Raw genomic sequence first — 54,584 nt, 5'->3', positions numbered from 1 at the left:
CCACCTGCGCTAGGTCGATCATGTCGAGCCCGGGGTTGGACGGGCTTTCGACGAAGACAACATCGAACCCGTCGAACCCGCCCTGCGCGAAGGCGGTCGTTGGGCGCTCTTCGACCGACACGCTCAACGGGGCGAGGAACCGGTCGGCCAGCAGGCGGGTGACATAATACCCGTCCGACGGGATCAGGATGCGCGACCCCGCCCGCACGGTGGCGAACAACGCCGCCGAAATTGCACCCATGCCGGACGGAAAGATCAGGCAGGGTGCGTCTTCGAGATGCGCCAGCACATGCTCGACCTGCGTCCAGGTCGGGTTGTCCACACGGCCATAGGTCGGGTGCCCGTCCGGCGCGCCGGGCAGGTGGAACATGCTGCTTTGGGTCAGCGGCAGCGCCACCGGTTCGCCTTTGCTCAGGGCATTGCCGCGCAGATGCAGCATCTCACCGGTCTTGGAGGTGCGCGCCATCGCTCAACGCCCCGGTATGTCGTCGCGCGGCGGGGCGGGCTCCCAGCGCTCGATAATGTCGACCGCCTCCTGCGCGGTATCGACAAAGCGGAACAGGTCCAGATCCTCTTCGGAAATGGTCCCGGCATCGGCCAGCGCTTCCCAATTGATCACCCGCTCCCAGAACTCGCGCCCGAACAGCAGGAACGGCACGCGCTCCATCCGACCGGTCTGGATCAGGGTGAGGGATTCGAACAACTCATCCATCGTGCCGAACCCGCCGGGGAAGATGGTGATCGCGCGGGCGCGCATCAGGAAATGCATCTTGCGTATGGCGAAATAGTGGAAATTGAAGCTAAGCTCAGGGGTGACATAGGCATTGGGCGCCTGCTCGTGCGGCAGCACGATGTTCAGCCCGATCGAGCAGCCACCGGCATCCTTGGCGCCGCGATTTCCAGCCTCCATCACGCCGGGGCCACCGCCGGTGACGATGACGTTCTCGCGGCAACCGCTCTGCTTGGATTTCTCGGTCATCAGCCGGGCGAATTCGCGCGCCTCGTCATAGTATTGCGACAGACCGGCCAGCGTGGCCGTCCGGGCGTTGTCCTTTTTCGCCGGTTCCGGGATTCGCGCGCCGCCGAACATCACGATGGTCGACGTGATCTGGCGTTCGGCCATGATCATTTCGGGCTTCAGCAGTTCCAGTTGCAGACGCACGGGCCGCAGTTCCTCGCGGCACAGGAAATCGTCATCGGCAAAGGCCAGCCGGTACGAGGGCGAGCGTGTCTGCGGCGTGTCGGGGACTTCGCTTGCGGTCGAGCGGTCGGTATGCGCATCGCGGAAAGGGCTGAGGCGGTCTTCTCTCATTGCTGGGGGTTCCCTGCTTGCGTGTTTTTCAAACAGCTATAGGGTTCGCGGGCAGAGTGCCAGTCACGGAAAGACGAGAATGGATTGGAAGACTGAAATTTCGGCCGCAGCCGAACGCATCAATGGCCACGCGCAGGTGACACCGGTCATGACAAGCGACGCGCTGGGACTGGCGCAGCCGGTCGAGATGAAGCTGGAGCATTTCCAGCACACCGGCAGTTTCAAGGCGCGCGGCGCCTTCAATACCCTGCTGAGCACGGATGTGCCCGCGGCCGGAGTGGTGGCGGCGTCGGGCGGGAATCACGGTGCGGCTGCGGCCTATGCCGCGCGGGCGCTGGGCCATCCGGCCAAGATCTTCGTGCCCGAGATGGCCGGTCCGTCCAAAATCGCCCTGATCGAACGGATCGGCGCCGATCTGAGCGTCGTGCCGGGTGAATATGCCAATGCCCTGTCGATGGCGCGTGAACACGAGGCCCGCACGGGCGCGATGCAGATCCATGCCTATGACGCGCCGGCAACGGTGGCCGGGCAGGGCACCTGTTTCGCCGAATGGGACAGCCAGGGCCTGCAGGCCGATACCGTATTGGTGGCGGTGGGCGGCGGTGGGCTGATCGCGGGCGCGCTGGCCTGGTTTCAGGGCGCGCGCAAGGTCGTTGCGGTCGAGCCGGCAACCTCATGTGCCTTGAACGCGGCATTGCAGGCCGGAACGCCCGTGGATGTGTCCGTTTCCGGCATAGCCGCCAACGCGCTGGGTGCGCGGCGGATCGGCGACATCTGCTTTGGGCTGGCGCAGGGGATGACGTCGGTGCTGGTCAGCGATGACGCCATCGCCGAAGCGCAGCAGCGCCTGTGGCAGGCGCACCGCATTCTGGTCGAGCCGGCGGGGGCGACGGCCCTCGCGGCTCTGACTTCGGGCGTCTACACGCCGGAACCGGGCGAACGGGTCGCGGTTCTGGTCTGCGGGGGCAATATCGCACCTGACCCTCTGACCGTCTGAATTTGCGCCTTGAGGGCCGGGCCTTGGGATTATAGATAAAATCTCATGACCGCCACGATTGCAGATTCCATCTATGACCGGCTCAGCCAGCGCATCATCACGGGCGAGCTGCCTGCGGGTGAGAAACTGCGGCAGGACCACATCGCGCGGGCGTACGACACCAGCCATGTCCCGGTGCGCGAGGCGCTGTTGCGGCTTCAGGCGCATGGTCTGGCCCACAGCGAACCACGGCGCGGCATGCGCGTCACCGCGCTAGACCCGGCTGAGGTGCGCGAAGTAATCGAGATGCGCGTGGCCCTGGAATCGTTGGCCCTGCAACATGCGATCCAGAATTTGACACCAGCGGATCTCAAGGCGGCCGACAAGGCCCGCATCGCCTGCGACGAGGCGCAGGACATGCCCACATGGGAAACCCGAAACCGCGCCTTTCATCGGGCGATCCTGACACCCTGCGCGCGGCCGCGCCTGTTGCATACGATCGACGATCTGCATATCGCCAGCGCCCGCCATCTATTCGCTCATTGGCGTCACCGCTGGGTCCAGCGGAAAGACACCGACCACGCCGCCATCGTGCAGGCGATGAAGCGCCGCGATACCGCCACGGCCACAGCGATTCTGGTGCGCCATATCCGCCGCGCCAGCTGAGGCCGACGGGTTTTGGCACCTGGTGGCCGCAAATGGCCCCGCCAACGTCGCATTGCGCATTGGCCCCGGCTTTCATATAGGCAACACCAACCAAACGAGAGTCAGCACGGAGTTACCCCATGTCCAACGCCCAACTGGAAACCGCCATCGAGGCCGCATGGGAGGCCCGCGACACGATCACGCCCGCCACCACCGGCGAACAGCGCGAAGCGATCGAGGACACGCTGAACGCGCTGGACAGCGGCGCTCTGCGAGTCGCGGAGAAGCAGGCCGATGGCAGCTGGCATGTGAACCAGTGGGCCAAGAAGGCGGTCTTGCTGGGCTTTCGCATCAAAGACATGGAAATCCAGTCCGGCGGCCCGCAGGACGGCGGCTGGTGGGACAAGGTCGACAGCAAGTTCGTCGGCTGGGGTGAGAACCAGTGGCGCGCGGCCGGTTTCCGTGCGGTGCCCAACTGCGTGGTGCGCAAGTCGGCCTATATCGCGCCGGGCGTGGTACTGATGCCGTCTTTCGTGAACCTCGGCGCCTATGTGGACGAAGGCACCATGGTCGATACCTGGGCCACCGTCGGGTCCTGCGCGCAGATCGGCAAGAACGTGCACCTGTCGGGCGGCGTCGGCATCGGCGGCGTGCTGGAACCCATGCAGGCCGGTCCGACCATCATCGAAGACAACTGCTTCATCGGTGCCCGCTCCGAGGTGGTCGAGGGCTGCATCATCCGGGAAGGCTCGGTTCTGGGTATGGGCGTCTACATCGGCCAGTCCACCAAGATCGTCGACCGCGAGTCGGGCGAGGTCTTCTATGGCGAGGTGCCGCCTTATTCGGTGGTGGTCTCCGGTTCGATGCCGTCGAAGAACGGGATCAACCTGTACTGCGCGGTGATCGTGAAGCGGGTGGATGAAAAGACCCGCTCGAAGACCGGGATCAACGAGCTGCTGCGCGATTGATCGCAGACATTATTCAACGTCTCAAAGGTCGCGGCTCTGGTCCGCGGCCTTTTTTTGTTTGGCAGGGTCGGACCTATCCCGCCTCGTAGTCGGCGAGATCCTCGGGCGCGTGCAGTAGGGTGCTTTCGTATTTCGGCAAGTCATCGCGCAGATCCAGCCAGGGCAGCTTGCTTTGATAATTGACGTGAAAGGTTGGCGCAAAGTCCGAAGGGTCTTCCAGCGAGGCCGCGTACAGGTGCATCCCGCCCTCATAGTGGTCGGCCTCGAACCCCATGGGAGAGCCACACGTGGCGCAGAAATGCCGCTGGACGCCTTTCGAACTGGCGAAACTACGCGGTGTTGCGGCGGTCCATCGGAAATTGCGCAAGGGTACGCCCAACCACGCGACCACGGGCGCGGCGCAATTGCGGCGGCAATCGTCACAATGGCAATAGCAGCTCCAGGTCTCGGCGCCCTCAAACTCCCAGCGGGTTTCACCGCACAGGCAGCGGCCGCGTTTGGTCATGATGTCCTCCGTCGTTTTTCGGGACCAGTCTGACTGGACGGTGGGCTTGAGCGCGTCAAAAAACGACACGGCATCCGGGAACCGCGTCCAGCTGCCATGCTTGACCATCGACCACCCCCCGGCTAAGGCCCACGGCATGGAAAAGCAAAAGAAACCCTCGCGCCAGCAGGTCTATACTCTGTTGGTCCAGATTGGCCGCAAGGATGGCGACGGCCTGCCCGAAGGCGCCACCGGCGCGGCGCTGATGTGCTATGCCAGCGGCGTGGACGAGGCCGAGGCCGTGCGCGAAACCGTGGCCATTCTCAAGCAGGCCGATACGGCTCCGCTGGACGTGACCGGCTATGGCACCCTGGCCGAGCGCGAGGCGCAGGGGCACGAGATCGACCCCGACGAACGCGCTCTGATGCAGAGGGCGCTTGAGGAAAATGCGGTTATTGTTGCGCAGATGACGCCCTTCTTCGGCGACAAGCCCGAAGGCGCCTAGCGGCGCGTGCCGAACCACTTGCGATAGATCTGGTCATAGGTGCCATCTTCGCGGAGGCCCAGAAGCGCCTGGTTCACATCCTCGACCAGAGGTGACCCGGTCGGGAAGACCATGCCATAGTTTTCGCGCAGGAAGACGCCGCCGGTCATCGCCGCAATCTTGCGGCCTTCATGTGCAGCGAAATACGACAGGATCGGTGCGTCGAACACGACGGCATCCAGGTCCCCATCCCTGAACGCAGTCAACATGCTATCCAGGTCTTCGTACCCGGTGAATTCGACCTCGCGCCGGTTCAGGAAACTGGCTGCGGTCGAACCCGAGATTGTCCCGACCTGTTTGCCGTACAGATCGTTGACCGAGTTGATGTTGCTGGTGATCGCATCCACCGTCATGACAGAGGTTATCCGCGCGGTGAAAACCGACACGATGAACAGCGAGGATACGACCAAGATCACACCCAGAACTCGCCCGAACGGGGTCCGGGGCATCCGCTCTTCAAATCCGCCATTGACCACCAGATTCAATGCCCACCAGAAGGATGGGAACCAGGCCTCGTTCAGGTCGCGGTCGAAATAGGGTTGGGACCGACGTTCGAATCCCCACATCAGCATTCCGCCACCCAGCAGGATGGCAAAGGCCAGCCCGATGGCGATGAACAGTTCGCGCGACAGCAGTGCCTGCATCAGGGACGGGCTGCGCGCTGCGTCTGATGGTACCATGATCTGAAGGCCGGCCTCGAAAATCGGCTGGCTGAAATCCATCCGGGCTTCACGGCCTGCGGTGATCGAAATGTTCGCGATGGCCATGTCGGCTTCGCGGTTTTCGACCGCTGACAGCATGTCCCCGAATGCGTCGACACGAACGACCGTGTATTCCCAGCCCAGTTCTTCAGCCAGCGCGGCCAGCAGGTCCATAGAGAAGCCGGTGTCCTCGCCCTCATCCACATACGAGAACGGAGGACGCTCCACCGTCGTGACCGTCAGGGTTTCGGCTTGGCTGTGTTGTGCAAAGACCGCGTAGGTCAGGCAGATCAATGCGAAAAGGGCGCGCGTCATGGCTGGTTCACCTGTTTCGCGGCGCTCTAGCGCAATTTGCCATGGCGCGGCAAGGTCGTCGCGAGGTCATCGACCGGGATTTCTTTTTGGCGTTTTTTCAGGCTGGGCGACCGGAAAACCGCCGATCGGGGTTGGCATTGCGGCCAATTCGTTGAATCTGTGCGTGAACCCACATCCTGCCGACCCTGCGAGGCCCCTGAATGACCGACCCCGTAAACCTGACCGCAGACCTGATCCGTTGCCCCTCGGTCACACCCGAGGAGGGCGGGGCGCTGGTTCTGCTGGAAGATATCCTGACGCGGGCCGGTTTCACCTGCACGCGGGTGGACCGCGGCGGCGTCTGCAACCTGTTTGCCCGGTGGGGCGACAAGGGGCATGCGCGCAGCTTCGGGTTCAACGGCCATACCGACGTGGTGCCGGTGGGCGACGAGGCCGCATGGACCCGCCCGCCTTTCGGCGCGGAAATCCATGATGGCATTCTGTACGGCCGGGGCGCGACCGACATGAAATCGGGGGTGGCGGCCTTTGTCGCGGCCGCGGTGGATTTTGTGCGCGACACCCCGCCCGACGGGGCGATCATCCTGACCGTTACGGGGGACGAGGAAGGCGATGCGGTGGACGGCACCACCGCGCTGCTGGACTACATGCAGGCGCAGGACGAGCGGATGTCGGTCTGTCTAGTGGGCGAGCCGACCTGCCCCAACGAGATGGGCGAGATGATGAAGATCGGTCGCCGCGGGTCGATGACCGCGTGGTTCGAGGTGACGGGCGTACAGGGCCATTCGGCCTATCCGCATCGCGCCAGGAACCCGCTGCCCGCGCTGGCGCGGCTGATGGATCGGCTGGCCAGTCACGAGCTGGATCGGGGGACGGACCATTTCGACGCTTCGACCCTGGCCGTGGTCACGATGGACACCGGCAACGCGGCCACCAACGTCATTCCGGCCCAGTGCCGTGGGGCGGTGAACATCCGGTTCAACGACCTGCATTCGGGCGCCAGCCTCAGCGACTGGCTGAAGGCGCAGGCGGCCGACGTGGCGGCCGAGTTTGGCGTGCAGATCGATACGCGGATCAAAGTTTCGGGCGAAAGCTTCTTGACCCCTCCGGGGCCGCTGTCGGATCTGGTCGCCCGGGCCGTCGAGGCCGAGACCGGCCGTCGGCCCGAGCTGTCCACCACCGGGGGCACCTCGGACGCGCGGTTCATCAAGGACCACTGCCCCGTGGTCGAGTTCGGCCTGGTCGGACGCACCATGCACCAGGTGGACGAATCCGTCCCGGTCGAGCAGATCCGCCAGCTCAAGGCGATCTATGCCCGGATCCTGGCCGACTATTTCGCCTGAGCGATTGATGCGCCCGGCCACTTTTTGGTCATGACGCGGTCGTATCGGCGTGCTAGGCGGAAATCATGAAACGCATACCGACCAAGCAGGAGATCTTCGACTGGATCTCGGCGAACCCCACGCTCACCTCGAAACGCGACATTGCCAAGGCCTTTGGCATCAAGGGCGCGGACCGGATCGACCTGAAACGGATCCTCAAAGAGCTTGAGGCCGAGGGGCATCTTGAAAAGCGCAAGCGCAGCTATCGCGACCCGGACCGCCTGCCGCCGGTCAGCGTGCTGCAGGTCAAGGCGCCGAATGCCGATGGCGACCTGTTTGCGCGGCCGCTGGAATGGCATGGCGAAGGCGTCGAGCCGATCGTGCTGATCATTCCGCGTGCCAGCGACCCGGCGCTGGGTGAAGGTGACCGCATCCTTGCCCGCCTGACCCAGGTGCATGAAGAAGACCACAATTACGAGGCCCGCCTGATCCGCCGCATCGGCGCCAATCCACGCCGGGTCGTGGGGATTTTCCGCAAGGGCGCCGAGGGCGGGCGGATCGTGCCCATCGACAAGGCCGGATCGACCGAATGGCTGGTGGCCGAAGACGCGGCATTGGGCGCCAAGGATGGCGAATTGGTCGAGGCCGAGCAGGCGGGGCCGAAAAATCGTATGGGGCTGCCGCGTGCGCGCATCGTCGAGCGGCTGGGCGATCCGTCCGCGCCCAAGGCGGTGTCGCTGATCGCGATCCACCAGCGCGGCATCCCGGATGATTTTCCCGATGACGTGATCGCCGAGGCCGACCGGGCCAAGCCCGTCGGGCTGAAAGGGCGGGAGGATCTGCGGGACATCCCTCTGCTGACCATCGACCCATCGGACGCGCGCGACCATGACGACGCCTGCTATGCCCATGCCGATGACGACCCGAAAAACCCGGGCGGTCATGTGATCTGGGTCGCCATTGCCGATGTGGCCGCCTATGTGCGCCCCGGCAGTGCGCTGGACCGGGAGGCGCGCAAGCGGGGCAATTCAACCTATTTCCCTGACCGCGTGGTGCCGATGCTGCCCGACCGTCTGTCGGGCGATCTGTGTTCGCTGCACGAAGGCGTGCCGCGCGCCTGTATCGCGGTGCGGATGCGGATCGATGCAAACGGCAACAAGATCGACCACCGCTTTGTGCGGGGGCTGATGCGCTCGGCCGCGTCTCTGCATTATGCCGAGGTGCAGGAGGCTATCGACGGCACCCCCAATGACCGGACCGGCCCGCTGCTGGAGAGCGTTCTGAAGCCGCTCTATGCCGCATATGGCGCGCTGAAGACGGCCCGCAACGAACGCCAGCCGCTGGACCTGGACCTGCCTGAACGCAAGATCGTGCTGAACGACAAGGGCGAGGTCGAAAGCGTGGCCTTCCGCGAACGGCTGGATGCGCACCGGCTGATCGAGGAATTCATGATTCTGGCCAACGTGGCCGCGGCCGAGACGCTGATCGCCAAGCGCAGCCCGCTTCTGTTCCGGGTGCACGAGGAACCCGCGCCCGAAAAGCTGGAAAGCCTGCGCGAGACGGCGCAGGCCGCCGGGCTGAATCTGGCCAAGGGGCAGGTGCTGCAGACCCGTCACCTGAACGCGCTGTTGAATGCCGCCGCCGGCACCGAGGATGCCGAGCTGATCAATCTCAGCACCTTGCGGTCGATGGCGCAGGCCTATTACAGCCCGGAAAATTTCGGGCATTTCGGGCTGGCGCTGCGCAACTACGCGCATTTCACCTCGCCCATCCGTCGCTATGCCGACCTGATCGTGCACCGGGCGCTGATCTCGGCCCATGGCTGGGGCAAGGACGGGCTAACCGCCGACGAGATCGAGCGTCTGGAGGAGACCGCCACCCACATCTCGGACACCGAGCGCCGCTCGATGATGGCCGAGCGCGACACGACCGACCGCTATCTGGCGGCCTATCTGAGCGAGCGCGTCGGCAACGAGTTCACCGGCCGCATCAGCGGCATCGCCCGGTTCGGGGCCTTTGTCAAACTGGACGAAACCGGGGCCGACGGGCTGGTGCCGGTGCGGTCACTGGGGCGCGAGTTTTTCCACTTCGACGCCGAGGCTGGCACCCTGATGGGAGCCGATACCGGCCTGACCATCGCCATCGGCCAGCGCGTCACCGTGCGCCTGACCGAGGCCACGCCGGTAACTGGCGGGCTGGAGTTGGAGCTGCTGTCGATCGAAGATCAGGCCATGCCGCGCGGCGGCGGTCGTGGCAAGTCGGGTCGTCCGACACGGCGCAAGGCGGTCAGCACCAAGCGCAAGAAGGACAAGATCAAGCGCAAGGTCGAGCGCAAGCGCCGTCAGCGGTGATAGGTCAACGCCCGGGCGATCAGCCATCCATGCCTGACGGGGTCGATCTTTCCGACCTCGTCGAACAGGATGGCGCGATTGCCGTCAATCCTGTCAGCGCCGGGAAAGGCCGAGGTAAACTCACCGATAAGCCGGGTCTGGCAGTGGACAAACAGGGCAAACCGGGCGGACGTGTGCCCGCCCAGCCTGATTGTCGTGCCCTTGGGGCTCAGATAGGCCGGCTGGCCCCATCGCAGAGCCTCGGTCACCGAAACCGCCGGCTGAAGTTCCTGCGCGGTGGCGAGGACCAGATCGCGCAAAACCAGAGCTCCGCGCCTGGTGTCCGCGGCGAATGCCTCGTAGGCAGACGCCACGTTGGGGTCATCGAAACTTCTCATGGCAGGGGGATCGCCTGTTCCATCCGGTCAACATAACTGTTCAGCAGCGTATCCTGTTTGATGCGCCGGGTCAGCCGGGTATCGGCCGGAGTGGCCCGCATCGCAGCCAGCATCGGGCCGACGCTGAGGTCGGCCGAAGTGGGGTGATCCCCCAAAAGATACGGGGCCTGCCACAGATAGGCTGAGATCGCCTCGAGGTCGCGTTCGACCCGTGCCATCCGTTCGGCCTCGGAGAAGCGTCCGATCCCTTGCGACCGAAGGCCTTTCAAGACCGATTTACGGACCGAGTTCGAGATCGGGCGTCGGACGATTCGGGGAATCTCATAGAAGAAGGTGTCGCGCAGAACTGGCCAAACCTCGTCGTTGGCCCAGCGGTCCATGACAATCTGGAAATACAGATGTTCCTCGGCCATGCGGATCAACGCGCGGGACTGGCCCTTTTGCACATCGCTCAGGCCACCGTCGAATTCGGCGCCCTGCGCGTCCAGCCAGTCGCGAATCTGGTCGCTGTCTGGCACCAGGCGTTCGGGTGTGCGCAAAACCGGCAACTTGCTGTGCGGCATCTGTCGCGGATCGACCATGTCCGAGCGGCGCCAATGCAGCCCGGCCAGCTGCAGCATATAGGCGGTTTTGACGCAAAAGGGGCTGGCGCTGAAAAGTCCGAAAGCGGAAGGGTAGGTAAGAAGGGTCAACATAATTGGGCTCCGAAATTGGGGTGCCGCCGGTCTAACGCGAGCTAATGACAGTTTCTGTCATTAGGTTTAGATTGAATGACATCATGTCCCGAACCGCCCGACTGTTCCAATTGATGCAGGCCTTGCGGTCTGGCCCGTCGCCCAAGACCTCGGCGCAGTTGGCGCAGGATCTGGGGGTTTCGGCACGCACCGTGCATCGCGACATCGACGCCCTGCGTGGTCTCGGTGCAGTCATTGATGGCGAGGCCGGGTTCGGGTTTACCCTGATCGAAGACGCGACACTGCCGCCGCTGGGATTCACCGATGACGAGTTGGAGGCGCTGGTTCTTGGCCTGCGCGAGGTGCAACTGATCGGAGACCCGGCTCTGTCGGACGCCGCCGGCGCGGCGCTGCGCAAACTGCAGGGCCGGCTGCCCCACCGCCAGTCCCACCGCCTAAGCCACGCAGTCCTGACCGCCACCCGGTTCGACCGTCCCGCCGCACCCAGCATAGAAGTTGCCGACCTGCGGCAGGCGACGTGGGACGAGCGTGTGGTCGAATTCGACTATACAGATGCGAAAGGTGACGACACGCAGCGCCGCGTGAGCCCACTGAGCATCGTGTACATGGATCATGCCAGCGTGCTTCTCAGTTGGTGCCATCTGAGGCGGGATTTTCGCGTGTTTCGGTTGGACCGGATGCGCGCGATGTCCGTCACCGAGGAAAGTTTCCGCCCCAACCGGGTATCTTTACTGCGCGAGGCGCTGGCCAAGATCCGGGCCGAGCGTGAAGCAAAAGATCAAGGGAGCCAGTCCTGAGCGCTTTGTGATTTGCGCAATCTGGGGTACCCTGTCCGCGAGCAGTAATCAGGAAAACCTGAATCATGAAATATGTGTGTGGCTTTGTGGCCGCCGCATTTTGGGCATCCATCTTGCAGGCGGAGACTTCGAATACAACCAAACGACCACAGATCAGACCGGCGCTGGATTCGATCCAGTTGGCGTCGGCCGATCTGACGGTTTCGATCCGGCCGGTGCCAAGGCCGACCACGGGCATGCACCGGGTGGTCGTCGAAGGAAACACCAGCTTCGAGACCTGGCTGAACGCCTTCCGGCACCGGGCAGTTGCGGCAGGTATCCGGCCACAGGTCCTGGACCGGTCATTGTCCGGCCTGACCTATGACACCGACGCCATCAAGCGCGATCGCAGTCAGGCCGAGTTTTCGAAACCGATCTGGGAGTATCTGGATTCGGCGGTGTCAGACCTGCGCATCGCGAATGGGCGCAAGGCGCTGGTGCGGTACAACGATACGCTGGACCGGATCGAAGCCCGGTACGGGGTCGAAAAAGAGGTGGTGGTCGCGGTCTGGGGGCTGGAAACGTCCTACGGCACGTATCGGGGCAGCAGTCAGACAATCCGGTCGCTTGCAACGCTTGCCCATGACGGGCGGCGTGCGCAGTTTTTTGAAACGCAGTTGCTGGCGGCATTGCAAATCGTGCAGGCCGGCGACATCACCTCGGACCGAATGACGGGCAGTTGGGCGGGTGCCATGGGGCACACGCAATTCATGCCGACCTCATACCTGGAGCATGCGGTTGACTTCGACGGCGACGGACGCCGCGACATCTGGTCGGACGATCCTACGGATGCGCTTGCGTCCGCTGCCGCCTACCTTGCCAAGTTCGGGTGGACCAAAGGTCAGCCCTGGGCGGTCGAGGTGCGTTTGCCGAAAGGGTTCGACTATGCCAGCGCCAGTCGGGACGTTAGTTTGCTGCCCTCGGAGTGGGCCGCACGCGGCGTCCGCGCCGCGAACGGCGGTGGCATCGCAGATTTTGGACCCGCCTCGATCCTGCTGCCGGCCGGCAGCGGTGGCGTGGCCTTGATGATCTTTGACAATTTCAGCGTGATTGAGCGCTACAACGGCGCCGATGCCTATGTGATCGGCATCGGCCACCTGTCAGACCGGCTGGCCGGGCAAGGCCCGTTCCGCGCAAGCTGGCCGCGCGGCGAACGGGTGCTGAGCTTTGCCGAACGCAAGGAACTGCAACTGCGCCTGACCCTGGCCGGGTTCGACACGCAGGCCATCGACGGGCGGATCGGTCCGAACACTATCAATGCGCTGCGGGCCTATCAGATGGCGCGGGGTCTTTTGCCCGATGGATACGCCACCGTTCAATTGCTTGAACGGATGCGTTGAACGAAAAAGGGCGGCCCTGCCGGACCGCCCATTTCCGATGTTTTCCTGAATTCACGAGGCCGCTTTCATCAAGCCTTGGGCGATGATCTCGGCCTGCGCCTCGTCCAGAGACTTGTAGATGCGCACGAACATCTCGTCGATATCGGCCGGGGTCAGGATCAGCGGCGGCGAGATGATCATCCGGTCGCCCACATGGCGCATGATCAGGTTGTTGGCAAAGCAGCGATCGCGGCAGATGTACCCGACCGTGCCCGGATCGGACGCGAACTTGGCCCGGCTGGCCTTGTCCGGCGTCAGCGCGATCGAGGCCATCATGCCCACGATCTTGGCCTCGCCGACCAGCGGGTGATCGACCAGCGCCTCCCATTTCTGTTTCAGATAGGGGGCGGCGACATCGCGCACATGCTCGACGATCTTTTCCTCTTCCAGAATGCGCAGGTTTTCCAGCGCAACGGCCGCCGCGACCGGGTGACCCGAATAGGTATAGCCGTGGTTGAACTCGGTTCCGCCGATCACCTCGGCGATCTCGTCATTGACGATCGAGCCGCCGATTGGCGCATAGCCCGAGCTGAGCCCCTTGGCGATGGTCATGATATGCGGGCGGATGTTCATGGTCTGCGAGCCGAACCAGTTGCCGGTTCGACCAAAGCCGCAGATCACCTCGTCGGCGATCAGCAGGATGTCGTACTTGTCGCAGATGCGCTGGATTTCCGGCCAGTAGGTGTCGGGCGCGACGATTACGCCGCCTGCACCCTGAACCGGCTCGGCGATGAAGGCGGCAACGCGGTCTTCGCCCAGTTCCAGGATCGCCGCTTCCAGCTCGCGTGCGCGGGCCAGGCCGAAATCTTCGGGCGTCATGTCGCCGCCCTCGGCCCACCAGTTGGGCTGGTTGATGTGGTGGATGTTCGGGATCGGGATGCCGCCCTGCGCGTGCATGCCGGCCATGCCGCCCAGCGAGGCCGACCCCACACTCGACCCATGATAGGCGTTGTGGCGGCTGATGATGATGTTCTTGTTCGGATGGCCCTTTTCCGCCCAATAGGTGCGGACCAGACGGATGTTGGTGTCATTGGCCTCGGACCCGCCGGCGGCGAAGAAGACATGGTTCAGGTCACCCGGCGCCAACTCGGCCAGCTTGGCCGCCAGCGCGATGGCCGGGACATGGGTCGTTTTGAAGAAGGTGTTGTAGTAGGGCAGTTCGCGCATCTGGCGCGCCGCCACTTCGGCCAGTTCGTCGCGGCCATAGCCGACGTTCACGCACCACAGACCGGCCATGGCATCCAGGATCTCTTCGCCCTCGCTGTCGGTCAGATAAACGCCTTTGGCACGAGTGATGACGCGTGCGCCCTCCTTGCCCAGTGCGCCGTTGGCCGAAAATGGGTGAAGGTGATGCGCCGCGTCCAGAGCCTGCAATTCGGCGGTCGGCATGTGGTTGGTGATGGTCGACATCGGTCTCTACTCCTGAAACAGCGGTTGCCGTCACAATATGATCAAATTTTTTTCTGTCAATCGAATCGCGCTGACCTATTCGGTCGCCAGCGCCTCGGCCATCAGTTCCATGCCCTGTTCGATATCCTGGGTCGTTGCTTTTGCCACTTTTTCAGCGTCGCTGGCGCGCAGGGCATCGATGATGTCCTTGTGCCGGTCCGGAAGGCTCTGGGTGCCGAAGCGCCCGCAGACGACGCGCAAGGACGGGCCGAATCGCAGCCACAGGCGCTCGGCCAGATCCTTTAGAATCGGCGCACCAGCGTGGTCATAGAGTTTTTCGTGGAATGCGTGGTTCAGGCGAAGATAGCCGCCAACGTCCCCGTCGGCGATCGTGCGATCCAGCTGTTCGTCGATCTTTTCAAGCTGGTCGATATCTGCCGTGGTCATGTTGACTGCCGCGCGCCGGGAAAGCTCTGATTCTACGGCATTTCTGGCAAAAATCATCTGTTCTACGTCCGTTGCAGTCAGCAGGGGAACGCTGACCCGCCGGTTGCCCTGAAAGATCAGCGCACCGTCCGAGATCAGGCGCCGGATGGCCTCGCGCACCGGGGTCATGCCTACGCCCAGCGAATCGGTCAGGCCCTGGATCGTGACCGGTTGCCCCGGTACCAGATCGCCGAACATGATCTGCGACTTCAGTGTCTGGTACACCTGTTCATGTGCTGGTCGTTTTTCGGTCTGGGTCACTGCAGCAGATGCCTTATTTTTGATCAAATCCAATTGGTTCACCCCGATCCCAATGCTCCCGGCTTGTCAGGTTTCTTGCCCCGTGAAACCATACGACGTATCGAGGGAAAACGCAAAACTTGATCAAATCCAAAAAAACGGGAAAATGCCCGTACACTTGCAGGGAGAAGAAAATGAAAATCAAAACGCTGACGATGACGGCAATTGTCGCATTGGGGACGTCGGCCGCTGTTGCGGAAGAGGTGCGCGTATACAACTGGTCGGACTACATCGACGAGGAGTTGCTGAGCAAATTCCAGGAAGAGACGGGTCTGACCCTGATCTACGACGTGTTCGACAGCAACGAGGTTCTGGAAACCAAGATGCTGGCCGGAGGATCCGGTTACGATGTGGTGGTGCCGTCGGGCACCTTCCTTCAGCGCCAGATCCAGGCTGGAGCCTTCCAGAAACTGGACATGTCCAAGCTGCCCAATGCAGTTAACCTCTGGGATGTGATCCAGGAACGTACGGCCGGATATGACCCGGACAACGCCTATTCGATCAACTACATGTGGGGCACCACGGGGCTGGGCGTGAATGTCGACAAGGTCAAGGAAGTGCTGGGCGACGATGCGCCCTTGAACAGCATGGACCTGGTGCTGAAGCCCGAGAACATGGAAAAGCTGGCCTCATGCGGCGTCCATTTCCTGGACGCGCCGTCCGAGATCATTCCCATGGTACTCCAGTACATTGGCGAAGATCCGGACAGCCATGACACCGACGTGATCGCCAAGACCGAAGAGGTGCTGATGGGCGTGCGTCCCTACATTCAGAAGTTCCACAGCTCGGAATACATCAATGCACTGGCCAATGGGGACATCTGCGTGGCCGTGGGCTGGTCGGGCGACATTCTGCAGGCCCGCGATCGGGCGGATGAGGCCGACAACGGTGTGACCATCGAATACCATCCGTTTGCCGAAGGCTCGCTGATGTGGTTCGACCAGATGGCCATTCCGGTGGATGCACCCAACCCGGACGGCGCGCATAAATTCCTGAACTTCATCCTGGATGCCAACAACATGGCGGCGGCGTCGAACTACGTCTACTACGCCAACGGCAACAAGGCGTCGCAGGAGTTTCTGGAAGAAGACGTGATCGGCGATCCGGCGATCTACCCGGATGATGCCACGATGCAGAACCTCTACATCACCACGCCTTACCCGGCCAAAACGCAGCGGGTCGTGACCCGCCTGTGGACCAAGATCAAATCGGGCACCTGATCCGAAATGATTGCGCAAGGCAGAATGGTTCTGCCTTGCGCACAACCTGTACAGGCTGACTTACGGGGGCCGATTTGAACTCTACCGTCTTTGCGCCGTGGGAAGATCCGCAGGCGAAACCCTTGATCCAGTTCAAAAATGTGACCAAGCGATTCGGGGACTTTACTGCCATCGACAATCTGTCGCTGGACATCTTCGAGCGGGAATTTTTTGCTTTGCTGGGGCCGTCGGGTTGCGGCAAGACGACGATGATGCGGATGCTGGCGGGGTTCGAGAAACCCACCGATGGCCACATCATGCTGAGTGGTCAGGACATCGACCCGGTGCCGCCGAACAAGCGGGCGGTCAACATGATGTTCCAGTCCTATGCGCTGTTTCCCCATCTGAATGTCTGGGACAACATCGCCTTTGGCCTGCGCCGGGACAACATGCCCAAGCATGATCTGGAAGACCGGGTCGAGGAGATGCTGCGCCTGACCCGTCTTGAAAAATTCGCCCGCCGCAAGCCGCATCAGATCTCGGGCGGGCAGCGGCAGCGCGTGGCTCTGGCCCGGTCGCTGGCCAAGGCGCCGAAACTGCTGCTGCTGGACGAACCTCTTGGTGCACTGGACAAAAAGTTGCGCCAGGACACCCAGTTCGAACTGATGGACATTCAGGAAAAGACCGGCACCACCTTCGTGATCGTGACCCACGACCAGGAAGAGGCAATGACGGTGGCCAGTCGCGTTGCGGTGATGGATCAGGGTCAGTTGATGCAGGTCGCCACGCCGGACCGGATCTACGAAAACCCGAACTCGGTCTATGTCGCCGATTTCATTGGGGACGTGAACATCATCGAAGGTCGTGCAACCGCCGCCGGTGAGGGCTCGTACAGTATCGAATGGGCCGAGGGCCAGCCGCCACTGACGGCGACATCGGCGGCAAGCTTTGGAAACGGGCAGGCCTGTCACCTGGCCATCCGGCCGGAAAAGGTAACGATCTCGGCCGAGCGTCCTGCCGATGCCGTCAACGCAGTGCAGGGCAAGGTGCATGACATTGCCTATTTGGGCAACCTGTCGACCTACCATGTCGAATTGCCAAACGGGACGATCATCAAGGCGCAAACGGCCAACACACGGCGGATTTCCCGCCGGTCCTTTACTTGGGAAGACCCTGTCTGGCTGTCCTGGACAGCCACGGCGGCGGTTCTGCTGGCAGACTGATGCGCCGCGCAGTCCTGATCGCCATTCCCTATGTCTGGCTGCTGGCCCTGTTCCTGGTGCCGTTCTTCATCGTGTTGAAGATCTCGCTGTCGGACATCGCGCTTGCGATCCCGCCCTACACCCCGACTCTTGATCTGTCGCAGGGCTGGGCCGGGATCAAGGAATTCTTCAGCCAGCTGGATTTCGAGAATTTCGTCTGGCTGACCGAGGACGACCTGTACTGGAAAGCCTACTTGTCCAGCGTCAAGATCGCGCTGATCGCGACCGCGCTGACCCTGCTGGTGGGCTATCCCATCGCCTATGGCATGGCCCGCGCGCCCGAGGAATGGCGCCCGACGCTGATGATGCTGGTGATCCTGCCGTTCTGGACCTCGTTCCTGATCCGCGTCTATGCGTGGATGGGGATCCTGTCGAATGAAGGCTACCTGAACCAGTTCCTGCTGTGGACGGGCATCATCTCGACCCCGCTGACCATTCTGAATACGCAGACGGCCGTCTATATCGGTATCGTCTACACCTATCTGCCCTTCATGATCCTGCCGATCTATGCCGCGCTCGATCGGCTGGACGGCTCGCTGATCGAGGCGGCCGAGGATCTGGGCTGTTCGCGCACGCAGGCCTTCTGGCTGGTGACCATCCCACTGTCGCGCCCGGGCATCATTGCGGGATGCTTCCTGGTGATGATCCCGGTGATCGGTGAATTCGTGATCCCCTCGCTGCTGGGCGGGTCGGGCACGCTGATGATAGGCAAGGTCTTGTGGGAGGAGTTCTTCTCGAACCGCGACTGGCCGGTGGCCAGCGCCGTGGCGGTGATCCTGCTGCTGATCCTGGTGATCCCGATCGTGCTGTTCCAGCGCAACCAGCAGAAACAGGCGGAGGCAGAGCAATGAACAGGCTGAGCTGGTTCAACACGGTCTCGCTGACGCTGGGCTTTGCGTTTCTGTACATCCCGATGGTGATTCTGATCATCTTCAGCTTCAACGAAAGCAAGCTGGTCACGGTCTGGGCCGGGTTCTCGACCAAATGGTATGGCGAGTTGATGCAGAACCAGGCGTTTCTGGATGCGGCCTGGGTCACCGTTCGCGTTGCCGTGTTCTCGTCGACGCTGGCGACCATTCTGGGCACCATGGCCGCCTATGTCATGGTGCGGGGCGGGCGGTTCTTTGGCCGCACGCTGTTTTCCGGGATGATCTATGCGCCGCTGGTGATGCCCGAGGTGATCACCGGCCTGTCGCTACTGCTGTTGTTCATCGGCATCGGGCTGGACCGTGGCATCCTTACCATCGTGCTGGCGCATACGACCTTCTCGATGTGCTACGTCTCGGTCGTGGTGTCCTCGCGGCTGGTGACGTTCGACCGGTCGCTGGAAGAGGCGGCGCTGGATCTGGGCTGCTCGCCGGCGCAGGCCTTCAGGTTGGTGACGCTGCCGATCATCGCGCCGGCGGTGATCTCGGGGTGGTTGCTGGCCTTCACCCTGTCGCTGGATGACCTGGTGATCGCGTCCTTCACGTCCGGCCCCTCGGCCACGACCCTTCCGATCAAGATCTTCTCGGCCGTACGTCTGGGGGTCAGCCCGGAAATCAACGCGTTGTCGACCATCATGATCGCCGTGGTCACCGTGGGCGTGATCACCGCTTCGCTGGTGTCGAAACGCGCGATGGTCCGGCAGCGGCAAGAGGAACAAGCTGCCGCGCGTACCGAATGAAACGGATCTTTCCGGCCTACACCTATGGCCCCGGCCCGCGCGCGGGGTGTTGGTGGGATGAAACCGTGCCAGCGCCTGACTGGCCCGTTCATTCAGGTGACTTGTCGACCGACGTTGCGATTGTCGGCGGCGGGTTCACCGGATTGTCTGCGGCCCTGCACCTCGCCGAACGCGGTGTGTCTGTCGCCGTGTTCGAGGCCGAAGCTCCGGGCTGGGGCGCTTCGGGGCGCAATGGTGGGTTTTGCTGCCAAGGAGGGTCCAAGCTTGGTTCGGCGACACTGGCGCGGCGCTATGGGATCTCGGCAGCACAGGATTATGCGCAGGCCGAAACCGACGCGGTCACCTTGGTTGCGGATCTTTTGCAGCGCCTTCGGATCGATGCCAACGTTCACTCCGAAGGAGAGACGCAGCTGGCACACACCCCGCGCGCGATGGAGAGGCTTCGGCGTCGCGCGGACAGCGGTGGGGTTCTGCATGAGCCGTCGGATTTGGGACGCCTCGGTATGGGGGGGCGTTTCTTTGGCGGATATACCGATCAGGTCGGCTTTGGGCTGAACCCGCAGAAATACCTGTTCGGGTTGGCCCGGGCCGCGCAGGCGCAAGGTGCCGCAGTATTCTCGAAAAGCCCGGTTCAGTTCATCAAAAATGCCGGGTCCGGGTACAAGATGACCACCCCCATGGGCCGTATTCAGGCCAAGACGGTGTTGATCTGCACCAATGGATATTCCAGCGACGATCTGCCCGACTGGTTGGCCGCCCGTTACATGCCCGCTCAGTCCACGATCATGGTGACACGTCCGCTGACCGAAGCTGAATTGCAGGCACAGGGTTGGACTTCGCGCCAGATGGCGTATGACACGCGCAACCTTCTGCACTATTTCCGTCTGATGCCGGACAATCGGTTCCTGTTCGGAATGCGAGGAGGCCTCATGTCTTCGCCGCGCGCCGAAGCTGCGATCCGTCGCAAAGTACGCCGTGACTTTGATCGCATGTTCCCGGGTTGGGCCGAGGTTGAGGCAACTCATATGTGGTCAGGTATGGTTTGCCTGACCCGCGACCTGCTGCCCTTTGTCGGGGAGGTCCCGAGCCATCCGGGCTTGTTTGCCGGTCTGGCCTATCACGGGAATGGCGTGGCGATGGGCAGCTATTGCGGGCGGGCATTGGCCCGCTTGGTCTTGGGTAAGCCCGCGAATATTCCGGACGTCATCGCCAAACCGCCGTCAAAGTTCCCCTTCGGGCGCTGGCGGCGACTGCTGATGCCACCGGCTTATGCGGCGATGGCTCTTGCCGATTTGTGATACGGCCCACAGTCAGAGGGCCGCAACCTCAAGGTCAAAGCCGGCCCTATAGGCTGGCGCGCCATTCTCGGCCCGCCACAGGCAGTAGGCAGCCATACGCCAATTGTACCAGGGCTTCAGCGCGAGGTATCGGCGCACCGTCTGCGGGCTGTCATAGGCCGACAGAAACGTAGCCTCTTCCTCGGGGCTCAGCGCCTTGCCGCGATAGAGGTGCTGCATAGCGGGTGACAGGAACAGGGCAAGATCCTCGCATGGGTCACCCATCGCCGGGCATTGCCAGTCGATCAGTGTCAGCCCCGCAGAGGAGACGAGGATGTTGCCGGCGACCGGGTCGCCATGGATCAGGCATACTCGGGGGGTCGGCGGCACCTGGGATCTGGGTTTGCGTTCGGCCAGAACGGCGCTGAGTTCCGAGCGGCAACCGTTCAAAATACGGGTGCCGTGATGATCGAGATCAACGCTTCCATTGCATCCCTTAGGGACCTCAAGCACGACTTCTTGGGTGTGCAGATCATGCAGCAGTTCCGCCACCTGCGCGGTGCCTTCTCGCCATGGTGCCCCAGCCGCATGGTCATAAAAAACCCAGCGATCCGGGCCAAAGCGGCCCGAGGCGCGAAGCCGCGGAACAAACCCCGTCGCTGCAAGCGCGTGCAGACAGGCTGCTTCGAGTTGGGCGTCGTTGCGAAATAGCGGGTTTTGTAGCGAAGACCGGTAGAACTTCAAAACCCGGTCCGGCTCGGCGTCCAATACCTTCCACACCTGGTTCGTGCGTCCGCCATACAGCGTCTCGAACTGGGCGTCTTTTGCGATCAACCCGCTTTCGACAAGTTGGTCTGAAAGGCCAGGTGGAGGAGCGGTTGGAACGGACAGTTGGGACACCGGAGCGTTGCGAATCTGGATGGCCAATCCTTGGCCCGCAGCGCTCCCGAGTTCAAGCGCCGGTACGAACGGCAACGACGTCGGTCGCCGGAATCACGAGGCCACTGTCCAAGGTCAACATGACAACACCGGCCCCGACTTGGGCTTCGACGACGCGGCTGTAGGTGGCCGCGGGCCGCGCCGAGAGCAGTTCATCCCTCAAATAGCTTTCCAGCGTTGCGGAATAGGTGCCGTTGGGCAGCGGATTGCCCGACGCATCCACTCCAGCCCAAAGAAACTCGGTTTCAGATACCGGAACAGAGACCCGATCGATTTCGGTTTCGTCAGAATCCTTGATGACCAGCACAGACGCATCCGCGCCCAGGTCGGGCCGAGTGAATATGGTCTGTGGCTGGCCATCAAACCGGAAGGTGGTTGCCCCCTGCACATCGACCCCAATCCAGTTGGACAGCTCATCCAGGTTGACGCTGCTCAGGGCGGCGGTGAGGTTTGCCAGAAGGTCGTTGGTCTGAACCTGCTGCTCGACCATCGAAAACTGGGCGAGCTGCGATGCATATTCCGACGAATCAAGTGGCTCCAGAGGGTCCTGGTTGCGCGCCTGCGCTGTCAACATCATTAGAAACGTCTCGAAGTCCGAGGTCAGCCCTGTTGCCGCCGAGGTTCCCGTTGGTTGCGCTGTTGAGGGTGTTTGTGTCGCGGATGCCGCTGTGGTGATCATGGGTCAAAGCCTCAGGTCCAACGCCCGGTCCACCTGGGTTGGGCGGGCCCGAGCGGGTGTTTCGGTTGCAGGGTCAAGGTCTCCCGCGGTGATGAATGTGCTGCGTTCAGGTGGCTCACCGTCCTGATCTGGGTTCGCCGAGGTGCCCAGATAAAAGGAAAGATCGCCCAGCCCCATCTCTTTGAATTCGGCTGACAGGATCGAAATATGCCGGCGCATGAGGTCCATGGTTTCGGGCCGGTCAGCGACGATCATCATGTGCAACCCGTCTTCGCGCCCGGTCACCTTGATCGAAACTTTGCCCAGCTCTTCCGGAGTCAGTGCGATCTCCACGCTACCGCTTCTCGGCTTTGCGACGATGGTGGCCGCCATTTGCCCGGCGATCGCCCGAGCAATTTCCGCCCGGCCCGAGAACGGGGCGCCGTTGGTCGGGCCTGTATCCCTTTGCGCTGGGGTCGTACCAAAATCCTGTGTTGGCATCCGGTCGTGCAGACTGTCTTCAGGCGTCGGGTCCTTTAGCGCTGCGCGTTCCGGTGTTCCTACGATCTGTGCCCGGATGATGGCTTCGGTTCCCTGGCCGGCAGGTTTGGCCGGCCGCTGAACAACCACCCCCGATCCGGTGGCCTGCTCGTCTCGTCTGGCTTCTTTTCCGGCTGCAGTGCGCAATTCGTCCTTACGGTTATGCAGGCTCCCACTCATTCCAGGTTCGGTGGCGTTCAACTGCTCTTTTGCAGCTGGCGTAGGTTGCGACGGTGTGTTCCCGGCACGCTCGGACGCTTCGGTTCCCTTGCCCAAGTCGCCAGCGAGTGATCGGCGATCGGGATCAAAGGTTTCTGCGTGCATGGCTGCAGCGGCAGTTGACTGGCGTCCCTCCGCCGGGGGACTGGCCCCGAGAGTGGCGTGCGCCGTCGTTTGGTGCTTTGGCAATTCCCCGTGCGTTGCAGCGAGCAGAGGGGTGTCTTTCTGTCGCGCGTCCTGTTGTGATCCCTGCAATCCCAGCGGTTCAGCCAAATCAGGTTCGGCCTGCGGGACATCCGGGCTGGTGTCTTCATCGTCATCCACGATTTCTGGATCCGTGCGGCTGTCCGGATGAGGTTTCGCCTCGGCCTCGAGGTTCGGCATCTCTTCTTCGGCCATGAGTTCGGCGAAATCAGAGTCGCCTTTTGCTGCGGGCTCGGACTTTGCGGCCCAATCCGGCTTTCCGCCGGAAATCACATTGGTCATCATGGTCAGGGCGTTGGGCATTTTGCTCCGGCTCCGGTTGTTTGGCCCAAACCTGCCCACAAGGTAGTTACGTTTATTTTAACCGCTCTTCGCTTTGATCGACAAAGATCGAAACAATTTTCGGAGAGGGCGATGGAAATCCCAAACCTTGCGCCGGTACCGCGCAGCAATATGACCGAACAAAGACTCAAGGCCGCGGCGGTCGAGCTTGAGGCAACTTTTCTAGCCGAAATGCTGAAGGCCGCAGGCTTGGACAAGGCGCGGCAGGCTTTCGGAGGCGGCGCTGGTGAAGACCAGTTTTCGTCTTTCCTGCTGCAGGAGCAGGCCAGGCAATTGGCCCGATCCGGCGGGATCGGACTGTCTGAAACCCTATTCAATGCAATGATGGAGAAGACCCATGCCGACTGAGCACAAGCAGGGACTGATTAAGGCTCTCGAGGAGATTCTCGATCTCGAGCGCAGGGCCTTGGTCGAGGGGGACCTGGATCGACTGGGCAAGATGATGCCGCAGAAGGAAAAGCTGATCGGCGCAGTCAACGAGATGCAGGTGCACGACAGTGACGACTTGATTCGGCTGCACCAGAAGGTCGAGCGCAATCAGGGCCTGCTGAACAGCGCGGCCGAAGGGATTCGGGCGGTCATGAACCGGATGGCTGAACTCAGAAAAATCCGGCAGGAATTCACGACCTATGACGCGTCCGGGCAACGCAATGGTTTCGCCGTCCGTCAGGATCCCAAGCTGGAAAAACGTGCCTAGCGGCCGGTTTGATTCAAATCCGTTCTTTTCCGTCGGACCGCCTTAGCACTCCGTTAGGAAGTCAGGCCCAAAAGTGGTCCCGCACCTCGAAAGAAGGTGGCGCGAGCACCGACCGGTAGCTCGCACAGGTCAGAACGACAACACGTCCGCCAATGATGGTCGGGCGTCACTGGGCGAAGAAGGCCCGAATGGAAAAGGATGAAAAACATGTCCAGCATTCTGACAAACAACGGCGCGATGGTGGCGCTGCAGACTCTGAAATCGGTCAACAAGAACCTTGCAGCAACCCAGAACGCGATTTCGACAGGTAAAGATGTCGCTACCGCCAAGGACAACTCGGCCGTATGGGCGATTTCCAAGGTGATGGAATCCGACGTCAACGGTTTCAACGCGATCAAGGATAGCCTGGCACTGGGTGAATCGACTGTCGCCGTGGCGCGGAACGCTTCGGAAACCGTGACCGACCTGCTGACCCAGATGAAGAACAAGATCGTCGCCGCACAGGAGGACAACGTCGACCGCGGCAAGATCAATGATGACGTAACCGCCCTGCGGGACCAGATCGCATCGGTTGTCGGTGCCGCACAGTTCAACGGCCTCAATCTTGTGGACGGGTCAGCAGGCACCGCATCGATCCTGTCGTCGCTGGATCGCGACAGCGCAGGCAACGTGACCTCGTCGTCGATTTCGGTGGCCAGCCAGGATCTGTCGACCGGTGGGTATGCCAGCAAGGGCGTTCTGGCCGGCTCGGACAACGCGACCACTGACAATGACGCCGCCGGGTTCACAATGGACAAGTCGGGCGGGTCTGGTGACATCGTGATCGATAGTTCGACCGACAACTTCGCCGTCGGTGACAAAGTGTCGATCACCATCGGGGACAAAGTTGCTTCGTACACCGTGCAGGCCAGCGATCTGGACCCTTCGGGGACCTATGACTCTGCCTACACAGATGCCATCGTGGCAGTTGGGCTGAAGAACCAGATCGACGCGCTTGGGATCACCGGTGTTGCGATCGATTATGACTCCAGCGCGCCGGGTACGCTGTCCTTCGTGACCGGGACCGCAACCGCTGGTGCTGACGCAGATCGCGACGTAACCGTTTCGGCCCAGTTCACCAATGCCGGTTCTGGCGGTCTTGGTGCGTTGTCGTCGATTGACGTTTCGACCAGTGCCGGCGCTGCCGCAGCACTGGGCACGATCGAAACCTTGATCGACACGGCGATTGATGCGTCGGCCGCGTTCGGTTCGGCCCAAGGGCGGATCGAGACCCAGAAGGAGTTCATCTCGAACCTGACTGACTCTTTCAAATCCGGCATCGGCTCGCTGGTGGACGCCGATATGGAAGAGACCTCGGCCCGTCTGCAGGCCCTGCAGGTCCAGCAGCAATTGGCGACACAATCGCTGTCGATCGCCAACCAGGCGCCGCAGTCGATCCTCTCGCTGTTCCGCTAAGGCGGAAACTTGGCCGGGGCGTGATCTACGCGCCCCGGCTGTGACTGCAAATACGACGGCCTTTTGAAAGGATTTCAAGTGACCCCGCAAACGCTTGCACAACGGGCATATGCTCAGTCCGCCGCTCCGACGCGAACCCCGCGTGATACCGAGTATGAGGCGATTTCAAAGATCACGCATCGGCTCAAGGCAGCGGCCGCGCGCAAAGCCTCGGATTTCGCGGGCTTTGTTCAGGCCCTGCATGAAAACCGCCGCTTGTGGTTCGTCCTGGCCAATGGCGTCGTGGACTCGGACAATGCACTGCCGAATGAGCTGCGCGCGCGGATTTTCTATCTGGCCGAGTTCACCGAGCAGCATACGGGCCAGGTTCTGGCCAGCAAGGCCGGGGTCGAGCCGCTGCTTGAAATCAATCTGGCGGTTTTGCGCGGGCTACGTCAGCGGGGGACCGCGTAATGGGCGGGCTGGTTCTGAAGCTGGCTCCGAAAGAGCGGGTTCTGATCAATGGCGTTGTGATCGAGAACGGCGACCGCCGGACCCGCTTTTCAATCATGACGCCCGAGGCAAATGTCCTTCGGTTGCGCGACGCGATACATCCCGACGAAGTGACGACCCCGGTCAGGCGCGTGTGTTACGCGGCCCAGCTGGTCCTGTCCGGAGATCTGGAAGCCGGAGACGCAAAACAACAGCTGCTGCGACGGATCGAGGAACTGAGCCAGGTCTTCACGGATGTCGACAGTCGCCGGGTCCTGGCACAGGCGACCGAAGCCCTGGTGACCGAGCAGTACTACAAATGCCTGAAGGCTCTTCGATCGTTGCTGCCGCGCGAAGAGCGTCTGATGGCCTATCGGCAATGACATTCCTGCCGGTCATTCCAACTGGGGGTATCGTGGGGTGGCGTTTTTTGCAGCGCACCTATGACGCCCAGTTGCAGGCCTTTTCCACCTCGGCGGTCAATGACCGGGACACGCAGTATTTTGTGGAAAACATCCGAAACGTCCGATCGGCAGAAGATCTGGTCTCTGACCGACGCCTGCTGCAGGTCGCGTTGGGCGCGTTCGGATTGGAAGGTGACCTGGACAATCGGTACTTCATTCAAAAGGTCTTGTCAGACGGTACGAGTTCGGATGACGCCCTTGCGAACCGGCTTGCTGACAGCAGATATCGGGAGTTTTCCGAAGCATTCGGCTTGGGTCCGGGCGAGGTTCGGAAAGCCGCACTGATCACTGACATGGAGAAGATCGCTCAGAAAAATGTCGTCGCCCGGTTCGAAAGCTCGGTCGGAGAAGCCGACGACTCCATGCGGATCGCGCTTTTTGCCCAGCACGCTTTGAAAGACCTTGCCGGGCAGTCCGGAAGCGAGACCAAGAAGTGGTACGATCTGATGAGCCTACCGCCGTTGCGCAGCATGATGGAAACAGCGCTGGGCCTGCCGGCAAGCTTTGGACAGCTGGATATCGACAAGCAGCTGGACGTATTTCGGGACAAGCTGAGTAGAGTGACTGGTTCGCCGAACCTTTCGCAGTTCGTCGATGCCGATGCCATTGCCGAGCTGACGGATACTTATCTCGCCCGGACTCGGATCGCACAGATGCAAAGTTCGATTTCTCCCGCGCAAACTGCTTTGATTTTGCTGGGTACCGCAAGTTAAACCGTTCGGGCTAAGGTCAGTACCTCGCGCCAGGATCAAAAGACGCACCAGTGCCGTGCGCAGCTATGAGTGGCCATTTAGGATCGGGGGGCAAGGGTGCCGGGTGCTCAGGCATCCAGAACCGTGTCAGCGGATGTCTGCAAGGCAAAAGACATCACCGGATGCGAAACGTTGTGCAGGTCGACCGGCCCCAATGGGACGGCCCGGGAACAGGCCGGCTCGATATCTTCGGACACGACGATCCGATGGCCATTGAGCTTGCCGAACTCGCCCAACCGCGCCGCGACATTGGCTGCATGTCCGATCACCGTAAAATCAAGCCGCTCGCGCGAACCGACATTTCCGTACGTGACACGCCCGAACGATACGCCGATCGAACAATCGCATTGCCGGTTCTTGTCGGAGCGACGCAACTCGGCCAATTTCTCGACGATTTCAACGGCACTGCGCTGAGCGTCTGACCGTGCCTTGCCGGGGTCCTCACCTGCCGGGAAAACCGCAAGAACGGCGTCGCCGATAAATTTCAGAACCTCACCGTCATTTTCGTGGACGATGCCGGACACCGTTTCGAAGAATTCGTTCAACAGGTTGATGTATTCCGTGCGGCCCAGATCCTCTTCCAGACTGGTCGAGTTGCGCAGGTCACAGAACATGATGGCCGCGTCGATGTCATCGCCGTCGCCGCGACGAATGTCGCCGCCCAAAACACGGGCCCCGGTTCTTTTGCCCACATAGGTCTCGAGAAGGGCCTGGGCATTCTCGCGCTGCATGAACACCTCATAGTAGCGGGCGATGACGGCCGAGCACTCAAAGACAAGCCCCAGGTTTTCCGTGGTAAAGCCGTTGGGGTGGTCGCAGGTCAACGTCAGGACGTTGATGCGCCCGTCGGAAAACGGCAGAGGCATTGCCACGTAATCGGTGCCCCCCTTGGCGCGCAGGTCCTCCATGATGGGGAAACTGTTGTGGGGGTTGTCGACGTTCAGCCGTTGCCGAACGCCGCCCAACCCGTTCGAGACATGCCGCAAGGGGCTGTTGATGAAAGCGGGGTGATCGTGAATCTCGTAGGTTGGAATATTGGTCGAAATCTCCTCGGCACCCTTTTCCCAGATGTAGTGCTTACCTGCGATCAGGGGATGCAGCGACCAGACAAGGATGCTGAGACGTTGAATCGCGATGCCGTGTTCCAGCATTTTTTCGGCTAGGGTCTTGGTGAAATCTTCGGGTGTTGCGATCGACCCCGCGCCACGCATCAGCCAATCGATCAACGGGCCGCTGATGTTGCCGTCTCGCGGTTGGCGCAATTGATTGTCGCCCAGATCGATATGAGTGTACGCCGCCGGCATGAAGCCGATGTGACCCTGGATGGCTTTGCTTTCAGGCAGGGAATCCTCGTAGGCCCAAACCGAGTTTGCCAACCGTTCGTCGCCAATCAGGACATCGTGATAGGTTGCCGTGCCCTTGAACGGGCAGAAGGTCTGCAACTCGGTCTCACCGCTCAGATCAACGCGCACGTCTTCGCGCGGAACATAAATCGCAGGCGGCAGCCGGGTTTCATACATGACCTTGGCATTCGTGCTTTCAGCCAGAAGGATGTCATCGCGGTAGATGGCAACCCTGCCGTCAAGCGTTTCGATCGAAATTCCGTAGCCGTTCGTATTCCGTGTGGCGTGGACATTCATCGGCCGTCTCCCTTGCCCGGGTCCCTAGAGGATGGGCTTTTGCAGCCCGATTTCCAAGGGGCGCAACACAGAATTTACCGATCGCGATCCACGGCCGAGACGGTCAGACCATCTGGATCACGTCTTTTTCGATCGCCAGCATATAGCCCTTTTTGGCGATGTTTTTGACCAACAGCTCGCTGACCATCTGATTGCCCAGCGCGTCCCGCAGCCGTTTGATGCGCGTGGCCCCGGCGGCTTCGTCACAGTCCGATATGTCTCGGCCAGAGATCATGGCTTCGATCTGAACCCCCGACAGCACTTCGTCGTCGAGACGGGACTCGGCCAGGACGGCCAGCGTTTCCATCGCTGCGGGCGTCAGCTTGAAATCCATGTTGTTCAGGTAGACGGTGTTCTCTTCGCGACTGATCAGCAGCGACGTGACCTGGATTCCCGTGCGCTCGATCTGGGCCATTCTACGGTTCAACGTCACCAGCATCACCAGAAAGACCAAGGCGGCCAACAGCATGGCCGTGGCAAAGATCAGCAGCACGAAGATCACCATCCGGTAGCTGGCCAGCGTGTCGGCAAATGCGGTTCCGGATTGCGCGAGGATCTCCAGCAATCGGATTTCAGCCTGGGTGGTCAGATCGCTTTCGACGAACAGCCGCTCGACCCGAGCGTTGAAAGCATTGGCATCGGGCAGGGTCCAGAACAAGAAGGCTGCGGCCGTAATCAGGATCACGACAATTGCGGCGATGCCTGCTCCAACCAGCCGGGTGCCAGACCGCCGCGCCTCAGAAACGGAGATAGAATTTTCCGGCATTGGCCTTCCTTTGATCCAACCCTTCCGGTCCAAAAACGCTGATCACGTTGAGCAACGTCCACCCCGAGGATTTCAGCCTTTTGGCCACCTCTTGCTTGGCTTGCCCCTTTTTGCAGGCGGACACCTGCATCACGCCATAGTGCAGGCGCAGCGGGTTGTCCTGTTTGGCCTTGTAATCGGCATAGCATTCGGCCGCCGAAACGGTGGTGCTCAGCGATATCAACGTCGCAACGACCAGGAAAGAGAGGATCTGTTTCATAGGCTGCATCCTGCGCATGGCTTGGCACGATATTCAATATCTCAAAGGGTTTGCGGCGATGATATCGGATAACACCGGGCCGTTATTGCTTGTCTGTCGGCGGGTGGCCGAAAGCTGTTGCATCAGTTTCGCGGTTAGCCACTGGCGCCGCGTCCCGCTTTGAAAGGACACTTGTCATGCACCGGAAGTTCATCGCCCTCGTCGTCGCCACCGCAATCGCCATCACCGGCGTTTCCGCATCCCAGGCCAAGGCGGCCGACGCCCATGACATTCTGGGCGGGTTGGCGGCCATTGCCATCATCGGCGCGGCCGTCAATCACTATAACAAGGAAAAGCGCAAAGAGCGTGTCACCCGGCAGAACAACTATGTCCACCAGCCGCAAAACGTTCGGCCGGATCATATCCGCCCTCTGCCCCGGCGTGTCGCCCGCTATGACCTGCCGCAACGTTGCCTGAAGACCTACAACGGCTATTCGAAGAAACGTCCTTTGCTGGGGCCGAACTGCCTCGAGAAACACTACAAACATGCCAATAGCCTGCCACAACAGTGCAAAGTGGGGTTCTGGGACGGCAAGAAGGTGAAGCGGGCCTACGAACCCGCCTGCCTGCGCCAGAAAGGATACCGCGTGGTTTACCAGTAATCGGTTTCGAGCAGGAGCAGCGCCGCAGAAGCGCTGTGCGGGAGGGGGGCGGCCTGGGTCGCCTCCTTCTTTTTTGTTGCGGTTCGGGCCAAAAAACGGTTTGCCGATGGGATGACGACTCCGACGTTTGAATTGGAACAGGCGCTGATTGCGCAGGGCTACCCCCGAATAGCAGGTGTAGATGAGGTTGGCCGCGGCCCATTGGCCGGTCCGGTCGTGGCGGCTGCGGTCATTCTGAATCCGCAAGACATTCCCGACGGTTTGAATGACTCCAAGAAGCTGACGGCGCGAAGGCGGCTCACCCTTGACGAAGATCTGCGCGCCCGGGCCGAGTTTGCCATTGCCGAGGCGTCGGTGGAGGAAATTGATGACCTCAATATCTTGTATGCCTCTCATCTGGCGATGGAGCGCGCCGTCGCCGCCCTGCATCCTGCGCCGGACTATCTGTTGATCGACGGCAATCTGATCCCCAAAGGGTTGACCTTGCCGGCGCAGGCTGTGGTCAAAGGGGATGCGAAGTCAGTCTCGATTGCGGCGGCGTCGATCCTTGCAAAGAATTGGCGCGATCAACTGATGGTGGATTTGGCGCAACAGCATCCGGGCTACGGCTGGGAAACCAATGCGGGCTATCCGTCTAAACAACACCGCGAGGCGCTGCAAAATCTTGGGGTAACCCCACACCATAGACGTTCATTCAAGCCCGTCCACAATATCTTGTATCAAGAGTAAATCGTAACCCTCTGATTCAAAAAAGAATTTGACGCCGAATCCGGTTTGACTCATCCTAGTCTCAACCAAATGAGCGCAAAAGCGCCGTGGAACTTGAGGCAGAGACATGACAACTACCAAGACAAAGGGCGCATCCGCGCTCCCTTTAAACACGATTCTATCTGGCGACTGCATCGAGGTGATGAACAGTCTGCCCGAGGCGTCGGTCGACCTGATTTTTGCGGATCCGCCGTATAATTTGCAGCTGAAAGGACAGTTGCATCGCCCGGACAACAGCCAGGTGGATGCCGTCGATGATCATTGGGACCAGTTCTCGAGCTTTGCCGCCTATGACCAGTTTACCCGCGAGTGGCTGAAGGCCGCGCATCGCCTGCTCAAGCCCAATGGGGCGATCTGGGTGATCGGCTCGTATCATAACATCTTCCGCGTGGGCTCGGCCCTGCAGGATGCGGGCTATTGGATTTTGAACGACGTGATCTGGCGCAAATCGAACCCGATGCCGAATTTCCGCGGCAAGCGGTTCACTAACGCGCATGAGACGATGATCTGGGCCAGCAAGCGGGAAGGGGCGAAATACACCTTCAACTACGAGGCGCTGAAGGCCTTGAATGAAGGCGTGCAGATGCGCAGCGACTGGGTACTGCCGATCTGCACGGGCCACGAGCGCCTGAAAGATGAAAATGGTGACAAGGCGCACCCGACGCAGAAGCCCGAGTCGCTGTTGCACAGGGTTCTGGTTGGTTCGACCAATCCGGGTGACGTGGTGCTTGACCCGTTCTTCGGCACCGGAACCACCGGCGCGGTGGCCAAGATGCTGGGCCGCGAGTTCATCGGGATCGAGCGTGAGGACAGCTATCGCAAGGTGGCCGAAAAGCGCATCGCCAAGGTGCGCAAGTTCGACCGTGACGCGCTCGAGGTCAGCGCCAGCAAACGCGCCGAGCCGCGCGTGCCCTTCGGCCAGCTGGTCGAACGCGGCATGCTGCGCCCGGGCGAAGAGCTGTATTCGATGAACCAGCGGCACAAGGCCAAGGTGCGGGCCGACGGTACGCTGGTGGGCGACAACATCAAGGGCTCGATCCATCAGGTGGGCGCGCATCTGGAAAACGCGCCGTCCTGCAATGGCTGGACATACTGGTGCTTCAAGCGCGACGGAAAAACCGTTCCGATCGACGTGCTGCGCCAGCAGATCCGGGCCGAACTGCACAACTGATCACACCAATACCGCCGGTGCCTGTGGCCTGACACATGGTACCAAGCCTTGCCCCGCCGAACCCGGCGGGGTCTTTTGTTTTGTGCCCCGTGATGTTTGGATGGTGCGACCCCATATCCCGCTACATAGCGAGGGAGCATCAGGAATGTCTGATACCACGGCCAGCCAATCCCGGTTTCAGCGGTTTTTCGTGACCACGCCGGACAAATTCAATTTGGACAACAAATACACCGAAGCCGCGCTGGAACGGCACAAGCGCGAGGGGCTGGAACTGGCCGTCCGCGCCCGCTGGATCGCCATGGCGTTGACCGGTGTCCTGCTGGTGTTTCTGAATCCGAACTGGGATGTGATGTGGTATCATTTCATCCTGCTGCTGCTCTGCGGCAACGGCTGGTTGATCCGGCGCGCTGGCCGTGTGGGCCAATCCCGGATCGAGCTTCTGCTGATTTTCGCCGATCTGCTGATCATGACGCTGGGCATGGTCGTTCCCAACCCGTTCAGCGACGATGTGCGCCCGCTGGCGATGCAGTACCGGTTCGACAATTTCCAGTATTTCTTCATCATCCTGGCCGCAGGTACGCTGGCCTATTCCTGGCGCACGGTGATCGCCATGGGCAGCTGGACGGCCCTGATGTGGACGGCGGGCTGGATCGTCGCCTGGTGGGTGGCCACGCCCATCTCTGGCCTCAGCGAAAAGGTTGCCACCGCGTTGCAGGGCTATCCGGCCGTGGCCGAACTGTTGGACCCCAACAGCTTCATGGTTCCGATGCGCGTGCAAGAGGTGATCGTGTTCATGATGGTCGCGGTTACGCTGGGCGTGTCGATGCGGCGGCTCAATCGCCTGTTGATCTCAAATGCCGGACTGGAGCGGGAACGCGCCAACCTGTCGCGATACTTCTCGCCCAACGTGGTCGAGGAGCTGAGCCAGAACGACGAACCGCTCAAGCAGGTGCGCAAGGAAAACATCGCGGTTCTGTTCATCGACATCGTGGGCTTCACGAAATTCGCTGCCGGCCGCGACCCGTATGAGGTGATCGAGGTGCTGCGGGGCTTCCATGCGCGAATGGAGGCCGAGGTGTTCCATCACCACGGAACCTTGGACAAGTATCTGGGCGACGGGCTGATGGCCACGTTCGGCACGCCGGTTCCAACCCCGCTGGACGCGGTCAACGCCCTGTCCTGCGCGCGGTCAATGGCTGACATCATCGACCGTTGGAATCTGGAACGCCGACGGGCAGGCGAGCAGGAGATTCAGGTTGGCATCGGTGTTCACTACGGTCCGGTCGTTCTGGGCGACATCGGGGCCAACCGGCTGGAATTCGCGGTGATCGGAGACGCGGTCAATCTGGCTGCCAAGCTTGAAGCAATGACGCGAAAGATGGGTGCGCGGATTGTCATCAGCGACGCGCTGCGCGAAAAGGCCCTAAGCGAAGCGTCGACGGCTGCCGATCTGATGAACGGGTTCCAGCGCCACGATGCACAGGCGGTTGGCGGCGTCGAGCGGCCGGTCGATATCTGGGCGCTGCGTTGACCGCTCTCAGGACCGTGGCATCGGAAGCATTGCCTTGTTGTACGGCTTCCAGTCCGTGATCTCGGGGTAGTACTGTCGCCGCCAAGCCCGCACCCGCGGGTTCATCACACGCCGCCACAGCGGCGGGACCATCGCCGCGATCGTCATCACCGGATAGCCATAGGGCAGCTGCGGGGCCGCCTCGGGTGGGTGGTTCTGCAGCAGCGGAAACCGCCGGTTGGGCTTGTAATGATGGTCCGAGTGGCGTTGCAGATTGATCAGCAGCCAGTTCGAGGCCTTGTGCGCGGCGTTCCACGAATGGCGCGGCCGGACGTGCTCGTATTTGCCGTCGCCCAGGTATTTGCGCGTCAGCCCGTAATGTTCGACATAGTTGACCAGCTCCAGTTGCCAGATCGCGGTGCCGGCCTGAACCAGGAACAACCCCAGCCCCGCCCATCCGCCGAGCAGCAGCGCCAGCGCCAGCATCAACCCCTGCAGCGCCCAGTACCGCCAGAACGGGTTCGACCGGTCCGTCCAGTTCAGCCCTTTGCGCGCCAGCTTGGCCTTTTCGGCCTGAAACGCGGACACCAGGCACTGGCGCAGGACGCGCGGATAGAAGCGGTGGAACCCTTCGTTGTAGCGCGCGGTCACCGGGTCGCGGGGCGTGCCGACATAGCGGTGGTGCACCAGCAGGTGTTCGGACCGGAAATGCGAATACAGAACCATCGCCAGCAGGATGTCGCCCAGCCACCGCTCCAGCCAGCCCTTCTGGTGCATCAGTTCGTGGCTGTAGTTGATGCCGATCGTGCCCGAGATCACGCCCATCCCGAAGAACAGCCCGATCTTTTCCAGTGATGACAGATGTTCGGCGCGGGTGGCGTACCAGATCAGGCCATAGAGCGTGAAAAACTGGACCGGAACCCAGGCCTTGGTCAGCAGGACGTACCAGCGCAGCGCGTCCTCGGGCGTTTCGGGGTCGGCGTTTTCAAGGTTCAGCCCGGTCAGCCCGTCCAGCGCTGCAAACAACCACCAGGTGGACAGCGGCACCAGCAATACCCACCAGGCGCCGGCGAAAGCGGTGAACCACAGGATCGGGATCAATAGGAACGAAACCCAGAAAGGAAGGGCTGTTTGCCAGCGCGACAGAGTGTCAGTCGAGATCATGGTCAGGCTCCGAAACTCTGCCGTCAGGATAATCCTGCCCGATCCATTTTCCCAGATGCAGAACTGCCGCGCCACAGATCATGCGCCTTGCGCATCACGGTCGGAAGGTCGCCGGGGCGAAAGGCATGTTTAGGCATCACGACCAAACCCACGGGGTCCACCTCTGCGGGTACGGCGGCGGTCCAGACGCGCAGGATCAGGTGGAAATGGGTAAAGGTATGGCGCACCTCGGCGGGCAACAGGGTCCAATCAGCCGGAAAGGGCGGCGTCTCGGCCGCGTCCTCGGCCCAGTCCGAGCCCGGAAAGCCCAGCATCCCGCCCAACAGCCCCGTTTCCGGTCGGCGCTCCAACAGGATTGCGCCATCGGCGCGCTGCGCGATGTAGACGTGGCCAAGCCGGGTGGGCTTCGGTGCCTTGGGCGTCTTGCGCGGCAGGTCGGCCTGTGTTCCGGCAGCGCGGGCCTCGCACGGGTCTCGCAGGGGGCAGATGCCACAGGCCGGAGACTTCGGCGTACAGATCGTGGCCCCCAGATCCATCACCGCCTGAGCATAGTCGCCGGGGCGGTCGTCCGGGGTCAGCGCGGCGGCTTTCGCCTTCAGCAGAGGTTTCGATTTCGGCAACGGGTGGTGGATGTCATACAGCCGGGCCATGACCCGCTCGACATTTCCGTCCAGCACGGTTTCCGGCCGGTCAAAGGCGATGGCCGCGATGGCGGCGGCGGTGTAGGGGCCGATGCCGGGCAGCTTCAGTAGCGCATCATGGCTGTCAGGAAAGCGCCCGTCGTGCTGGTCCACCACCGCGCGGGCGCATTTCAGCAGGTTGCGGGCGCGGGCGTAATAGCCCAGCCCGGCCCATTCCGCCATCACCTGGTCATCGGGTGCGGCGGCCAGCGCCCGGACATCCGGCCAACGCGAGGTGAACCGCAGGAAATAATCCCGCACGGCGGCCACCGTGGTCTGCTGCAACATCACCTCAGACAGCCACACGCGATAGGGGTCGGGTTGCACGCCCGCGGCCCTGTCGGCGGGGCTGACCCGCCACGGCAGGTCGCGGGCGTGGCGGTCGTACCAGGCAAGCAGGCTGCGGCTCAGGTCGAAAGTGGCGATGTCACGCAAGTTTTATCCATTTCTCTGTCGGGTTTCGCTGGCGCCCGGATGCACGCCCATTACAATAGCGGCGCAGGAGTTGGAAACCAGATGCAACCAAGACGGTCCACCACCCGCGGGTTCAAACGCACCGCGTCCTTGCTGAGCGATCGGATCCGCAAAGCCGGTGAAAGTCGCGGCTTTGCCGTGTCGCGCTTGTTGACCCATTGGGCCGATATCGTGGGCCCCGACATCGCCGCCATCGCCCGACCGGTCAAGGTGGGCTATGGAAAGGGTGGGTTCGGCGCCACATTGACCGTGCTGACCACCGGACCGCAGGCCCCGATGCTTGAGATGCAGAAGGACCGTCTGCGCGACAAAGTGAATGCCGTCTATGGCTACAGTGCCATCAGCCGCATCCGCATCACCCAGACTGCTCCTACAGGATTTGCCGAGGGGCAGGCCAGTTTCGAGCATCGGCCGAAACAGGCGAAACCCACCATCGCACCGGAAGTCGTTGCCGAGGCAGACAAAGTGACGCGCGAGGTTCACGACCAAGACTTGCGCGCGGCCCTTGAACGACTGGGCCGGAACGTTCTATCCAAACAAAAACGCTGAGAAAGGGCTGAGTATGAGCCGTATTGCAACCGTAATCTGCGCGGCCGTGGCGCTGGCCGCAGGCGGCTATTGGCTGACCCAATCGCCAAGCACCGTACCTGTGCCACAACTGGTCGGCAGCGCCGAAGCGCAAAACGCCGATCTGGACACCTCGACCATCGTCGAGATGGTTCAGGGGGCCGAGGACGCACCGGTCGAGATCATCGAATATGCGTCCTATACCTGCCCGCACTGCGCGAATTTCCATCAGGGGCCGTACAAGCAGCTCAAGAAGGAATACATCGACACCGGCAAGGTCAAGTTCATCTACCGCGAGGTCTATTTCGACCGCTACGGCATCTGGGCGTCAATGGTGGCGCGCTGCGGTGGCCCTGAGAAGTTCTTTGGCATCACCGACCTGATCTATCAGGGCCAGTCCGAATGGACCCGCGCCGGCGGCCCGGCCGAGATCGTGGAAGAACTGCGCAAGATCGGCCGTCTGGCCGGGCTGAGCAACGATCAGCTGGAAGCCTGCCTGCAGGACGGCACCAAGGCGCAGACCCTCGTCGCCTGGTACCAGAAAAACGCCGAGCAAGACGGTATCCAAGCCACCCCGTCCTTTGTCGTCAACGGCAAAAAGGTCGACAACCAGTCCTATGACGAGTTCAAGGCGCTGATCGAAAAGGAACTGGGCAACTGATGACCGGGCCTCTGGCCGGTCTCAAGGTTGTCGAACTGGCGCGCATTCTGGCTGGCCCCTGGGCCGGCCAAACCTTTGCCGATCTGGGCGCCGAGGTAATCAAGGTGGAATCTCCGGCCGGCGACGACACCCGCGCTTGGGGTCCGCCCTTCGTGACCCGCGATCAGGATGTCTCGGCGGCCTATTACCATTCGACCAACCGCGGCAAGGCGTCGGTAATCGCCGATTTCTCGACCCCCGAAGGGCAGGAGAAGGTGCGCGCACTGGTCGCTGACGCCGATGTGGTGATCGAAAATTTCAAGGTTGGCGGGCTGAAGAAATTCGGGCTGGACTATGACAGCCTCAGCCAGTTGAACCCGCGCCTCGTCTATTGCTCGATCACCGGGTTCGGGCAGACCGGGCCTTATGCGCATCGGGCTGGCTATGATTTCATCATCCAGGGCATGTCGGGTCTGATGTCCGTGACCGGAGAGCCCGACGGCCAGCCGCAGAAGGCAGGCGTGGCGATCACCGACGTGTTCACCGGCATTTATGCAGTGGCCGGGGTTCTGGCCGCCTTGCACCAGCGCCAGCGCACCGGGCGCGGGCAGCATGTGGACATGGCCCTGCTGGACGTGGCCGTGGCGGTCACGGCAAACCAGGCGCTGAACTATCTGACCACGGGCCAGGTGCCGCAGCGCATGGGCAACGCGCATGTGAACCTGGCGCCCTATCAGGTGTTCGATTGTGCCGACGGACACATTATCATCGCCACCGGCAATGACCGGCAATATCAGCGCCTGTGCCAGGTGTTGAACCTGCCCGACATGGCCGAGGCGCCCGAATATCTGCACAACAAGGACCGGCTGGCCAATCGCCGAACCCTGATCGCACGGCTGAACGGCGCCACGGCGACTTGGGCCAAGGCCGACCTGCTGGCCGCCTGCGAGGCGCAAGGCATCCCTGCCGGTCCGATCAATACGCTGGACGAGGTCATGGCAGATCCGCAGGTGATCGCGCGCGGCATGCAGATTGACCTGGACGGCGTGCCGGGGATTCGCGCGCCGTTTGTCTTTTCGGATGCCGATCTGAATCTGTCGCGCCCCGCCCCGAAACTGGGCGAAGACGCCTAGGGCGGCGGCGCGGCCGTCAGCAACCGTTGACGCACGTCGTCGGCCTGATCCACCTGAAGGCGCACCGGCAGGGTGATGACCTTGCTGCGAAAGGCGGGCGGCAGGCGAACGGCGTCTTTCTCGGTGGTGACCATTTGCGCGCCCAGCAGCCGTGCCTCGTTCTCCAGCCGGGTCATCAGGGCCGGCGTCAGCGTCTGGTGATCGTCCAGAGCCTCGGCCCGCAGCAGCCGCGCGCCCTGCTGGCGCAGGGTCTGAAAGAACTTCTCGGGGTGGCCGATGCCGGCAAAGGCCAGAACCGGAGTTTCGCTCCAGTCCATCCCGGTTTGCAGTGCCGTGACCTGACCGGTGGCGTGCGGAACGCCCAGCTTGTTGCCCCACAGCTGCACGAACCTCTCCTGCGCGGCCAAGTCACCCAGTGACAGCACAAGATCGGCCCGTTGCAGCCCGACATCGACCGGTTCGCGCAGCGGTCCGGCGGGCAGGCACAAGCCGTTGCCAAAGCCGCGGGCCGCGTCCACCACGACGATCGAGAAGGTCTTGGTCACCGAGGGGTTCTGGAACCCGTCGTCCAGCACGATCACGGTGGCGCCGGTCTCGGCGGCGGCGCGGGCGCCGGCGGCACGGTCCTTGGCGACCCAGACCTCGGCGAATGCCGCCAGCAACAATGGTTCGTCACCAACCTGCGCCGCCGTGTGTCGGACCGGGTCCACCCGAACCGGGCCTTCAAGCGATCCGCCATGGCCGCGGGTGACCACATGCGGCGTGTGATACGCGTCACGCAACTGTTCCAGAACCCATATTGCCGTCGGTGTCTTGCCAGTGCCGCCAGCATTTAGGTTGCCGACGCAGATCACGGGCACACCCGGATCAACCCCGGGCCCCGACGCCACCCGCCGCGCCGTTGCCTGCGCATAGACGCGGCCAAGCGGCGCCAGCAGCCTTGCGCGCAGGCCGGGGTGATCCGGCGCGTTGTCCCAGAATTCAGGTGCCCTCATGTTCCGCTCCGTGCTGGTCCAGATGTTCCTGTACCATGTCGATCAGGGTATCCACCTGGGGCGCGCTCTCGGTCACCAGTTGCCAACCGGCAAGGGCCATGTTCGCGGCCAGGTCCGGGGCCAGCAGTTCAACGACAGTGTCGCCCAGTTCGGTGGCGGTGCGAATTTCACGAGCGGCTCCTACACCATCAAGCGCGTCATAAAGGGCCTTGTGGCCGCTCACGTCCGGTCCATGGATCAAGGCCGAGCCCAGGGCTGCGGCCGCGATCGGGTCATGCCCGCCTATTCCCGGCTCGAGCGTGCTGCCCATGAACGTCACCGGAGAGACGCGATACCACAGGCCAAGGGCCTCGGGGTCCGACGCAAGGATGACCTGGGTCATGTCTTCGATCATGTCCCCATCTTCCCAGTTGGCACAGCGCAGGTCCATCGTTTCCAGCCTTTTGCGCAGGGGCGCTGCCTCGGATATGTCCGCGACATGCAGGATCAGGGCCAGCCTCGGCAGCATCCGCATGGCCTGCCGATGTGCGCTGAGCACCGAGATGAATTCCTTGGCGTCGACCCACGCCGCCAGCCAGACCGGCCGCCCTGCAAACGCATGGTTTGTCTCGATCAGCTCGTCCTCGGGCCAAGGGCGAAGGGTGGGGCTGATACTGAGCGGCGGAAACAGTGCCACCTTCGAAGTCGGGACGCCCAGACGTCGGATTTGCCGGGCTGCATCCTCGGACGTGACGTGGATCGCGCGAAAGCAGTCAAAGGTATAGCGGTTGATGTCCGGCAGCCATTTCCCGACAAAGGCAACACGAACGTCGTTCTCGCCCTCAAGCAGGACCATGGGTATACCGCGTTCGGCCGCGCGGGTGATCACGTTGGGCATCAGGCCGCCGCCAACCCACAGCCCCATGTCAGGCTGCCAGTGCTCCAGGAATCCACGCGCCGCGCCGGTTTGTTCGTCAGGCAACGGAACCAGTTCCATGTCGCAATCCGCCCAGCGTGTCAGGTCCGCGTCAGGCGGGACGGTCAACAGAATCGACAGCCCTGGCCGGGACTGCTGCAGGCGCTTGCAAAAGTCGTTCACCGCGCGCAGGCGCTGTTCGTTGGCAACATGAATCCAAAGCAACTCACCCGCGGGGCGAGGCGGCGCGTAGTGTCCGGGGGGCTTGGGAACACCCCAGGACAACGCGCGATAGGCCGCCAGGCTGAGGGATCGAGGTTTGCTCATGCCCGGTGCCCCTGAATTGGCTGATCCAGTCGGCCCATCAGCACCTTATGCAATTTGGACCCGGCGCCAACAACACCGTTCAGCCGTGGGTTGGGGTTGTTGAACCGCAAAGTGCGCCCGGTACGGTCTGTACAGGTGCCGCCTGCTTCGCGCAGGATCAGGTCCCCGGCCGCGATGTCCCATTCCCAGCTTGGGCGCAAGGTCAGCATCCCATCGAACCTGCCCTGTGCGACCAGCGCCATTCGGTAGGCCAGCGACGGGCGATAGGCCCGACGGAAGATCGGCGCGACGCCCTCCTGCCAATGATCCGGTTTCAGGTTCGGCTTTGCGGCCAGAACCTCGGCTTCGGCCTCTGTGGCCGCCGCGGTCACCCGGATCGGCTGACCGTTCAGGGTTGCCCCCTGTCCCCGCGCGGCAGCAAACAGCATGTCGCGCATCGGCAGGTAGATTACGCCGGCAATGACCTGTCCGCGATCGGCGACCGCCAAGGAATGCGCCCAGGTGCGCGACCCTTCGGCAAAGCTGCGGGTGCCGTCGATCGGGTCGATGATGAACACTCGGTCACGGGTCAATCGGTCCTGATTGTCCTCGGTCTCCTCGCTCAGCCAGCCATATCCGGGCCGCGCGCTGGGCAGGCGTTGTTCCAGCATCGCGTTGACGGCCAGATCAGCCTCGGTCACCGGCCCGGCGCCCTTGGGTTTGTCCCAGCTCTGCATCTCGCGGCCTGCGTAGGCGACAGCAATCCGGCCAGCCTCACGTGCGGCGTCGATCAGCAGGGACAGGTCAGTTTCCGGCAAGTGTCATCCCTTCGATCAGAAGCGAGGGCACGACCCGGGACAGATAGGTGCGCGCGTCGTTGGCCGGGATGATCCGCATCAGCATGTCCCGCAGGTTTCCGGCAATCGTGCATTCGTTGACCGGGTGCGAGATCTCGCCGTTTTCGACCCAGAAACCCGACGCACCGCGTGAGTAATCGCCGGTATTGGGGTTGATGGTGGACCCGATCATCGAGGTCACCAGCAACCCCGTTCCCATATCGCGAAGCAGGTCGTCGCGGCTGAACTCGCCCTGGGTCAGGCTCAGGTTCCAGTTGCTGGGAGATGGAGGACCGGACACGCCACGGGCGGCGTTCCCGGTGGAATTCATGTCCAGTTTGCGCGCGCTTGAAAGATCCAGTGTCCATCCGGTCAGCACGCCGTTTTCGACGATCATCCGGCGCGCGGTCGGCAATCCTTCGGCATCAAACGGGCGCGATCCTGCAATTCTGGGGCGATAGGGGTCTTCGATCAGCGACAGATGTGCAGGCAGCACCTGCTGGCCCAGGCTGTCCTTGAGCCAGGAGGCGCCGCGGGCCACCGCCGCGCCGTTGCTGGCCGCCAGAAGATGCCCGATCAATGAGGACGAAATCCGCTCGTCGAACAATACCGGGAAACGCCCTGTTTCCGGCTTTCGGGCACCCACTCGCTGCACGGCACGCTCGCCCGCGATCCGGCCGATCTCGTCGGGGCTGCGCAGGTCGGACTGAAAGCTGCGGCTGTCTCCGTCATAGTCGCGTTCCATCCCGGTGCCTTCGCCCGAGATCGCCACGCATGAAACCGAGCGGCTGCTGCGCGCATAGCCACCGGAAAATCCATTTGTCGCGGACAGATGAACCCGGTGCGTGCCATAGGATGCCGCCGCATCAGATACCTGGGTAACGCCTTCCACCGCCAGGGCCGCAGCCTCGGCGGTCAGCGCGTCCTGCATCAGAGCGTCTGCTGAAGGTTCGGGCGTGGGGTCAAAAAGCTCCAAGGAGTCGACGGAAAAATCGCTGGCCAGTTGTTCCGGATCTGCAAGGCCAGCGAACGGATCCTCGGGCGCTTCGCACGCCATCGCTACGGCCCGTTCGGCCATGGCGGCAAGCGTTTCGGGACGACTGTCCGAGCCGGACACGATGGCCTGCTGCTTGCCGATGAAAACACGCAACCCCACGTCGGTGCTTTCGGCGCGTTCGGCGTGCTCCAAAGCGCCGCCACGCACCTCGACCGAGACCGAGGATCCGTCGATCACGATCGTGTCGGCCGCTTCGGCTCCGGCCTTGCGGGCCAGGTCCAGCATTTCGTGGCTGATTGCTTCGAGTGATCGGGTCATGGTGCCTCCAATTGATTGTATTGGACCTAGCCTTGGTCAACCCGCCTCGCAAGCCCTGTGATCGTTTGCAATTCTCTTCAACTTGTTGAAGCATCCTTTTCGTGGAAGAGCTGGTTGTTGTTCGCACAACCTGCTCATGCGAAGGAACAAGCACTGCCATAAACGAAATATCGGAGTGCCAGTCACAGACAGGAGAAAGATGCAGAAACACCTTACGCTACGCGGTGTCCAGATTCCCGACGACCCTCAAATCATAACCCCGCAAGTGAAACGCTCGATACTCGCTGGAAGATACGAGAAGGACGAGGTTGGGGGGTTGCCGAAGTTCATCCAGGCTGACGACCGCGTTGTTGAGCTTGGTGCGGGTATAGGTTTTATTTCGACCTTTCTGTATACGCAGCTTGGGGTGTCAAAGTTAACCTGTATAGAAGCAAATCCTTCGCTCTGCGAGTTCATCGGTCGTGTTCACAGAGCTAATGACGCAACCGGGTTGAACGTACTAAACGCGGTGGCAGTAGGGGCCAGTGAAGTTGCGGGAAAATCAAGGTTCTACTTGCGGGAACCATTCTGGTCGTCGTCACTTGATCCTGAGCCTGAGTACAAAAAGTCAATAGAAGTGGACAAGACTCCTTTGTCCGATGTGCTAAGGGAGACCAGAGCAAATGTTTTGATTGTCGATATTGAAGGGGGCGAAAGGACTCTATTCGATGACATAGATTTGGTAGGTATCCAAAAAATCTACCTAGAAGTGCACACTCGGAAGATCGGGTTGCGCGGCATTCAGTCTTGTTTCGATTCCTTGTCCGCATTGGGGTTCGCATACGATCAAAGAGTTAGTTGCGGCGGGTCAGTTCTGTTCCGCCGCGTTCGAAAACAATAGCGTGCAACTGTAGTATACGTGTGAGGCCGCCTTTTGGCGGCCCCATTGTGTACAAATTTTGTTACTTGATCCGTTGACCATTGGCCAAAATCTGGCCGTCCTTGGTGAACTCGATCTTGGAGTTCAGCGTGTCGGGCTGGTCGCCGGGAACAGCCATCATCCCCATCATCATGCGCGCGCCCATGGCGTCGTTCTCGGACATGAACCCCATTCCGATCAGCTTGTCGATCAGGGCGTTGGCACCCACCAACTGGAGGTTTGCCTCACCCGCCGGCGCCGGAACGCCTCCGAACTCTTCGGTGTTCGAGTTGTCGAAGGTGAAATCACCGGTGCCCGTCAGCTTGGCACCGACCATCGAGACCAGCAGTTCATTGATTTTGAGCGAATGCAGTTCGGCCGGAACTTCGTCCGAGCCTTCCAATGCTTCGGCAACTTCCGGGTCCAGGAAGTTCAGGAGAACCTTTGCGGTGCCAGTCGCATCCAGCGCGATCGTGGCTGGATCGCGTGGCAACGCGCCTGCGGGGTCGAACATGCTCCACAGAATGTCGGACATGGTGAAGTCTGTCAGGTTCATCGCAAAGCCGAACGGCTCAACCTCTTCGGATGCCTGGATGGGTGCCTCGAGTTTCAAACCGGCCTTCGCCATTGCAATCTCGATGGGAAACGGCAGGTCTGCCGTGGTTACTTCCAGCTTTGCATTGTTCTGTTCGACGTCATACGCCAGACGCTCGGCGTCGATGCTGGCACCGAAGCGGCCACCGTCCGAACTGCTGGCCATCGAGAAAGCCTCGCCCTCGCTGGTGCCTGCGATGCTGGTTTGGCCTGCGCCGTAGGTGAAGATCCCGTCAAAGGCAAAACCAGCCTCATATGCGCCTTCCACGTCCGCCAGGCTGAAGCCTTCGGGGATTACGTTCTTGCCTTCAAACTCCAGCTGGTCGAGCTTGCCGTTGATGCGTGCATCTTCGCCCGTTTCCGGGTCTTGGAAATTCAGGTCATAGGTCAGGTTTGCCGCCGTGAAGTTCTGGTCGACCTTGCGGCCCTCTCCGATCTGCATCCGGGATGCACCGGCCAGGTTGATCATCTCAAAACCCAGATCCAGCACGTCTTCGGGCATCGCTTCGCCATCGACCATGATGTTGTCGAGCGCCAGTGCCAGCTTGCTGGCAGAGTAGTCATAGGTCATGTCGTCGGGCGACCCCGAAACCAGCATTTTCAACCCGGTCTGCGAGTACAGGATATCCACCGAGAATTCTTCCTCCTCGGCCTGGCCGGATACCGTCATGGGGAAGCTTTCGGGGAATTCGATGCTGACCGTTCCGTCGCCGTTTTCCGTCAGGGTCATTTCCGGAACGACCATGTCGAACGAGCCTTCTCCCTCGGGAAGGTCCATCTTCATGGTCATGTTCGTGATGGTGGTGACGTCGCCAGAGGTGTTCTGCTCGCCGGTGATGGTGTACCCCATGCTGCCCATGTAGGCCTGCCAATCCGACCAGACATCGTTGGCGGACAGATCGGCAAAAGCGCCTTGGGTTGCAACGGCATAGGCCAGCGCGGCACCGCAGCTGCGGCGGAAGAAAACGGACATTAGGGAACCCTTCTCGGTAAAAATTGCGCGCATGGTCGTGGTTGTCGCGGCTGCCGTCAAGGGGCAAGGGCTGGACGATTTCCCCGTTTGCGCGGTACCACTTTACCCGATTTCAATCCAAAAGGATTACAGGATGCATATGAAGGGCAAAACAGTACTGATCACCGGAGCCAGCCGCGGCATCGGCGCCGAAGCAGGGCGCGTATTTGCCGCAGCCGGCGCCAATGTCGCGCTGGTAGCGCGCAGCCATGATCAGATCGATGCATTGGCCGCGGCACTGGGTGAGAACGCCATCGCGCTGTCCTGCGACGTCAGCGATTTTGCGCAGGTGGAACAAGCGGTTGCGGATTGCGCCGACCGCTTTGGCCGCGTGGACGTGCTGATCGGCAATGCAGGTGTGATCGATCCAATCTTTCACCTGTCAAATGCCGATCCAGCAGCCTGGAGCAAGGCCATCGACATCAACCTCAAGGGTGTGTTCCACGGGATGCGCGCGGTTCTGCCGCTGATGCGCGCGGCGGGCGGCGGGACGGTTCTGACCGTTTCCTCCGGAGCCGCCTCGAACCCGGTCGAGGCCTGGAGCCACTACTGCGCGTCCAAGGCCGGGGCGAAAATGCTGACCGAATGTCTTCACCTGGAAGAGGCGCATCACGGCATACGCGCCATGGGTCTGTCCCCGGGCACGGTGGCGACCGACATGCAGCGGGTCATCAAGGCCAGCGGCATCAACCCGGTCAGCCAGTTGGACTGGGACGATCACATCCCGGCCGACTGGCCGGCGCGGGCGCTGCTGTGGATGTGCTCGGAAGATGCGGACGAGTTTCTGGGAACCGAGATTTCGCTGCGCCGTGATGACATTCGCCAGAGGATCGGCCTGACGTGATCGACCTGACCCAGCAGGACGGTCTGTGGACGGTCACGATCAACAACCCCGGCAAGGCCAATGCCCTGACCGGGGCCATGTTGTCGGACCTGCTGCAGATCGCGGAAGCGGCCCAAGAGGCGCGCGCCCTGATCCTGACCGGAGCGGGCAAGGTGTTCAGTGCCGGCGCCGATCTGGACGAGGCGCGGGCAGGCCTTGCGACCTCGGACCTGTGGGAGCGTTTGTCCGGAGCCATCGCGGCGCTGCCCTGCCTGACCGTTGCTGCGTTGAACGGCACCATGGCGGGCGGGGCCAACGGTATGGCATTGGCCTGTGACCTGCGCATCGCGGTGCCCACGGCCAAAGTATTCTACCCGGTCATGCGGTTGGGGTTCCTGCCGCAGCCATCGGATGTGAAACGCATGCGTGCGCTGATCGGCCCCGCCCGGACCAAGTTGATCCTGATGGCAGGCCAGAAGGTCACCGCAGACGAAGCGCTTGCCTTTGGCCTGGTGGACCGGGTGGTCGCCCCGGAAGATCTGATGCAGACCGCGCGGGACCTGGTTGCCGACAGCCTGGCCGCTGATCCGCAGACGGCGGCCGGTATCGCCGGGATGTGCGGATGAGGATCGCTGCCCTTCGCCTGCGTGTGGCTGATCCCGCACGGCTGGCCGAGTTCTACAGGGTAAACCTCGGCATGGTCGTTCGTGCCGAGGGCGATGCGCGACGAGTGGGCTATCCGGGGCCCAGCGCCGACCTTCTGCTGTTGCCCGGAGGCTGCGGATACGCCCACGACCGGGGTCAGAGGTACTGGAAGATCGGCATCACCCTGCCGGATGGCTCCGGCGCGCCGGCGTCAACGTCAGCCGCCAGGCCCAGTTTCGAGATATCGGTTACATGTGCCACCTGTCGGACCCCGAAGGCTTCTCGATCGAGCTTCTTCAGCATGATTTCGAGGGGAACCGGCCCGAAAAGCAGCCGGATGCGAAGCCGTTCGGACAGGCCGCCATGGGCCAGATCACTCTGCGGACCGGCGACATTTTGGCAGAGGATGCGTTCTGCAGGGATTTGGGCCTGCGCCTGCTCTCCATGCAGGACGTGGCCTCGCACGGGTTTGATCTGCATTTCTATGCCTTCACGACCGAGGTGCCGCCGGACCCAGATCTCTGGGCGGTGGCCAATCGCGAATGGCTGTGGAAACGTCCCTATACCACCTTGGAATACCAGCATATTCCCGATGCGCGAATCGTTCCCGCGCCAGACTTTCTGGGCATCGAGGTCGAGGGCCTGGCTGCAACGGAAACAGACCCGATGGGTGACCCGTTCCTGCCAGCCTGATCAACGGCTGCGGCGTCGGCCCGGGACTTTGGATTGAAATCCCGGCGGACGTTTGCGTACCCAGTCCAGAAAACGGTTCAACCGGGGATGCGTGCGTAGGCTTTCTACAGTGTTGAAGTCTCGCGCAAGCTCGGCTTCGGTCAGGGTGGCGTGCACCTCCTTGTGGCAGATCTTGTGCAGCAGAACGGTGGGACCGCCCTTGCCACCTTTGAGTTTTGGGATCAGATGGTGCAGGCTGCCGGTCCCGTTCGGGATCGGGCGGTTGCAGAGCGGGCAGATCGGATCGCTGTTCGTCATCACTGGAACACAGTCGCGGCTGAACGCAAGTCAGGCAAGAGGGCAGATATGGCACAGGCAGTGGTGATCGGGGCGGGGCCCGCCGGGCTGATGGCTGCCGAAGAGCTTGCCGGGGCCGGACACAATGTGCTGGTTGCCGAGGCCAAACCCTCGGTGGCCCGCAAATTCCTGATGGCGGGGAAGTCCGGTCTGAACCTGACAAAGGACGAGCCGTTTGACCGCCTGATTTCGGCCTACGGCGATGCGGCGGACTGGTTGCACCCAATGATTGCCGCCTTCGATGCGCAGAGCGTGCAAAGCTGGGCGCGGGACTTGGGCCAAGATCTGTTCACGGGGTCCACAGGGCGGGTATTTCCCAAATCAAAAAAAGCTTCGCCATTGCTGCGCGCCTGGCTGGCGCGGCTGGCCGAGATGAGGGTCGAGATTCGAACCCGTTGGCGCTGGCTGGGTTGGGACGGCACCGCGCTGGTCTTTGATACGCCAGTAGGTCGGCAGAAAGTGGTTGCTGACGTCACGGTTCTGGCGCTTGGCGGTTCCAGCTGGGCGCGTCTGGGATCGGATGGCGCCTGGGCGCCGGCTCTGGCCGAGGCCGGGGTTCCACTGGTCCCTTTTGCACCATCGAACGCCGCACTGTCCGTCGAATGGAGCCCCCATATGGCCGCGCATTTCGGTCAGGCACTGAAATCTGTTCGGTGGCGCGCGGGCGACCTTGCCAGCCGTGGCGAGGCGGTCATTTCGGCCAAAGGTCTGGAAGGCGGCGGTCTTTATCCGCTGACACCCGCACTGCGGCAGGGATCTGATCTGTATGTGGACCTCGTGCCGGACCGCACGATCCACGATCTGTCCAGGCGTTTGTCGACAGCTGGCCCGAAAACCACTTTGACCCGTTGGTTGAAGAACGGCCTGCGCCTGCCTCCGCCAAAGATCGCCCTGTTCCACGAAATGACCCACGGGCAGAATCTCCGCCGCGATGATTGGGTCAAGACTTTGAAGGCTTTGCCTGTTCGCAATGCAGGCTTGCGCCCGCTGGACGAAGCCATTTCGACTGCGGGTGGCGTTGCGAGAAGCGGGCTGGACTCGGGGCTGATGCTGAAAGCCAAGCCCGGCGTGTTCTGCGCAGGCGAGATGCTGGATTGGGAAGCCCCGACCGGCGGCTATTTGTTGACCGCATGCCTGGCTACTGGTCGATGGGCAGGGCGCTCGGCCGCAGAATGGGCCGGGCCGTCCCAAGCGGATTAGGCGGATTTGGCCATTTCACCCAGTTTCTTGTAGGCCGGACGCTCGCGAACGCGCTTGCCGTAGGCTTTCAGGCTGTCTGAATTCATCGGGAAGCCAGCCGATTTTGCCCAGCTCATGCAGTGAATGCACAGGATGTCCGCGATCGTCATCTGCTCGCCCTGAAGGAATGGCCCTTTGAACCGTTGCCCCATGCGTTGAAAGCTGCGGTCAAACTCCCATTTGGCAGTTTCGACGACCTGTGGAACGCTTTTGTCCTTGGGCAGGATGAACATATGGCGGGCGGCCAGCCAAAGCGGAGCGTCGAATTCTTCCAACAGCGCGTGCAACAACGAATCCTGCTCGGCCCGTTCCGGGGTGCCGGCGGGGAAAGTGAAGGCCCCGTGCTTATCCGCCAGATAGGTCATGATCGCAGCGCTGTCCGAAATGACTGCATCGCCATCCTGCAGGACAGGGATCTTGCCCGTTCCGTTCAGGTCCAGAACGCACGGATCGTGCGGGCCGGCATCGATCCACTCATAGACCTGCCCCAACTCTTCCAATAGCCAGATCACTCGAGAGGCACGACTTTGGATGCGCCCGTAGATCTTGTACATGTCATACTCCTGCGTGGTTGCTCTGGCGTCAGGGTGGGGGACTGCGCCGCCGCGTCAAGTCGGACGCGCCGTCAGTTCAATTCAGCGTGACCGCGCCAGCATGGCCAGCCGGATCAGAGCGCGTTCGACCAGGGCCGTGGCCGGGGCAGTCTGCCCCGCCGACCGGAGAGACAGATCCGTGTCCGTCAGCACGGTCAAAGCGGTCTGCAGCTTGTGCGCGCCCCAAGTCTGCGCCTGCCGAAGGATCCGGTCACGCCGTTTGCCATAGACCGGCGGCCGGAGTTTGCCGATCCCTTGCGCCGCGCCACCGGGGTCCGAGGCGCAGGCATAGAGCGTGCGAAAATGGCGGGTCGCACCGATGCATAGGGACACCGCATTGGTTCCCTGCGCCTGCAACCGTCGGATCAGGGGCCCGATTTCACCGGATCGGCCTTCGGCAACGACGTTGAGAACGTCATCCAGGGCCGCCTCATTGGATTGCGGTGCGCAGGCCTCGATGTCCTCGACGGCAACGCCTGAGGCATCACCGCGTTTGTAAAGAGACAGCTTTTCAACGGTTTGCGCAAAGTCGCCCGGGCTGAGTTCGGTCGCCAGATCGCTGAGCACGGACATCGCGTCACGGGGAACGCTCGCAAGTCCGGCTTGGGCCAGAACACGCTCGATCTCCGCGCGCGACGGTGGATCGTCATAGATTCCGACCGCATAGGCAGCCCGATGGCCTTCGAACGCTTTGCGCAGCTTCGAGCTGGCCTTGAGCTGCCCGGCGGTCACAATGATCTGGGCGTCGCCTTGCGCCCAATCCTCGAGCGCGGCGGCGATCGCCGGGGTTGCGGCGTCGGTTGCATCCTCGACGAATACGGCGCGCGCACCGGGAAAGAACCCCACAGCCTTCACGGCATCCAGCAGAAGGGCAGGATCCGCGCGCAAATCCGAGGCCGGAAGACGGGTCAGGCGCATTTCCTCTTCGGCACCCGGGCCCAGCAGCGCGGCCAATACCTGCTGGCGCTTGAGCGCGACGCGCATTGCGTCGGCGCCGTAGATCAACAATCCAGTCTTGTCGGGGTCAGGTTTGGCGAAATACCCCTCGGCGTCGCGCGGGGACAGCTTCATGAAGCCAGGCCCGGTGCGGAATACAGGCGCGTGACGATCTGATCGGACAGGATGACCATCAGCCTCTCTTTGGCATCCCGTTCATCAGCGAGCGTGGAAACGGTGGACCCCGCGGCGGAGTAGCCTACGAAATCGGCCACAGTGCCGGACACAAGGATCTGGCCCGTTTCATTGGATTTCAGCGTATAGCTGGCGCGCCCGTCGATCGAATACCGGTTGGTCTCGTTCGAGGTCGTGATCGCGGCCCCGCGGGTCACAGTAGAGACCTGCACATTCAGGCTGTAATCCTTGGCCGAACTGACGCTGCGCCCCAGTGACTGCTCCAGATTCTGCACCAGAAGGTAGCTTTCGACCGAATCCGGCGCTGACACGGCGACCTTGCCGTACAATTCGCTGCCGGCGCCGCCCGGGGCATAAACCGGCTGGAACCCGCAAGCGGGCGCCACGGTCAACGCCGCCAACGAAAGCAGCAGGTTTCTGCGGTCAAACAACGACATTCACGATCCGGCCCGGAACAACGATCACCTTCTTCGGAGCAGCGCCATCCAGCGCCTTCTGCACAGCTTCGGTGCTGAGCGCGATTTTTTCAACCTGCGTCTTGTCCAGATCCTTGGCGACGCTGATTTCGGCGCGGCGTTTGCCGTTGATCTGGATGGGCAGGGTGACGGTGTCATCGACCAGCATCGACTCGTCTGCCACCGGCCAGGGCGCCAGCGCCACCAGCCTTTCGCCGCCCAGCATCTGCCACAGTTCTTCGGACAGGTGCGGGGTCATCGGCGACATCAGCTGCGCCAGCGTCTTGGCCGCCTGCCGCTTGGCCTGTGCGCCCGCCTTGGATTTGGCCAGCGTGTTGGTAAAGGCATAGAGCTTGGCGATCGAGGCGTTGAAGCCGAAGGATTCGACCCCGCCGGTCACGTCATGGATGGTCTTGTGCATCTCGCGCAGCAGCGCTTCGTCCTCGGCATTGGCCGGGGCGTCGGACGCGGCGATCTCGGACACGATGCGATGCACGCGGCTGAGGTGCTTGTGCGCGGCCTCGGCGCCGGCGGCGGTCCATTCCACGTCACGCTCGGGCGGCGAATCGGACAGAACGAACCAACGCGCGGTATCCGCCCCGAAGGCCGAGATGATGCTGACCGGGTCGACCACGTTTTTCTTCGATTTCGACATCTTGGCCGAGGGGATGATCTCGACCGGCTCGCCCGTCGCCTTCAGCTTGCCGTCCTCGACCTCTTCGGGAAGGTGATAGACCGGGCGGCCCTTGTCGTCGCGGGTCTGATAGATTTCATGGGTGACCATGCCCTGGGTGAACAGCGCGTCGAACGGCTCGATCGCCTTTTTCGGCAGATGCCCCGTCAGATGCATGGCCCGGGCGAAGAACCGCGAATACAGCAGGTGCAGGATGGCGTGTTCGATGCCGCCGATATACTGGTCCACGTTCATCCAGTACTCGGCTTCGGCCAGATCGGTCGGCGTTTCCGCCCGCGGGGCGGTGAAACGGGCGAAATACCACGACGAATCGACGAAAGTGTCCATCGTGTCGGTTTCGCGCTTGGCCGGTTTGCCGCAGGACGGGCAGGCACAGTCGCGCCAGGTCGGGTGACGATCCAGCGGGTTGCCCGGTTTGTCGAAGGTGACATCGTCGGGCAGGCGAATCGGCAGGTTTTCCTTTTTCTCCGGCACCACGCCGCAATCGTCGCAATGTACCACCGGGATCGGACAGCCCCAGTAGCGCTGGCGCGACAGGCCCCAATCGCGCAGGCGGTACTTGGTCACGCCTTTGCCCCAGCCGGCCTTCTCGGCAAAGTCGATAGTCGCGTCGATGGCTTCCTGTCCGGTGGCCTCGGTCAGACCGGCGAAATGGTTGACCCAGCGCACCTTCTGCTCTTTCGGCGGGACGAAGGCGATCTTGTCCACCGGCGTGTCGTCATCCAGGGCAAAGAAGGTGTCGATTACCGGCAGGTCGTATTTGCGGCAGAAATCCAGGTCGCGCTGGTCATGCGCGGGGCAGGCAAAGATCGCGCCGGTGCCGTAATCCATAAGGATGAAATTCGCGATCCAGACCGGCAGTTCCCAGTTCGGGTCCAGCGGGTGTTTGACGCGGATGCCGGTGTCGAAACCCAGCTTCTCGCCGGTCTCGATGGCCTCTTCCGTGGTGCCGCCCTTGCGGCATTCGGCAACGAATTCAGCGACTTCCGGGTTCTCGGCCTCAAGCTGCTTGGCTATCGGGTGATCGGGCGAGATACCCACGAAAGACGCCCCCAACAGCGTGTCCGGTCGCGTGGTATAGACGGTGATGGGTGCGCTGCCGTCGGTGCGCTCGAAGGAAAACTCCAGCCCGCGTGACTTGCCGATCCAGTTTTCCTGCATCAGCCGCACCTTGGCGGGCCAGTTGTCGAGCGTATCCAGCGCATCAAGAAGCTCTTCCGAGAACTCGGAGATCTTGAAGAACCACTGGGTCAGCTCGCGCCGCTCGACCAATGCGCCCGAGCGCCAGCCGCGGCCGCTTTCCACCTGTTCGTTGGCCAGCACGGTCATGTCCACCGGGTCCCAGTTGACCACGGCGTTCTTGCGATAGACCAGCCCCGCATCCAGCATGTCGAGGAACAGCGCCTGCTGCTGGCCGTAATATTCCGGGTCGCAGGTCGCGAACTCGCGCGACCAGTCGATCGACAGGCCCAGCGGCTTCATCTGCGCGCGCATGTCGGCGATGTTGCCATAGGTCCAGTCCTTGGGGTGGCCGCCGATGGCCATGGCCGCGTTTTCCGCCGGCATCCCGAAGGCGTCCCAGCCCATCGGGTGCAGAACGTTGTGCCCGGTGCTCAACTTGTGGCGCGCGATCACGTCACCCATGGTGTAGTTGCGCACATGCCCCATATGGATGCGCCCCGACGGATAGGGGAACATTTCCAGCACATAGTATTTCGGCTTGTCCGCCGTCCGTTTGGCGGTGAAGATCCCGGCCTTGTCCCAGGCCTCTTGCCATTTTGCTTCGATTTCGTTGGCCGAGTAACGCGACATCATGCGGTCCTTCGTGAATGAAAACGCCGGGCAGGGGCCCGGCGTGGTAATATTGTGATTTTCTGCGGGTTGCTAGAGCTTGTTGTCCGCGATCCGTAGCTGGCGCGCCCGCGAAAGAATCGCATCTTCGACCGCACGCGTGGTCGCCGCGCTGACCGGAGCGCCCCCGCTGGTCTGCAGAGCCACCGAAAGGGACCGCGCCGCCAGGGCCGGATCACTGATGTGCACCGTTGCCCGATAGGACCGCCCACCGCCCGGCGGTTTGCCGTAACCCGTTATGATAACGCCGGTAAACGGATCCACCTCCTGCACCGGCAGGAAGCTGAGCACATCCAGCGACGCCGCCCAAAGGTACCGGTTGACCTGGGTGACCTGTTCCGAGTTGTTGGGGCCGAACACATCCCAGATGGTCGAACGATTCGGATCGTTGAGCTCGCGGGCCTCGGACGAGCTGCCGTCGGCGGATAGAACATTGGGGTTGGGCGACGTGCTCCGATTCTGTCCGCACGCAGAAACGGAGGCAGTCAAAACGGTCAAACCCAAAATCGTCAGCAGGCGCATCGTCGGCAGGTCCTGTTTTCACATGTTTTGCTTTGCTAGGAGATACTCCTAGACAACGTACTGTGCTGCAACAACCC

Annotated in this window: 58 protein-coding genes (1 of these 58 only partly in view); 31 read left to right on the top strand and 27 right to left on the bottom strand. The window is 62.0% G+C overall.

Going from position 1 to position 54,584, the window contains the following annotated elements; genetic code table 11:
• Together ACR0FC_RS11675 and ACR0FC_RS11670 are read right to left on the bottom strand one after the other, a co-directional pair.
• Positions 1 to 466, bottom strand: partial view of a cystathionine gamma-lyase gene (locus tag ACR0FC_RS11675; RefSeq protein ID WP_170341227.1) — the beginning only. The gene continues 641 nt to the left of window position 1, outside the view; 466 of the gene's 1,107 nt are visible here — the first part of the coding sequence; the start codon lies at positions 464 to 466; its stop codon lies off the left edge, out of view.
• A 3-nt stretch (positions 467 to 469) separates the two neighbouring features.
• Positions 470 to 1,312 (bottom strand): LOG family protein, encoded by an 843-nt coding sequence (locus ACR0FC_RS11670; protein WP_170341228.1) that lies wholly within the window; start codon positions 1,310 to 1,312, stop codon positions 470 to 472.
• Between the two features lie 79 nt (positions 1,313 to 1,391).
• Between ACR0FC_RS11670 and ACR0FC_RS11665 the strand changes: the two genes are divergently transcribed.
• From ACR0FC_RS11665 to dapD, 3 genes are all read left to right on the top strand, one after another.
• Positions 1,392 to 2,309: a threonine/serine dehydratase gene (locus ACR0FC_RS11665; RefSeq protein WP_170341230.1), complete on the top strand. Its 918-nt coding sequence runs from the start codon at positions 1,392 to 1,394 to the stop codon at positions 2,307 to 2,309.
• A 45-nt stretch (positions 2,310 to 2,354) separates the two neighbouring features.
• A complete protein-coding gene (locus ACR0FC_RS11660) occupies positions 2,355 to 2,954 on the top strand; it encodes a GntR family transcriptional regulator (RefSeq protein WP_170341231.1) in 600 nt (199 codons plus the stop codon).
• Between the two features lie 119 nt (positions 2,955 to 3,073).
• Entirely contained in the window at positions 3,074 to 3,901 is an 828-nt protein-coding gene (dapD, locus tag ACR0FC_RS11655) for a 2,3,4,5-tetrahydropyridine-2,6-dicarboxylate N-succinyltransferase (protein ID WP_170341233.1), read from the top strand.
• Between the two features lie 73 nt (positions 3,902 to 3,974).
• On the opposite strand, the gene ACR0FC_RS11650 is transcribed toward dapD, so the two are convergent.
• Positions 3,975 to 4,406, bottom strand: coding sequence for a GFA family protein (locus ACR0FC_RS11650; RefSeq protein ID WP_254437810.1), 432 nt, complete (start codon positions 4,404 to 4,406; stop codon positions 3,975 to 3,977).
• 136 nt (positions 4,407 to 4,542) lie between these two features.
• On the opposite strand from ACR0FC_RS11650, the gene ACR0FC_RS11645 reads away from it, so the two are divergent.
• Positions 4,543 to 4,890, top strand: coding sequence for a hypothetical protein (locus ACR0FC_RS11645; RefSeq protein WP_093964213.1), 348 nt, complete (start codon positions 4,543 to 4,545; stop codon positions 4,888 to 4,890).
• On the opposite strand, the gene ACR0FC_RS11640 is transcribed toward ACR0FC_RS11645, so the two are convergent.
• On the bottom strand, positions 4,887 to 5,945 hold the full coding sequence (locus tag ACR0FC_RS11640; protein ID WP_170341235.1) for a transporter substrate-binding domain-containing protein: 1,059 nt from the start codon (positions 5,943 to 5,945) through the stop codon (positions 4,887 to 4,889). The genes ACR0FC_RS11645 and ACR0FC_RS11640 overlap by 4 nt on opposite strands.
• 200 nt (positions 5,946 to 6,145) lie before the next feature.
• Here ACR0FC_RS11640 and dapE point away from each other — a divergent pair, with 200 nt between their 5' ends.
• Complete coding sequence (dapE, locus tag ACR0FC_RS11635) at positions 6,146 to 7,285, top strand: succinyl-diaminopimelate desuccinylase (protein WP_170341238.1); 1,140 nt, start codon at positions 6,146 to 6,148, stop codon at positions 7,283 to 7,285.
• A 65-nt stretch (positions 7,286 to 7,350) separates the two neighbouring features.
• Positions 7,351 to 9,615, top strand: a complete 2,265-nt coding sequence (gene rnr / locus ACR0FC_RS11630; protein WP_170341239.1) for a ribonuclease R — start codon at positions 7,351 to 7,353, stop codon at positions 9,613 to 9,615.
• Here the strand turns inward: rnr and ACR0FC_RS11625 are convergent.
• Positions 9,606 to 9,992 carry a DUF1801 domain-containing protein gene (locus tag ACR0FC_RS11625; RefSeq protein ID WP_170341241.1) on the bottom strand — a complete coding sequence of 129 codons (387 nt, stop codon included), beginning with the start codon at positions 9,990 to 9,992 and terminating at the stop codon, positions 9,606 to 9,608. The genes rnr and ACR0FC_RS11625 overlap by 10 nt on opposite strands.
• A complete protein-coding gene (locus ACR0FC_RS11620) occupies positions 9,989 to 10,687 on the bottom strand; it encodes a glutathione S-transferase family protein (RefSeq protein ID WP_170341243.1) in 699 nt (232 codons plus the stop codon). Before ACR0FC_RS11620 ends, ACR0FC_RS11625 begins: the two co-directional genes overlap by 4 nt.
• Before the next feature lie 83 nt (positions 10,688 to 10,770).
• Between ACR0FC_RS11620 and ACR0FC_RS11615 the strand changes: the two genes are divergently transcribed.
• Complete coding sequence (locus ACR0FC_RS11615) at positions 10,771 to 11,484, top strand: helix-turn-helix transcriptional regulator (RefSeq protein ID WP_170341244.1); 714 nt, start codon at positions 10,771 to 10,773, stop codon at positions 11,482 to 11,484.
• A 65-nt stretch (positions 11,485 to 11,549) separates the two neighbouring features.
• On the top strand, positions 11,550 to 12,863 hold the full coding sequence (locus tag ACR0FC_RS11610; RefSeq protein ID WP_170341246.1) for a lytic murein transglycosylase: 1,314 nt from the start codon (positions 11,550 to 11,552) through the stop codon (positions 12,861 to 12,863).
• A gap of 51 nt (positions 12,864 to 12,914) precedes the next feature.
• Here the strand turns inward: ACR0FC_RS11610 and ACR0FC_RS11605 are convergent, their stop codons facing one another.
• Positions 12,915 to 14,312 carry an aspartate aminotransferase family protein gene (locus ACR0FC_RS11605; RefSeq protein WP_170341247.1) on the bottom strand — a complete coding sequence of 466 codons (1,398 nt, stop codon included), beginning with the start codon at positions 14,310 to 14,312 and terminating at the stop codon, positions 12,915 to 12,917.
• A 75-nt stretch (positions 14,313 to 14,387) separates the two neighbouring features.
• Entirely contained in the window at positions 14,388 to 15,071 is a 684-nt protein-coding gene (locus ACR0FC_RS11600; RefSeq protein WP_093964408.1) for a GntR family transcriptional regulator, read from the bottom strand.
• Positions 15,072 to 15,211: 140 nt separating this feature from the next.
• Between ACR0FC_RS11600 and ACR0FC_RS11595 the strand changes: the two genes are divergently transcribed.
• The 5 genes from ACR0FC_RS11595 (at position 15,212) to ACR0FC_RS11575 (ending at position 20,502) form a co-directional block, all read left to right on the top strand.
• Entirely contained in the window at positions 15,212 to 16,297 is a 1,086-nt protein-coding gene (locus ACR0FC_RS11595; protein ID WP_170341249.1) for a polyamine ABC transporter substrate-binding protein, read from the top strand.
• Between the two features lie 74 nt (positions 16,298 to 16,371).
• A complete protein-coding gene (locus ACR0FC_RS11590; RefSeq protein ID WP_170341251.1) occupies positions 16,372 to 17,499 on the top strand; it encodes an ABC transporter ATP-binding protein in 1,128 nt (375 codons plus the stop codon).
• On the top strand, positions 17,499 to 18,389 hold the full coding sequence (locus ACR0FC_RS11585; RefSeq protein ID WP_005980379.1) for an ABC transporter permease subunit: 891 nt from the start codon (positions 17,499 to 17,501) through the stop codon (positions 18,387 to 18,389). The genes ACR0FC_RS11590 and ACR0FC_RS11585 overlap by 1 nt, the downstream gene beginning before the upstream one ends.
• A complete protein-coding gene (locus ACR0FC_RS11580) occupies positions 18,386 to 19,204 on the top strand; it encodes an ABC transporter permease (RefSeq protein WP_005980381.1) in 819 nt (272 codons plus the stop codon). The genes ACR0FC_RS11585 and ACR0FC_RS11580 overlap by 4 nt, the downstream gene beginning before the upstream one ends.
• Positions 19,201 to 20,502 (top strand): NAD(P)/FAD-dependent oxidoreductase, encoded by a 1,302-nt coding sequence (locus tag ACR0FC_RS11575; protein WP_170341252.1) that lies wholly within the window; start codon positions 19,201 to 19,203, stop codon positions 20,500 to 20,502. The genes ACR0FC_RS11580 and ACR0FC_RS11575 overlap by 4 nt, the downstream gene beginning before the upstream one ends.
• 12 nt (positions 20,503 to 20,514) lie before the next feature.
• On the opposite strand, the gene ACR0FC_RS11570 is transcribed toward ACR0FC_RS11575, so the two are convergent.
• The 3 genes from ACR0FC_RS11570 to ACR0FC_RS11560 all read right to left on the bottom strand — a co-directional run bounded on the left by ACR0FC_RS11570 (position 20,515) and on the right by ACR0FC_RS11560 (position 23,344).
• Positions 20,515 to 21,315 carry a phosphotransferase gene (locus ACR0FC_RS11570; protein ID WP_480656809.1) on the bottom strand — a complete coding sequence of 267 codons (801 nt, stop codon included), beginning with the start codon at positions 21,313 to 21,315 and terminating at the stop codon, positions 20,515 to 20,517.
• A 118-nt stretch (positions 21,316 to 21,433) separates the two neighbouring features.
• Positions 21,434 to 22,099, bottom strand: a complete 666-nt coding sequence (locus tag ACR0FC_RS11565) for a flagellar hook capping FlgD N-terminal domain-containing protein (RefSeq protein ID WP_170341253.1) — start codon at positions 22,097 to 22,099, stop codon at positions 21,434 to 21,436.
• Between the two features lie 3 nt (positions 22,100 to 22,102).
• Positions 22,103 to 23,344, bottom strand: a complete 1,242-nt coding sequence (locus tag ACR0FC_RS11560; protein ID WP_170341255.1) for a flagellar hook-length control protein FliK — start codon at positions 23,342 to 23,344, stop codon at positions 22,103 to 22,105.
• Positions 23,345 to 23,455: 111 nt separating this feature from the next.
• On the opposite strand from ACR0FC_RS11560, the gene ACR0FC_RS11555 reads away from it, so the two are divergent.
• The 6 genes from ACR0FC_RS11555 to ACR0FC_RS11530 all read left to right on the top strand — a co-directional run bounded on the left by ACR0FC_RS11555 (position 23,456) and on the right by ACR0FC_RS11530 (position 27,183).
• A complete protein-coding gene (locus tag ACR0FC_RS11555; protein ID WP_170341256.1) occupies positions 23,456 to 23,731 on the top strand; it encodes a rod-binding protein in 276 nt (91 codons plus the stop codon).
• On the top strand, positions 23,721 to 24,080 hold the full coding sequence (locus ACR0FC_RS11550; RefSeq protein ID WP_170341257.1) for a flagellar biosynthesis protein FlgN: 360 nt from the start codon (positions 23,721 to 23,723) through the stop codon (positions 24,078 to 24,080). The genes ACR0FC_RS11555 and ACR0FC_RS11550 overlap by 11 nt, the downstream gene beginning before the upstream one ends.
• 207 nt (positions 24,081 to 24,287) lie before the next feature.
• Positions 24,288 to 25,535, top strand: a complete 1,248-nt coding sequence (locus ACR0FC_RS11545) for a flagellin (RefSeq protein ID WP_170341259.1) — start codon at positions 24,288 to 24,290, stop codon at positions 25,533 to 25,535.
• A gap of 78 nt (positions 25,536 to 25,613) precedes the next feature.
• A complete protein-coding gene (gene flaF / locus ACR0FC_RS11540) occupies positions 25,614 to 25,988 on the top strand; it encodes a flagellar biosynthesis regulator FlaF (protein WP_170341261.1) in 375 nt (124 codons plus the stop codon).
• Entirely contained in the window at positions 25,988 to 26,389 is a 402-nt protein-coding gene (gene flbT / locus ACR0FC_RS11535; RefSeq protein WP_170341263.1) for a flagellar biosynthesis repressor FlbT, read from the top strand. Before flaF ends, flbT begins: the two co-directional genes overlap by 1 nt.
• A gap of 32 nt (positions 26,390 to 26,421) precedes the next feature.
• Positions 26,422 to 27,183 carry a DUF1217 domain-containing protein gene (locus ACR0FC_RS11530; protein WP_480656808.1) on the top strand — a complete coding sequence of 254 codons (762 nt, stop codon included), beginning with the start codon at positions 26,422 to 26,424 and terminating at the stop codon, positions 27,181 to 27,183.
• Positions 27,184 to 27,290: 107 nt separating this feature from the next.
• Here ACR0FC_RS11530 and ACR0FC_RS11525 read toward each other — a convergent pair whose 3' ends face one another.
• The 3 genes from ACR0FC_RS11525 to ACR0FC_RS11515 form a co-directional block, all read right to left on the bottom strand.
• Entirely contained in the window at positions 27,291 to 28,862 is a 1,572-nt protein-coding gene (locus tag ACR0FC_RS11525) for a DUF427 domain-containing protein (RefSeq protein WP_170341266.1), read from the bottom strand.
• 103 nt (positions 28,863 to 28,965) lie between these two features.
• Positions 28,966 to 29,667, bottom strand: a complete 702-nt coding sequence (locus ACR0FC_RS11520) for a winged helix-turn-helix domain-containing protein (RefSeq protein WP_093964234.1) — start codon at positions 29,665 to 29,667, stop codon at positions 28,966 to 28,968.
• Entirely contained in the window at positions 29,639 to 29,926 is a 288-nt protein-coding gene (locus tag ACR0FC_RS11515; RefSeq protein WP_093964235.1) for a hypothetical protein, read from the bottom strand. The genes ACR0FC_RS11520 and ACR0FC_RS11515 overlap by 29 nt, the downstream gene beginning before the upstream one ends.
• A gap of 176 nt (positions 29,927 to 30,102) precedes the next feature.
• Between ACR0FC_RS11515 and ACR0FC_RS11510 the strand changes: the two genes are divergently transcribed.
• From ACR0FC_RS11510 to ACR0FC_RS11495, 4 genes are all read left to right on the top strand, one after another.
• Complete coding sequence (locus ACR0FC_RS11510) at positions 30,103 to 30,567, top strand: hypothetical protein (RefSeq protein WP_170341268.1); 465 nt, start codon at positions 30,103 to 30,105, stop codon at positions 30,565 to 30,567.
• Positions 30,568 to 30,678: 111 nt separating this feature from the next.
• Positions 30,679 to 31,296, top strand: a complete 618-nt coding sequence (locus tag ACR0FC_RS11505; RefSeq protein ID WP_170341270.1) for a ribonuclease HII — start codon at positions 30,679 to 30,681, stop codon at positions 31,294 to 31,296.
• A 106-nt stretch (positions 31,297 to 31,402) separates the two neighbouring features.
• Positions 31,403 to 32,506 (top strand): site-specific DNA-methyltransferase, encoded by a 1,104-nt coding sequence (locus tag ACR0FC_RS11500; protein ID WP_170341272.1) that lies wholly within the window; start codon positions 31,403 to 31,405, stop codon positions 32,504 to 32,506.
• 145 nt (positions 32,507 to 32,651) lie between these two features.
• Positions 32,652 to 34,037 carry an adenylate/guanylate cyclase domain-containing protein gene (locus ACR0FC_RS11495; protein WP_170341274.1) on the top strand — a complete coding sequence of 462 codons (1,386 nt, stop codon included), beginning with the start codon at positions 32,652 to 32,654 and terminating at the stop codon, positions 34,035 to 34,037.
• A gap of 6 nt (positions 34,038 to 34,043) precedes the next feature.
• On the opposite strand, the gene ACR0FC_RS11490 is transcribed toward ACR0FC_RS11495, so the two are convergent.
• Entirely contained in the window at positions 34,044 to 35,180 is a 1,137-nt protein-coding gene (locus tag ACR0FC_RS11490) for an alkane 1-monooxygenase (protein ID WP_170341276.1), read from the bottom strand.
• A gap of 23 nt (positions 35,181 to 35,203) precedes the next feature.
• Entirely contained in the window at positions 35,204 to 36,295 is a 1,092-nt protein-coding gene (mutY, locus tag ACR0FC_RS11485) for an A/G-specific adenine glycosylase (RefSeq protein ID WP_170341277.1), read from the bottom strand.
• 81 nt (positions 36,296 to 36,376) lie between these two features.
• Between mutY and ACR0FC_RS11480 the strand changes: the two genes are divergently transcribed.
• Genes ACR0FC_RS11480 through ACR0FC_RS11470 form a run of 3 tightly spaced genes read left to right on the top strand, consistent with a single transcriptional unit; the run spans position 36,377 to position 38,674 of the window.
• Entirely contained in the window at positions 36,377 to 36,883 is a 507-nt protein-coding gene (locus tag ACR0FC_RS11480; protein ID WP_170341278.1) for a DUF721 domain-containing protein, read from the top strand.
• 13 nt (positions 36,884 to 36,896) lie between these two features.
• Complete coding sequence (locus ACR0FC_RS11475; protein ID WP_170341279.1) at positions 36,897 to 37,562, top strand: DsbA family protein; 666 nt, start codon at positions 36,897 to 36,899, stop codon at positions 37,560 to 37,562.
• On the top strand, positions 37,562 to 38,674 hold the full coding sequence (locus ACR0FC_RS11470) for a CaiB/BaiF CoA transferase family protein (protein ID WP_170341280.1): 1,113 nt from the start codon (positions 37,562 to 37,564) through the stop codon (positions 38,672 to 38,674). Before ACR0FC_RS11475 ends, ACR0FC_RS11470 begins: the two co-directional genes overlap by 1 nt.
• Here the strand turns inward: ACR0FC_RS11470 and lpxK are convergent.
• From lpxK to ACR0FC_RS11450, 4 genes are read right to left on the bottom strand one after another with little or no spacing between them, the layout of a single operon-like run.
• Complete coding sequence (lpxK, locus tag ACR0FC_RS11465; RefSeq protein WP_170341281.1) at positions 38,671 to 39,669, bottom strand: tetraacyldisaccharide 4'-kinase; 999 nt, start codon at positions 39,667 to 39,669, stop codon at positions 38,671 to 38,673. The genes ACR0FC_RS11470 and lpxK overlap by 4 nt on opposite strands.
• Complete coding sequence (locus ACR0FC_RS11460) at positions 39,656 to 40,891, bottom strand: 3-deoxy-D-manno-octulosonic acid transferase (protein ID WP_170341282.1); 1,236 nt, start codon at positions 40,889 to 40,891, stop codon at positions 39,656 to 39,658. The genes lpxK and ACR0FC_RS11460 overlap by 14 nt, the downstream gene beginning before the upstream one ends.
• A complete protein-coding gene (locus ACR0FC_RS11455) occupies positions 40,888 to 41,688 on the bottom strand; it encodes a 3'(2'),5'-bisphosphate nucleotidase CysQ (RefSeq protein ID WP_170341283.1) in 801 nt (266 codons plus the stop codon). The genes ACR0FC_RS11460 and ACR0FC_RS11455 overlap by 4 nt, the downstream gene beginning before the upstream one ends.
• Complete coding sequence (locus tag ACR0FC_RS11450) at positions 41,675 to 43,021, bottom strand: TldD/PmbA family protein (RefSeq protein WP_170341284.1); 1,347 nt, start codon at positions 43,019 to 43,021, stop codon at positions 41,675 to 41,677. The genes ACR0FC_RS11455 and ACR0FC_RS11450 overlap by 14 nt, the downstream gene beginning before the upstream one ends.
• A gap of 199 nt (positions 43,022 to 43,220) precedes the next feature.
• Here ACR0FC_RS11450 and ACR0FC_RS11445 point away from each other — a divergent pair, with 199 nt between their 5' ends.
• Entirely contained in the window at positions 43,221 to 43,901 is a 681-nt protein-coding gene (locus ACR0FC_RS11445; RefSeq protein WP_170341285.1) for an FkbM family methyltransferase, read from the top strand.
• A 61-nt stretch (positions 43,902 to 43,962) separates the two neighbouring features.
• On the opposite strand, the gene ACR0FC_RS11440 is transcribed toward ACR0FC_RS11445, so the two are convergent.
• Positions 43,963 to 45,486: a DUF2125 domain-containing protein gene (locus ACR0FC_RS11440; protein WP_170341286.1), complete on the bottom strand. Its 1,524-nt coding sequence runs from the start codon at positions 45,484 to 45,486 to the stop codon at positions 43,963 to 43,965.
• Between the two features lie 133 nt (positions 45,487 to 45,619).
• Between ACR0FC_RS11440 and ACR0FC_RS11435 the strand changes: the two genes are divergently transcribed.
• The 3 genes from ACR0FC_RS11435 (at position 45,620) to ACR0FC_RS11425 (ending at position 47,686) form a co-directional block, all read left to right on the top strand.
• Positions 45,620 to 46,369: an SDR family oxidoreductase gene (locus ACR0FC_RS11435; RefSeq protein WP_093964250.1), complete on the top strand. Its 750-nt coding sequence runs from the start codon at positions 45,620 to 45,622 to the stop codon at positions 46,367 to 46,369.
• Positions 46,366 to 46,974 (top strand): enoyl-CoA hydratase/isomerase family protein, encoded by a 609-nt coding sequence (locus ACR0FC_RS11430; RefSeq protein WP_170341288.1) that lies wholly within the window; start codon positions 46,366 to 46,368, stop codon positions 46,972 to 46,974. The genes ACR0FC_RS11435 and ACR0FC_RS11430 overlap by 4 nt, the downstream gene beginning before the upstream one ends.
• Before the next feature lie 271 nt (positions 46,975 to 47,245).
• On the top strand, positions 47,246 to 47,686 hold the full coding sequence (locus tag ACR0FC_RS11425) for a hypothetical protein (RefSeq protein WP_254437812.1): 441 nt from the start codon (positions 47,246 to 47,248) through the stop codon (positions 47,684 to 47,686).
• Here ACR0FC_RS11425 and ACR0FC_RS11420 read toward each other — a convergent pair whose 3' ends face one another.
• The gene (locus tag ACR0FC_RS11420; RefSeq protein ID WP_170341290.1) at positions 47,687 to 47,983 is read right to left on the bottom strand and encodes an HNH endonuclease; all 297 of its coding nucleotides are present in this window, start codon (positions 47,981 to 47,983) and stop codon (positions 47,687 to 47,689) included.
• Positions 47,984 to 48,031: 48 nt separating this feature from the next.
• Here ACR0FC_RS11420 and ACR0FC_RS11415 point away from each other — a divergent pair, with 48 nt between their 5' ends.
• Positions 48,032 to 49,222, top strand: coding sequence for a TIGR03862 family flavoprotein (locus ACR0FC_RS11415; protein ID WP_170341292.1), 1,191 nt, complete (start codon positions 48,032 to 48,034; stop codon positions 49,220 to 49,222).
• Here ACR0FC_RS11415 and ACR0FC_RS11410 read toward each other — a convergent pair.
• The 5 genes from ACR0FC_RS11410 to ACR0FC_RS11390 form a co-directional block, all read right to left on the bottom strand.
• Positions 49,219 to 49,815, bottom strand: a complete 597-nt coding sequence (locus ACR0FC_RS11410; protein ID WP_170341294.1) for a glutathione S-transferase family protein — start codon at positions 49,813 to 49,815, stop codon at positions 49,219 to 49,221. The two genes, ACR0FC_RS11415 and ACR0FC_RS11410, sit on opposite strands and share 4 nt — an antisense overlap.
• A gap of 81 nt (positions 49,816 to 49,896) precedes the next feature.
• A complete protein-coding gene (gene holA / locus ACR0FC_RS11405) occupies positions 49,897 to 50,925 on the bottom strand; it encodes a DNA polymerase III subunit delta (protein ID WP_170341296.1) in 1,029 nt (342 codons plus the stop codon).
• A complete protein-coding gene (gene lptE, locus ACR0FC_RS11400; protein ID WP_170341298.1) occupies positions 50,922 to 51,422 on the bottom strand; it encodes an LPS assembly lipoprotein LptE in 501 nt (166 codons plus the stop codon). The genes holA and lptE overlap by 4 nt, the downstream gene beginning before the upstream one ends.
• Entirely contained in the window at positions 51,409 to 53,946 is a 2,538-nt protein-coding gene (gene leuS / locus ACR0FC_RS11395) for a leucine--tRNA ligase (RefSeq protein ID WP_170341300.1), read from the bottom strand. The genes lptE and leuS overlap by 14 nt, the downstream gene beginning before the upstream one ends.
• Positions 53,947 to 54,018: 72 nt before the next feature.
• Positions 54,019 to 54,507 (bottom strand): DUF3576 domain-containing protein, encoded by a 489-nt coding sequence (locus ACR0FC_RS11390; RefSeq protein ID WP_170341302.1) that lies wholly within the window; start codon positions 54,505 to 54,507, stop codon positions 54,019 to 54,021.
• Positions 54,508 to 54,584 lie beyond the last annotated feature (77 nt).

It is taken from the genome of Ruegeria sp. BB9 (assembly GCF_056539345.1).
Note: the sequence above shows the minus strand (reverse complement) of the source record. Positions and strands in the feature narration are given on the sequence as shown.

Coding starts and splice junctions, on each gene's coding strand:
- ACR0FC_RS11625 (WP_170341241.1), bottom strand. CDS start 9,992: ATGAGAAGTTTCGATGACCCCAACGTGGCGTCTGCCTACGAGGCATTC.
- ACR0FC_RS11575 (WP_170341252.1), top strand. CDS start 19,201: ATGAAACGGATCTTTCCGGCCTACACCTATGGCCCCGGCCCGCGCGCG.
- ACR0FC_RS11560 (WP_170341255.1), bottom strand. CDS start 23,344: ATGCCCAACGCCCTGACCATGATGACCAATGTGATTTCCGGCGGAAAG.
- ACR0FC_RS11645 (WP_093964213.1), top strand. CDS start 4,543: ATGGAAAAGCAAAAGAAACCCTCGCGCCAGCAGGTCTATACTCTGTTG.
- ACR0FC_RS11425 (WP_254437812.1), top strand. CDS start 47,246: ATGTGCCACCTGTCGGACCCCGAAGGCTTCTCGATCGAGCTTCTTCAG.
- rnr (WP_170341239.1), top strand. CDS start 7,351: ATGAAACGCATACCGACCAAGCAGGAGATCTTCGACTGGATCTCGGCG.
- leuS (WP_170341300.1), bottom strand. CDS start 53,946: ATGTCGCGTTACTCGGCCAACGAAATCGAAGCAAAATGGCAAGAGGCC.
- ACR0FC_RS11510 (WP_170341268.1), top strand. CDS start 30,103: ATGCACCGGAAGTTCATCGCCCTCGTCGTCGCCACCGCAATCGCCATC.
- ACR0FC_RS11525 (WP_170341266.1), bottom strand. CDS start 28,862: ATGAATGTCCACGCCACACGGAATACGAACGGCTACGGAATTTCGATC.
- ACR0FC_RS11475 (WP_170341279.1), top strand. CDS start 36,897: ATGAGCCGTATTGCAACCGTAATCTGCGCGGCCGTGGCGCTGGCCGCA.
- ACR0FC_RS11550 (WP_170341257.1), top strand. CDS start 23,721: ATGCCGACTGAGCACAAGCAGGGACTGATTAAGGCTCTCGAGGAGATT.
- ACR0FC_RS11470 (WP_170341280.1), top strand. CDS start 37,562: ATGACCGGGCCTCTGGCCGGTCTCAAGGTTGTCGAACTGGCGCGCATT.
- ACR0FC_RS11555 (WP_170341256.1), top strand. CDS start 23,456: ATGGAAATCCCAAACCTTGCGCCGGTACCGCGCAGCAATATGACCGAA.
- ACR0FC_RS11420 (WP_170341290.1), bottom strand. CDS start 47,983: ATGACGAACAGCGATCCGATCTGCCCGCTCTGCAACCGCCCGATCCCG.
- ACR0FC_RS11440 (WP_170341286.1), bottom strand. CDS start 45,486: ATGTCCGTTTTCTTCCGCCGCAGCTGCGGTGCCGCGCTGGCCTATGCC.
- ACR0FC_RS11495 (WP_170341274.1), top strand. CDS start 32,652: ATGTCTGATACCACGGCCAGCCAATCCCGGTTTCAGCGGTTTTTCGTG.
- dapE (WP_170341238.1), top strand. CDS start 6,146: ATGACCGACCCCGTAAACCTGACCGCAGACCTGATCCGTTGCCCCTCG.
- ACR0FC_RS11595 (WP_170341249.1), top strand. CDS start 15,212: ATGAAAATCAAAACGCTGACGATGACGGCAATTGTCGCATTGGGGACG.
- ACR0FC_RS11460 (WP_170341282.1), bottom strand. CDS start 40,891: ATGAGCAAACCTCGATCCCTCAGCCTGGCGGCCTATCGCGCGTTGTCC.
- ACR0FC_RS11585 (WP_005980379.1), top strand. CDS start 17,499: ATGCGCCGCGCAGTCCTGATCGCCATTCCCTATGTCTGGCTGCTGGCC.
- ACR0FC_RS11500 (WP_170341272.1), top strand. CDS start 31,403: ATGACAACTACCAAGACAAAGGGCGCATCCGCGCTCCCTTTAAACACG.
- ACR0FC_RS11490 (WP_170341276.1), bottom strand. CDS start 35,180: ATGATCTCGACTGACACTCTGTCGCGCTGGCAAACAGCCCTTCCTTTC.
- ACR0FC_RS11520 (WP_093964234.1), bottom strand. CDS start 29,667: ATGCCGGAAAATTCTATCTCCGTTTCTGAGGCGCGGCGGTCTGGCACC.
- ACR0FC_RS11505 (WP_170341270.1), top strand. CDS start 30,679: ATGACGACTCCGACGTTTGAATTGGAACAGGCGCTGATTGCGCAGGGC.
- ACR0FC_RS11445 (WP_170341285.1), top strand. CDS start 43,221: ATGCAGAAACACCTTACGCTACGCGGTGTCCAGATTCCCGACGACCCT.
- lptE (WP_170341298.1), bottom strand. CDS start 51,422: ATGTCGTTGTTTGACCGCAGAAACCTGCTGCTTTCGTTGGCGGCGTTG.
- ACR0FC_RS11640 (WP_170341235.1), bottom strand. CDS start 5,945: ATGACGCGCGCCCTTTTCGCATTGATCTGCCTGACCTACGCGGTCTTT.
- ACR0FC_RS11670 (WP_170341228.1), bottom strand. CDS start 1,312: ATGAGAGAAGACCGCCTCAGCCCTTTCCGCGATGCGCATACCGACCGC.
- ACR0FC_RS11665 (WP_170341230.1), top strand. CDS start 1,392: ATGGATTGGAAGACTGAAATTTCGGCCGCAGCCGAACGCATCAATGGC.
- ACR0FC_RS11390 (WP_170341302.1), bottom strand. CDS start 54,507: ATGCGCCTGCTGACGATTTTGGGTTTGACCGTTTTGACTGCCTCCGTT.
- ACR0FC_RS11435 (WP_093964250.1), top strand. CDS start 45,620: ATGCATATGAAGGGCAAAACAGTACTGATCACCGGAGCCAGCCGCGGC.
- ACR0FC_RS11605 (WP_170341247.1), bottom strand. CDS start 14,312: ATGTCGACCATCACCAACCACATGCCGACCGCCGAATTGCAGGCTCTG.
- ACR0FC_RS11565 (WP_170341253.1), bottom strand. CDS start 22,099: ATGATCACCACAGCGGCATCCGCGACACAAACACCCTCAACAGCGCAA.
- ACR0FC_RS11545 (WP_170341259.1), top strand. CDS start 24,288: ATGTCCAGCATTCTGACAAACAACGGCGCGATGGTGGCGCTGCAGACT.
- holA (WP_170341296.1), bottom strand. CDS start 50,925: ATGAAGCTGTCCCCGCGCGACGCCGAGGGGTATTTCGCCAAACCTGAC.
- ACR0FC_RS11650 (WP_254437810.1), bottom strand. CDS start 4,406: ATGACCAAACGCGGCCGCTGCCTGTGCGGTGAAACCCGCTGGGAGTTT.
- ACR0FC_RS11515 (WP_093964235.1), bottom strand. CDS start 29,926: ATGAAACAGATCCTCTCTTTCCTGGTCGTTGCGACGTTGATATCGCTG.
- ACR0FC_RS11610 (WP_170341246.1), top strand. CDS start 11,550: ATGAAATATGTGTGTGGCTTTGTGGCCGCCGCATTTTGGGCATCCATC.
- dapD (WP_170341233.1), top strand. CDS start 3,074: ATGTCCAACGCCCAACTGGAAACCGCCATCGAGGCCGCATGGGAGGCC.
- ACR0FC_RS11450 (WP_170341284.1), bottom strand. CDS start 43,021: ATGACCCGATCACTCGAAGCAATCAGCCACGAAATGCTGGACCTGGCC.
- ACR0FC_RS11410 (WP_170341294.1), bottom strand. CDS start 49,815: ATGTACAAGATCTACGGGCGCATCCAAAGTCGTGCCTCTCGAGTGATC.
- ACR0FC_RS11480 (WP_170341278.1), top strand. CDS start 36,377: ATGCAACCAAGACGGTCCACCACCCGCGGGTTCAAACGCACCGCGTCC.
- ACR0FC_RS11660 (WP_170341231.1), top strand. CDS start 2,355: ATGACCGCCACGATTGCAGATTCCATCTATGACCGGCTCAGCCAGCGC.
- ACR0FC_RS11615 (WP_170341244.1), top strand. CDS start 10,771: ATGTCCCGAACCGCCCGACTGTTCCAATTGATGCAGGCCTTGCGGTCT.
- flbT (WP_170341263.1), top strand. CDS start 25,988: ATGGGCGGGCTGGTTCTGAAGCTGGCTCCGAAAGAGCGGGTTCTGATC.
- lpxK (WP_170341281.1), bottom strand. CDS start 39,669: ATGAGGGCACCTGAATTCTGGGACAACGCGCCGGATCACCCCGGCCTG.
- ACR0FC_RS11415 (WP_170341292.1), top strand. CDS start 48,032: ATGGCACAGGCAGTGGTGATCGGGGCGGGGCCCGCCGGGCTGATGGCT.
- ACR0FC_RS11620 (WP_170341243.1), bottom strand. CDS start 10,687: ATGTTGACCCTTCTTACCTACCCTTCCGCTTTCGGACTTTTCAGCGCC.
- ACR0FC_RS11580 (WP_005980381.1), top strand. CDS start 18,386: ATGAACAGGCTGAGCTGGTTCAACACGGTCTCGCTGACGCTGGGCTTT.